Source organism: Pseudomonas sp. TE3786 (assembly GCF_054057335.1).
Genome location: NZ_JBSRZF010000007.1, coordinates 115,344 through 170,569, shown reverse-complemented (window position 1 = coordinate 170,569; position 55,226 = coordinate 115,344). Strand labels below are relative to the sequence as shown.

Here is a 55,226-nt window from a genome sequence, read left to right as displayed (position 1 = left end):
ATAGCCGGCGGTGGCCTTGTCGAAGAAGCGGTTGAACCAGCGGAACGGCGCCGCCGGTTCCTTGTGCTCCGGCTTGAGCAGCAGGGCGCAAAGGGCCGGCGACAGGGTTAGCGCCACCAGCCCGGAGACCGCCACCGACACCGCAATGGTGATGGCGAACTGTTTATACATCTGCCCGGCCAACCCGCCGAGAAAGCCCACCGGAATAAATACCGCACAGAGCACCAGGACAATGGCAATGATCGGCCCGGTCACCTCCTCCATGGCCTTGATCGCCGCCTCCCGGGGGGGCAGCTTCTCCGTGCGCATCACCCGCTCGACGTTCTCCAGCACCACGATGGCGTCATCCACCACGATACCGATGGCCAGCACCAGACCGAACAGGGTCAGCAGGTTGATAGAGAAACCGAGCAAATACATGCCGGCAAAGGTGCCGATCAACGACACCGGAATCGCCAGCACCGGAATCAGCGTGGCGCGCCAGTTCTGCAGAAAGACAAACACCACCAGCACCACCAGCAGCAGGGCCTCGAAGAAGGTGTGGATAACCTCTTCGATGGAGACCTTCACAAACTTGGTGGTGTCGTAGGGAATCTTGTAGGTCATCCCCGAAGGGAAGCGCTTGGCCAGGCGCTCCATGGTCTCGTTCACCGCCTTGGCGGTATCCAGGGCATTGGCACCGGGCTGCAGATAGATACCAAAGGCCGCGTTCTGCTGACCATTGAGGCTGGTCATCAGCGAGTAGTCCTGAGCCCCCAGCTCCACGCGCGCCACATCCTTGAGCAGCAGACTGGCACCGGTGGTATCGGAACGCAGAATGATGGTCTCGAACTCTTTCGGATCAGCGAAACGGCCCTGGGTGGTCACCGTATAGGTGAAGTCCTGCTCTTGCGTCAGCGGTTGGCGGCCAAAACTGCCCGCCGCGAACTGCGAGTTCTGCTCCTGAATGGCATTGACCACATCGGTAGGCGTGAGGTTGTACTGCGCCAGCTTGTCCGGCCGCAGCCAGATGCGCATGGAATAGTCCTTGGAACCGAACTGACTGGCATCACCCACGCCCTTGAGGCGTTTGAGCTCGTCGATCACGTTGATCAGCGCATAGTTGCTGATATAGATCGGGTCCCGCGAACCGTCCGGCGAATACAGGGTGATTACCTGCAGGATGTCGGAGGATTTCTTCTCCACCTTCACCCCTTGCCGACGCACTTCTTCCGGCAGTTTGGCCAGGGCCGCCTGCACCTTGTTGTTGACGTCGATGGTGGCCTGGTCCGGATCGGTGCCGACCTGAAAGTACACATTGAGACTCATGGCCCCGCTGCTGTCGGAGTTCGACAGCTGGTAGATCATGTTCTCCACGCCGTTGATTTCCTGCTCCAGCGGTGCCGCCACGGTTTCGGCGATCACCTGGGAACTGGCCCCCGGGTAACTGGCGCTTACTGCCACCTGCGGCGGAAGGATTTCCGGGTACTGGGAAATCGGCAGCGAGCGCATGGCCGCCAGCCCGGCAAGCACGATGACCACGGAGATCACCGTGGCGAAGATAGGACGATCAATAAAGAAGCGAGAAATCACGGCAACGCTCCTTAGGACTGTTTCGCAGGTTGTTCGCTAGCCGCTTTGGCCTCGCTGGCTTTCACCGGTGATTCCGGGCGGACCTTGAGCACGCCCTCGACAATCACCTTGTCGCCGACGTTGACCCCGGACTCGATCACCCAGCGACCCTCCGAAGTGGGCCCGGTGCTGACCTGCCGTGCATGGGCGATGCCCTGCTCGTCGACCACATAGACAAACGTGCCCTTAGGCCCCTGCAGCAACGCACGCTCTGGCACGGTGATCGCATTGGCGCGGGTCAGGCCCTTGATCACCACCCGCATGAACTGCCCCGGCAACAGGTTCTGGTTGGGGTTGGGTACCACGGCCCGCGCGCTGACAGTGCCGGTACCGGTGCTGACGAAACTGTCGGTGAAGTCCACCCGCCCTTCCAGCGGGTAATCGCTGCCATCGCCGAATTTGAGTTGGGCGAACAGCTTGCCATCGCCAGGCATCGACACCTTGCCGCTCTGCACCCCTTCGCGCAGGCGCTCAGCGGCGGTGTCCGGGTAGGCAAAGTTGACGTACAGCGGGTCCAGTTGGGTGAGCTGGGTCAGCAAGCTGGCGTTGGCGTCGGAGGCCACCACCAGGCTGCCTTCGGATACCGTCTGTTTGCTGGTGATACCGGAGATCGGTGCCACAACGGTGGTGTAACCGAGGTCGATCTGGCTGGTTTCCACATCGGCCTTGGCGGCTTCGACGTTGGCCTTGGCCTGCTCGAAGTTGGAGATGGCGTTATCCAGCTCGCTTTCGCTGGCAAAGCCTTTTTTCTGCAGCTCGCGAATACGCTTGAGGTCGCGGTCGGTCTGGCGATAGCGCGCCTGCGCCTGGGCCAGGGCACCATTGGCGCGCATCAGCGCCGCCTCGTAGGGCCGAGGGTCGATGCGAAACAGCACCTGGCCGGCTTTGACCTTGCTGCCTTCCTCATAAGTGCGCTGCTTCAGAATCCCGCTGACCTGCGCCCGCACCTGTACTTCCCGATAACCTGCCGTGCGCCCGGAATACTCCAGCACGATGGGGAAGGTTTCCGCCTTGGCCACTTCCACTGTCACTTCCGGTGGCGGCGGTGCCGGTGCCGCAGGTGCATCGGCAGCACGGCTGGCGGAGCTGAACAGGGTTACGGTTATCAAGGAAAGGGGCACGACAAACGAAGACAAGGCGTACGGCATAACGGTCTCCATGACCAAGCGCATCGGAAAATAAAGTCGATCCAGAGCTGGTCGATACATACAGGAGTGTTTGTAAAGCCCCCACAGGCACTACAATGCCCCTCACGCCCCGCTCTAACTGAAAAAGAGCCTAGACAGAATTAGCCCATCCGCCATGCGAAGAACCAAAGAAGAAGCAGAGAAAACCCGCAGCGCCATCTTGCTGGCTGCGGAAATGCTGTTTCTGCAAAAAGGCGTGGGCCACACCACCCTCGAGCAGATCGCCAAGACCGCCGAGGTCACCCGCGGTGCGGTGTACTGGCACTTCGAAAACAAAGCCCACCTGTTCCACGAAATGCTCAACCGGGTGCGTCTGCCGCCGGAGCAGATGGCCGAGCTGCTTTCTGCCGACAACCAGCGCGAACCGCTGCAGACCCTGCGGGACATCTGCGTGGATGCGCTGGTCAACCTGGTCCACGACGGGCAAAAGCGGCGGATCATGACCATCCTGCTGTTTCGCTGCGAATTCACCGATGACCTGCGCGAAGCCGAAGACCGCCACAACGCCTTCGTCCGGCAATTTATCGAGCTGTGCGAAGCGCTGTTCCAACGCGCCGCCGAACAGCAGCACCTGCATCCGGCGATGACCCCGCGCCTGGCCGCGCTGACCTTGCATGGCATGGTCATCGGCCTGTTCAGCGACTACCTGCGCGACCCCGAGCTGTACCGCCCCGAGCACGAAGCGGGGGCGATGATTGACGCGATCTTCCGCGGCCTGGCCCGCGAGTGGCCGCTGAGCAACTAACCTAGGGATATCTGCCGGCGGGAGAGCCTGACCATGCGTGTCTTTGTATTGATCTGGATGCTGCTGATTTCGGCGCTTGCCCAGGCCGAATTCGCCGATGCGCCGACGCCGCAATCCGACGGTTATGGGGTGCTGATCATTTCCCGCGAACGGCTGGAAGTGGGCAGCCCCTGCGATATCGGGCTGTACCTGCAGGATCAATTGGCGGCGCGGCTTTGGCAGGGCCAATCGGTGGCGTTCAACCTGCCGCCCGGGGCCATTTCTGTGCGGTTGGGGTTGTTGGGACCTGGGGTGTGTTCGCCGGGGATCAGTCAGACCAGCAGTATTTCGGTGGATCTGATTCCGGGGGAGATTCGGCGGTATCGGATTGGCTTGAATACCACGGGGTTGTATTTGTTGCAGTCGCCGCCGCTGAATCAATAAACGTGTTGTGTTGCTTCCAGATCAAGACCGGCCCTACGTTTGCTTTTCACCTTCGCGCCTGGATCCCAGCCTGCGCTGGGATGACGGTGAATGGCGCAAAATCCCCTGTCCCCAGCCCAAACCTAAGCAATCAGCCCTTGACCTTCCCCAGGGGTCAAGGTTGATCCTCTAGGCGAACTCAATGGAGATCGCCCCATGTCCAGCCCTCAAGCCTTCGACCTGCCCATCCAGGGCATGACCTGCGCCGGTTGCGCCGGCCGCGTCGAGCGCGCTTTGCAAAAGGTCCCCGGCGTCCAGCAAGCCAGCGTCAACCTGGCCACCGAACAAGCCCGCGTCGAGGCCAGCGCCGACGCCCTGCCCCACCTGATCGAAGCCGTGCAAAGCGCCGGTTATCACGTCATCACCCATCGCCTGGAACTGGCCATCAGCGGCATGACCTGCGCCAGTTGCGCCGGCCGTATCGAACGCGCCCTGGCCCAGCTGCCCGGGGTAAGCAGCGTCAGCGTCAACCTGGCCACCGAACGCGCCCATCTCGAACTGATCGGTATCAGCGACACAGCCGCACTGCTGGCGGCCGTAAAAACCGCTGGCTATAGCGCTAGCCTGATCAGCGCCGCCCGGCCCGAGCAAAACCCGCAGCGCCTGTTGCAGCGCCAACGCTGGGCCGTTATCGCCGCCATCGTGCTGTCGTTGCCGCTGCTGACACCGATGCTGTTGGAGTGGCTCGGTGTGCACTGGATGCTCCCTGCCTGGGTGCAGTTCGCCCTGGCCACACCGGTGCAGTTCGTCCTCGGCGCACGTTTTTATGTCGCCGCTTACAAGGCCGTGCGCGCCGGTGCCGGCAATATGGATTTGCTGGTGGCCCTGGGCACCAGCGCGGCCTATGGCCTGAGCCTGTATCAATGGTGGTCGGCACCGGCCGGGGCCATGCCCCATCTGTACTTCGAAGCTGCTGCCGTGGTGATCAGCCTGGTGCTGCTCGGCAAATACCTCGAAAGCCGCGCCAAACGCCAGACCGCCAGCGCCATCCGCGCCCTCGAAGCGTTGCGGCCGGACAGCGCCGTGCGCTGGCGCGATGGGGTGGAAGAACGGGTGGCAATCACTGACATCCAGCTCGGCGATCTGATTGTGGTGAAACCCGGCGAACGCTTTGCCGTCGATGGCGAGGTGGTTGAAGGCCAGAGCCATGCCGATGAAGCCCTGATCACCGGCGAAAGCCTGCCGCAAGCCAAAGAGCCCGGCGACCGGGTTACTAGCGGAGCCATCAATGGCGAAGGCCGTTTGCTGGTACGCACCCAGGCCCTCGGCGGTGAAACCGTATTGGCGCGCATCATCCGCCTGGTGGAAGACGCCCAGGCCGCCAAGGCACCGATCCAGAAACTGGTGGATCGGGTCAGTCAGGTGTTCGTCCCCGTGGTGATCGGCACCGCCCTGCTGACTCTGACTGGCTGGCTGTTGGCCGGTGCAGGCCTGGAAACCGCGCTGCTCAATGCCGTGGCCGTGCTGGTGATCGCCTGCCCCTGCGCCCTTGGCCTGGCTACGCCCACGGCGATCATGGCCGGCACCGGTGTGGCGGCCAGATACGGGATTCTGATCAAGGATGCCCAGGCCCTGGAAATCGCCCACAAGGTCAGCGTGGTGGCCTTCGACAAAACCGGCACGCTGACCTCTGGCAGTCCGCAGATCGTCCATCTGCAGGCCAGCCAGGACGACTCGCAATTGCTCAGCCTGGCCGGTGCCCTGCAACAAGCTAGCGAGCATCCCCTGGCCAAGGCGGTGTTGCAGGCCTGCCGGGAACGCACGCTGCCGCTGCCGGCAGTGACCGCTACTCGCGCCCTCCCTGGCCGCGGCATTGCCGGCTCGGTCGACGGTCGCGAGCTGGCCCTGGGCAACCGTCGGCTGCTGGATGAAAGTCAGCTGCCGGGCGAGCATTTCGCTGCCCAGGCCAGCGCCTGGGAAGCCGAGGGACGCACTTTGTCCTGGCTGCTGGAGCTAAAGCCGACACCGCAGGTGCTGGGTCTGCTGGCCTTTGGCGACAGCCTGAAACCTGGCGCGGCAGAGGCCATCGCCACCCTGCGCCAACGGCAGATCGCCTGCCACCTGATCAGCGGTGACAACCAGGGCAGTGCCCAGGCGGTAGCCAAGGTACTGGGCATCGACTCGGTGCATGCCCAGGTGCTGCCTGGGGATAAATCAGCGCTGGTCAACGGCCTGAAACAGCACGCCACCGTGGCCATGGTGGGTGACGGTATCAACGATGCCCCGGCCCTGGCGGCGGCCGACGTCGGCATCGCCATGGGCGGCGGCACCGATGTGGCCATGCAGGCCGCCGGCATCACCCTGATGCGTGGCGACCCACGCCTGGTGCCAGCCGCGCTGGAGATCAGCCGGCGCACCTATGCCAAGATCCGCCAGAACCTGTTCTGGGCCTTTATCTACAACCTGGTGGGCATTCCCCTGGCCGCCTGCGGTTTGCTCAACCCGATGCTGGCCGGCGCGGCGATGGCGCTGTCGAGCGTCAGCGTGGTGAGTAACGCGCTGCTGCTGAAACGCTGGAAACCCGACTTTGAGGAGACGTCCGAATGAATATTGGCCAAGCGGCAAAACGCTCGGGCCTGAGCGCCAAGATGATCCGCTACTACGAGAGCATTGGGCTGTTGCAGCCGGCCCATCGCAGTGAAGCCGGCTACCGCCACTACCAGCCGCAGGACCTGCACACCCTGGCCTTTATCAAGCGCTCGCGCGACCTGGGGTTTTCCCTGGAGGAAGTGGGCAAGCTGCTGACCCTCTGGCAAGACCGCCAACGCGCCAGCGCCGACGTCAAGGCCCTGGCCCGCGACCATATCGATGCCCTGAACCGCAAGATCGAGGAACTCAGCAGCCTGCGCGACACCCTGCAGGAGCTGGCACAACACTGCCACGGCGACGACCGGCCGGATTGCCCGATATTGAAGGATTTGGAGAAGGGCTGTTGCGCGTAATACATCTCTCGTAAGAGCGGCTTTAGCCGCGATGCTCTTAAACAATCAACTGCATCGCAGCTAAAGCTGCTCCTACAGGAATGGTGTGAGGCTTACGCCTGCGATTGCAGGTAATTTTCCAGGCCGATACGGTCAATCAGCCCGAGCTGCTGTTCCAGCCAATAGGCGTGGTCTTCCTCGGTGTCCTGCAGTTGCAGAATCAGGATGTCGCGGCTGATGTAGTCCTTGTGGGTTTCGCACAGGGCCACGCCTTTGCTCAGGGCGGCGCGCACTTCGTATTCCAGCTTGAGGTCGGCGCGCAGCATGTCGGGCACGGTGGAGCCGGGGAACATGGGTTTGGCGGTCATGTCCGGAGTGCTTTCCAGAAACAGGATGCGCTGCAGCAGGGCGTCGGCGTGCTGGGTCTCTTCTTCCATCTCATGGTTGATGCGTTCAAAGAGTTTGTTGAAGCCCCAGTCCTGGTACATGCGCGAATGCAGGAAGTACTGGTCACGGGCGGACAGCTCGCCGCGCAGCAGATCCTTGAGGTATTCGACGACTTCGTTATTGCCCTGCATTGCGAGTTCCCCGCACAAAAAACCGAAGGCGAAAGCTTCGGCCGACAATACTAGCCGGTCAAGCCCGGCGTTTGGGCAACACCGTCACCGCCAGGCCGACGAAGACCAGCGCGCAGGCCAGCCAACTGAGTGGACTGAGCTGCTCATCAAGCAGCAACCAACCGGCCAGCAGCCCGGAAACCGGCACCGCCAGGGCAAACGGTGTGACCACACTGGCCGGATAGCGGCGCAGCAGAAAGCTCCAGATGGCAAAGCCGACGGTGGTGGCGAGGAAGGCAATAAACAGCAGTGCGGCAATACCACGCAGGCTCAGATGGCTCAGGGCAAAGCTGATTGCCGCCGGTCCTTCGAACACATAGGAAAGCGCCAGCAACGGCAGCGGCGGGATCAGACTGATCCAGCAGATCAAGCGCAGCATATCGGTAGCTCCCGAGCGCTTGGTGGCGATATTGGCGCAGGCCCACATCAGCGCCGCAAACACCACCAGGGCAAATGCCAGGAGGCTATCGCCGAATGGCCGCTGCCAACCGATCAGCACCAGGCCACCGGCCGCCAGGGCCAGACCGGCCAGGGCGCGGTGGCTGGGACGTTCGCCGAGCATCACGGCGGCAATCAGAATGGTGAAAAACACCTGACTCTGCAGCACCAGCGACGACAGCCCCGCCGGCATGCCCAGGTGCATGCCGACAAACAGCACGCCGAACTTGAACACCCCGAGCAGCAAACCGATCTGCACAATCCGCCACAAGGGTGCCGGCATCGGTCCGCGTAAAAAAAGCAAGGGCAGCGCCGCCAGGGCAAAGCGCAGGGCGCAGAACAGCAGCGGCGGGAAATCCTGCAGGCCCACCTTGATCACCACAAAGTTCACACCCCAGATCAGGGTGACCAGCAAGGCAAGCAAGGCGTGGCGTAACGGCATGGCGAAGCTCCAGAAAAACTGGGGCGTACGCTAGCAGCTAGAGGGGGAAATGTATGGATACAGATGGCGACTTTGTTGGGCAGAGCAGATCAAGAGCATCGCGGCTAAAGCCCTCCCACATGAATAGGTGATCCTTGTGGGAGGGGCTTCAGCCGCGATGCTTTTGGCTTTAAAAACTCACTGCAACCAAGGCGGCGGTGGCGGCTCGTCGGTTTTCGCTGGGCCTTCGGCATCTGCGCGGGCCGCTTGTTTGCGCTGTTCGTCCAACCGCGCCGCTTCGATTTCGCGCATCACCGCGCCCACGTCGGCACTCTCTTCTTCCTCGGCAAACTCGCCGGTGAGCACGCTGCCCGGATGCAGGGTGCCGGCCTCGTAGAGCGCCCACATTTCCTTGGCGTAACGGGTTTGCTTGAGCTCCGGCGCATAACGACCGAAGTAGGCCGCCATGTTGCCGACGTCCCGCTCCAGCATGCTGAAGGCGTGGTTGTTGCCGGCTGCATCGACGGCCTGGGGCAGGTCGATGATCACCGGGCCGTTGGCATCCAGCAGCACGTTGAATTCCGAGAGGTCGCCATGCACCAGGCCGGCACACAGCATCAGCACGATCTGGCGGATCAGAAAGGCGTGGTATTCGCGGGCTTCGTCAGGCTCCATCACCACGTCGTTCAAACGCGGTGCGGCATCCCCGTCGGCGCCAGCGATCATTTCCATCAACAGCACGCCGTCGAGAAAATCGAAGGGTTTGGGTACCCGTACGCCAGCACTGGCCAGACGGAACAGGGCTGAGACTTCGGCGTTCTGCCAGTTCTCTTCCTGTTCCTTGCGCCCGTGCTTGGAGCCTTTGGCCATGGCCCGGGCATCACGACTGTTACGAACCTTGCGGCCCTCCTGGTATTCGGCGGCCTGGCGAAAACTGCGTTTATTCGCCTCTTTATAGACCTTGGCACAACGTAACTCTTTACCGCAGCGCACCACATAGACCGCTGCTTCCTTACCGCTCATTAGCGGGCGCAGCACCTCATCGACCAAGCCATCTTCAATCAGGGGTTCAATGCGTTTGGGAGTCTTCATCAGCTTTTATCAAGGGTCCTTTTATGCCAGAGGTCGGTGGGCATGCCTGGGCGCGAAGGCCGGCTGGGGCCCATCCTCTCACAGCCGCTTGCCGATGCCGACCCTGGGAACGCGAAGCAGGGCAAATCGTTGGAAAGTTGCTAAGCATTTGTCCGGGGTTGGGCGGCTCGGTTCGGCTTTTTTTGGTCGGTGGCTATGCCCGGCAGCTCTTACGAATGCTGCAGATTTTGTTTAAGCGCTTCTATGGCATAGCGCACTTTCGCCGGCTGCGCGTCACGCCGTGGGGTGACCAGGTAGATCGGTAGCGGTGCATGCTGCCAATCGGGCAGCACCCGTTGTAGGCGACCGCTGGCCAACTCACCGCGCACCTCGGGTTCGGGCTGGATCGACAGGCCCATTCCCGCCAGGGTGAACTCGCGGGCGGCGATCATATTGTTGCAGCTGATGCGGCTGTCCAGCTTCAAGCGCTGCTCCTGCCCCTTGCCGTTATGCAGCACCAGCTGTTGCGGCAGGTGCTGAGTGCTCAGGCTCAGCCAATCGAGGCCTAGCAGCTGCTGCGGCGTGTCGATGGGCGGCTGCTGCGCCAGGTAGGCCGGCGAGGCGCACAGCACGGCGGGCCAATCCACAACATGGCGAGCCACCAGGCTGGAGTTTTCCAGACGACCGATACGCAGGGCGATATCGATGCGCTGTTCGATCAGGTCGACCTGTTCATCGTCGAAAAACACGTTCAGACGCAGCTGCCGGTGAGCCGCCAGCAAAGGTGCCAGCGCCCGACTCAAGCGGCCGCCGGCAAAGCCCACCGGTGCTGCAATACGCAACTCACCCACCGGCGCATCACGCAGCTCCAGCAAGCGCTGCTCGGCCTCCTGGGCCAAGGCCAGCACCTGGGCGCAGCTGCGATAGAAGGTGGCCCCAGCTTCGGTGAGGGTCAGTTTGCGCGTGGTGCGGTGCAGCAGGCTGACCTGGGTACTGGCTTCCAGTTTGCTGATCTGCTGGCTGACCGCCGATGAGGTCATGCCCAGCTCTGCCGCGGCTGCCACCATCGAGCCTTTGTCCACCACCGTGGCAAACACGGCCATCCGCTTTAACTGCTCCATTATTAAGCTCCGCTTAACTGTTTAAGCCTTTTTAGCCTATTTCTCCGCGCTTTACCCATGACAGATGATGGCTGCCAGCGATTAACCCACTTGGAGAGACCCATGAAAATTGCCTTGATCGGTGCCAGCGGCTTTGTTGGTGCAGCTGTTTTGCAAGAAGCGTTGAGCCGTGGCCATGAAGTGACCGGCATTGTTCAACACCCAGAGAAGTTGGCGAGCCATGCCAAGCTGCACGCGGTGAAGGCCGACGCTTATGACGCCGCCGTCCTGGCAGCCGTGCTGAAGGGCCACGACGCCGTCGTCAGCGCCTTCAACCCTGGCTGGGACAAGGCCGATATCCTGCCGCTGTTTCTTAAAGGCAGCGCGGCCATCGTGGCCGCCAGCAAGCAGGCCGAGGTCGAGCGCCTGCTGGTGGTGGGTGGGGCCGGCAGCTTGTATGTGGCACCGGGCCTGCAGTTGATCGACACCCCGGACTTTCCGGCGGCCTACAAAAACGGTGCCGAGGGCGCACGTCAGCACCTCAATCAATTGCGTGGGGAACAGGATCTGGCCTGGACCTTTCTGTCGCCACCCGCGCTGTTGCAGCCGGGTGTGCGCACAGGTCACTACCGTGTGGGTGGCGAAGACTTGTTGATGGATGGCGCGGCACCGGCGGGCATCAGTGTGGAAGACCTGGCGGTAGCGATTGTGGATGAACTGGAGCAGGGCAAGCAGGTGCGCAAACGGTTCACCGTCGCCAACTGAGATCCATAGCATCGCGGCTAAAGCCGCTCCTACGGGAACCCACAGTCCGTAGGAGCGGCTTTAGCCGCGATTCCTGAAAACGGAAACTCTCAGGCGGGCTCCTGCGGCAGGGTGAGTTCGATGGTTTCGCCAAACGACTCATCCAAGCGCTGCAGGTCCGAATTGATCGCCGCCTTGTCATCGGCCAGGCCCAGGGCCAGGCTGCAGAACTCGTCAGCGGCACCGAGAAAGGCCATCACCACCAGCGGATCGAATTCGGTACCGCTGCCGGCGCTGATGATTTCCACCGCTTCGGCATGGCTGCTGGCCTGCCGGTAGGGATGGTGGGCGGTGAGTTCTTCGTAACGCCCCACCACCGCCATCAGTCGCGCCGGCAGGGGAATCTGCCCGCCGCGCAGGCCCTGTGGATAACCCTCACCATCCCATCGCTCATGCTGGCTGTGGACAATATGCTTGGCGTCGGTGAGAAAGCTTTCCGTGCTGCCGAGCTTGTCTTCGGCCGCCTGCAGGGCGGCAAAGCCGGCCTCGGCGTGGCGGTGCAGCAGGCGCTGGTCGGCCGCTTCCAGCGGCACCAGCGAATGCAGTATGCGGTCGGGCAAGGTCAGGCGGCCGATACCGTGCAGCAACGCCGATTTGCCCAGACGGGCGATACGCGCCGGGGTCAGCTCCTCGGCCAGCGCCGGCTGCTGGCTGACCAGCGCGCTGGCCAGTGCCACCATATACGGCTCGATCCGCGCCAGATGGCCGCCGCCCGGGTTCTCGCGCATACGCGCCAGGCCGGCCATGGCTTCGATGGTGACCTCCTGAAGCTTTTCGATATCGCGGGTTCGGCGGCGCACTTCCAATTGCAGGTATTCGCTTTTGTCCCGCAGAAAATCGGCGCTGGCCTTCAACTGCAACTGCGCCTGGACCCGCGCCAGCACCAGCGGCGGGCTGATGGGTTTGGTGATGTAGTCGACGGCCCCCAGGTTAAAGCCTTGCTGCTCATCGGCCAGTTCGGTCTTGGCGGTAAGGAAGATCACCGGGATATCGCGCGTCTGCGGATCGGCCTTGAGCCGTTTGCACACTTCATAGCCATCCATCAGCGGCATCATGATGTCCAGCAGGATCAAGTCCGGCGGCGGACTGCTGATGGCGATGCGCAAGGCCTTGAGCCCGGAGCTGGCCACCTTGACCCGGTAACTGGGCAGTAGCAGCTCACTCATCAGCTCAAGGTTTTCCGGTGTGTCGTCCACCACCAGTACCAGCGCCTGCTCGGGTCGGTCGAGTATCCCGTCCATACCATCTCCATGTCGTCAAAAGGCTGAGCACTAGAGGCTCAGACCACGCTGTTCACCGGTTGACCGCAATAACGTCAGAGCCTGTTCGAAATCGTAGCAGCGAACCGCCTCGGCCAGCGGCGGGAAATCGTCATCGAAGGCGCTGCGCAGCAACCCGGCCTGGGCTTCGAACACCTTGCCGGCACGCGGATCGTCGTGGGCGAACAGCCCCACCAGTAGCTGACAGACCGCTGCCAGTTGTGCCGCATCCACCACTACGGGCTGCTCGCTCTGCGCGGCCGGCCACAAGCGTTCGATGGCCTGCAACAAGGCGTTCAGGCTCAGCTCCACTTCGTTGATCAACGCTTGCAGCTCATCCGCCGCACTGGCGTCCTTTAGCACGTTCTCCAGCAGCGCTGCCTGGGTTTGCAGATCCACCGCGCCAAGATTGCCGGCCAGGCCCTTGAGGCTATGGGCCAGCCGTTCGGCAGTCTGGCTCTCGCCTTGGTTTAGTGCCTGGCGCAATTGCGCGGTGAAATTCTTCTGACTGGCGGCAAATTTCAGCAACAGCCGCTGGTACAGCTCGGGTTTGCCCAGCACCCGACGCAGCCCACTGGCCAGGTCGACTCCCGGTAATTCCCAGGCCGGCGAGGGCGCATCCACCGCCGTCTCAGCGACACTCGGCGCTTCCACCCGCAGCCAGCGCGCCAGGGTGCGCCACAGCAGATCCGGGTCCAGGGGCTTGCCCAGGTGGTCGTCCATACCGGCGTCCAGGCAACGCTGGCGGTCGGCCGGCATGGCATTGGCGGTCATGGCAATAATCGGCAAATCGGCGAACCGCGCTTCGGCGCGCACGCGGCGGGTGGCGGAGACGCCGTCGAGCACCGGCATCTGCATATCCATCAGCACCAGATCGAAGTAGCCATCGTCGTGGGCCAGCAACATCTCCACGGCCTGGGCACCGTGCTCAGCCTGTTCGATCTGCAGGCCGCTCTCCTCCAAAAGCCCGCAGGCCACTTCGCGGTTCAGTTCATTGTCCTCCACCAGCAGCACGCGCTTGCCGGCCAGGTTCGGCAGCGCGCTGCCGGCGGCCACTGGCTCCGTGCCCACGGCAGGCCGCGGGGCGCGGCTGGCCAGGGTACTGACCACGGCATCGAGCAACACTGAAGGATTGAGCGGTTTCAGTAGCACGTCCTCGACGCCCACCTGCCGGGCATCGTGCAGCACCTCTTCACGACCATGGGCGGTAACCATCAGCAGTCGGGGCGGCGCTTGCAGCTCGAGGCCCTGCAGCTGACGGGCAGTTTCAATGCCGTCCATCTCCGGCATCTGCCAGTCGAGCAGCACCAGGTCGAAGGGCCGGCCCTGGTCGGCCAGTTGCACCTGACGCAGGGCCGCCTGACCGGACACCGCAGTCTCCACACGAAAACGCATGCCCACCAGCATGTCGTGCAAGACCCGGCGCGCGCTGTGGTTGTCGTCCACCACCAACACCCGGCGACCGCACAGGCTGGGCTGGGCCTGCAACACCTGCTGGTCCTGGGTGGAAATACCCAAGGGCAGCCGGCACCAGAACAGGCTGCCGCGCCCGGCGTGGCTTTCCACTCCGACCCGACCGCCCATGGCCTCGGCCAGGCGTTTGCAGATGGCCAGGCCCAGGCCGGTGCCACCGTAATTGCGAGTGGTGGAGCTGTCGGCCTGCTGGAATGACTCGAACAGCCGCTCCAACTGGTCGTGGCTGATGCCGATGCCGGTGTCGCGCACGGCGAGGTACAGCTGCACCTGCTTGGCATCCTGTTGCTCGGCGCGAATCAGCAGCTCGATTTCGCCGCGCTCGGTGAACTTCACCGCGTTATTGGCGTAATTGATCAGAATCTGACCAATGCGCAGTGGGTCGCCCACCAGCTGCAGCGGCAGCTTGGGATCAATGTTGAACACCAGTTCGAGGTCCTTGGCGGAAACCTTGTCGCCAATCAGGTTGACCACGTTTTCCAGCACTTGCTGCAGGCTGAAGTCGATCTGTTCGATACCCAGCTTGCCGGCCTCGATCTTGGAAAAATCGAGAATGTCATTGATCACCCCGAGCAGGTGCTGGCTGGCCTGCTGAATCTTGTCCAGATAACCGCGCTGACGCGGTGCCAACTCGGTTTTCTGCGCCAGGTGGGCCATGCCGATGATGGCGTTCATCGGCGTGCGTATTTCATGGCTCATATTGGCCAGGAAATCCGACTTCAGACGCGCCGCCTCCTCGGCCAATTCCTTGGCATCGGCCATCGCCGCCTCGGCCTGTTTGCGCGCGGTGATATCGCGGCTCACCCCTACCAGGCCCAGGGGCACACCACGGTCATCACGGAAGATGGTGCGCAGAGTATCGAACACCACCCAATGACCATCGGGATAACGCACCCGGCCCTCGCTTTCGTAGGTGCCGTCGCGGGTCAGGGCGGTGTAGTCGTGTTCTTCACGCTTGGCCGCCCAATCGAGGTTGAGCAGTTCGTGGTCGCGCTTGCCCAACACCTGCTGGCTGGTGTGCCCGAACAGCTCGGCGCAGGCCTGGTTGATGCCCAGGTAGCGACCCTGGATATCCTTGAACCAGATCGGGTCGGGAATCGCGTTGATGATCGCCAGCAAGGTACTGCGCTGGCGCACCACCTCGGCCTCGGCCAGGTGCCGCTGACGGATCTGCGAGCGCAGGTTGCGGTTCCATAGCACCACCACTACCAACGCTGCCAACACGCCGAGGATATAAGGCCACCCCCCCAGCAGCAGGCTTCGCCAGTTGAAGGCCGACAATGGCGGTAACCAGCGGTCGAGAATCTGCTCACGCTCGGTACGGTCCAGGCTGGCCAGGCCCTTGTTCAGCACATCGACCAACTGCGGCCAGTCGCGGCGTACGGCGAAATGCAGCTCGCTGCTCAACAGCCCCGACTCGCCACGCAGTTCGATATTGGCCAGGCTGAGTTTGCGCACCAGATAACTGGCCACGATCATATTGCCGACATAGGCGTCCGCGTCGCCCGACGACACCGCCTGCAGCGCCTCTTCGGTGCTGCCGACCTCGACCAGTTGCACCTGCGGAACGGCGGCGCGCAGCAGCCCTTCGGTGACATAGCCGCGTTCGATAGCCACCCGCCAGCCCACCAGATCCTCGGTGCGCTGAATCGGTAGCCCATGGCGGGTAAAGATCAGGCTGTTGCTGGTCAGGTAGGACTCGGTGAAGGCCATGCGCGCTTCGCGCTCGTCGGTCTTGGCCACCGAGGGCAGCAGGTCGATCTGCCCATTGCGCAGCGCTGCCTGCACGGCGTTCCAGTCGCGCAGCTGCACCACCTCGAAATGCAGGCCCAGGCGCTGACCGAGCAACGCCAGGTAATCACCACTGATGCCAGTGTGCTGGCCCTGCTCGCCCAACACATCGAACGGCTCCCAGCCGCCACTTTGCACGCCGACGCGGATCACCGGATGGGCGGCCACCCATTCGCGCTCTGCCGTGCTCAGGTTCAAGGGTGCCGCCTGCAGCGGGCCCGCCAGCCCCAGCGCGATCAGCAGGCCAACCAGCCATGCCTTGCAACCACCCATACTGCCTCCGATGCGGTGAGCTTGCTCAGCTAGCTTAGTCAGCCTGCCGGTTGGCGCTACTTCCGGGCCGTAGAGCGATGCCCTATTGAGCCGGCTGGCGCCGCCACTGGGGCAAGCCGATCAGCACCACGGCGCTGATGATCACCAACATCGCCAGCCACTCCTCGGCACCGATCTGCTCATTGGCGAACACGATACCCAGCAACACCGCCACCACCGGATTGACGTAGGCATAGCTGGTAGCAGCCGCCGGACGCACATGCTTGAGCAGATAAACGTAGGAACTGAAGGCGATGATCGAACCGAAAAAGATCAGATACAGCAACGCACCCCAGCCAGCGGCGCTGGGCATCTGGGTCATACGCTCACCGCTGAGCACACTGCCCACCAGCATCACCGCGCCGCCGCCGAGCATTTCCGTGGCGCTGGCCATGGGGCCATTGGGCAAGGGTTGGGTTTTGCTCCACACCGAACCAAAGGCCCAGCTGGCGGCGGCCAACAGAATCATCGTCGCCCCTGCCGGGCTGGCCTGCAGGTTGGAGCCGACATTGAGCAAGGCAATGCCCGTCATGCCCAAGGCGATGCCGGCCCACTCCAGCTTGGAATTGCTGTGGCCGAACCAGCGGCTGAACAGCAAGGTAAACAGCGGCACAGTCGCCACCGCCAACGCCGCCACGCCCGAGGCCACCCCGGCGTGTTCCGCCAACGTCACCCCGCCATTACCGAAAGCCAGCAACAACGTGCCCACCGCCGCCGCCGCGCGCCACTCCCGCCAGGTCGGCGACGGCGTACCGCGTAAACGCAGGTAGCCATACATCAGGCTGCCGGCAATCAAAAAACGCACCGCCGCCATTAACAAAGGTGGCCAGGTCTCCACCCCGATACGGATCGCCAGATAAGTGGAACCCCAAATAATGTAGAGCGCGGCAAAAGCAGCAATGAGCAACAGCGGAATACGCGGACGCATGGAAGGGCTCGGTGGGCGGCAGGCAAGAGGGGGAGTGTAGGAGGAGAAACGCAGGGCGGGACAGGCACAGTCAGGGAGGGGATTGGGTGTACAGCTTGAAGGGGGTTTGGAGATGGGATTCGAGAATGGGGTTTGCAGGGTTCGCCAGCAAGCTGGCTCCTACGTCCGGGATCTGCGTTGGGCCCGGCCCTCTCCCCTAGCCCCTCTCGCCTGCCCGGTCGGCCTAGCGGGAGAGGGGAACTCAATCGCGGCGCGGCCAAGGTTTGATTTGGCTCTGGCTCTTGATCTGGTTTTTGATCTGCCCGCCCCTTTAGCGCCAGGCCGAGTGGAGTCGTCGTGGAAGGGGTCGTAGCGGCCGGGAGCCGCGGAGAGGGATGAGGGCCATGGATGGCCCTTCAGACCGACCCCTGGAGCGGCGACGTAGGGAGGGGACCTGGAGCGCAGCGGAAGGCCTAGGTAGGGGCAAGCGCTTTGGGTTACTTTTCTGGCGATTGAGAAAAGTGACTCGCGCGTAAGGCGCGAAACAAAAGCGCCCAGCACACTCGGTTTAGAAGGAACAACGTCGAATCACTTATCCGGCATAGGCATCGGAAACGGCATCACATTCCCCACCCCACCCCGCGCTTCGCTGATTTTCGGTGTGCCCAGGCGCTCCACCTCATCGATCCGCACAATGGCATGCATGGGCACAAAGCTGCGCACCACGCCCTCGAACTGTGCCTTCAGTTTTTCCTCGCTTGGGTCGACCACCACTTGCGTGCGCTCACCAAAGACAAACTCCTCCACTTCAAGGAACCCCCACAGATCGCTCTGATAGATCTGCTTGGCGTACATCTCGAACACCTGGCCTTGGTTGAGGAAGATCACCTTGTAGATAGGTTCACGCTTGCTCATGGGAGGGAGAAAAACCGTGGGAAATTTTCGGGGGCGGGATCATAGCATAGCCTCCCGGCAGGCAATGCTAGGCCTCTTGGGCCGGCGTCCCTATAATGCGCGGTTCTCACGTCACCCCATCTCCCTGAGATTCAGAACGCGCATGAGCAAGAAGCTGTATATCGAAACCCACGGTTGCCAGATGAACGAGTACGACAGCTCGCGCATGATCGACCTGCTGGGCGAACATCAGGCCCTGGAAGTCACCGCCCGTGCCGAAGACGCCGATGTCATCCTGCTCAATACCTGCTCGATCCGCGAGCGCGCTCAAGACCGGGTGTACTCCCAGTTGGGTCGCTGGCGTGAGCTGAAACTGGCCAAGCCGGACATGGTGATCGCCGTCGGCGGTTGCGTGGCCAGCCAGGAAGGCGCGGCAATTCGTGATCGCGCGCCCTATGTGGACGTGGTATTCGGCCCGCAAACCCTGCACCGTCTGCCGGAAATGATCGACGCCGCCCGCGTCACCCGCCTGCCCCAGGTGGATGTGAGCTTTCCGGAAATCGAAAAATTCGACCGCCTGCCCGAGCCGCGTATCGACGGCCCCAGCGCCTATGTGTCGATCATGGAAGGCTGCAGCAAGTACTGCACCTTCTGCGTAGTGCCCTATACCCGTGGTGAAGAAGTCAGCCGGCCGTTCGACGATGTGCTGGCCGAGGTCATTCACCTGGCCGAGCACGGCGTACGCGAAGTAACCCTGCTGGGGCAGAACGTCAACGGCTTCCGGGGCGTCACCCATGACGGCCGCACCGCCGATCTGGCCGAGCTGATCCGTGTGGTCGCCGCCATCGACGGCATCGACCGCATTCGCTACACCACCTCGCACCCGCTGGAGTTTTCCGAGAGCCTGATTCGCGTCCACGCCGAAGTGCCGGAGCTGGTCAAACACGTGCACTTGCCGGTACAGGCCGGCTCCGACCGCATTCTCGCGGCGATGAAGCGCAACCACACGGGGCTGGAATACAAGTCGATCATCCGCAAGCTCAAGGCTGCCGTGCCGGGCATCAGCATCACCTCGGACTTTATCGTCGGTTTTCCCGGCGAAACCGAAAAAGACTTCGAGAACACCATGCAGCTGGTGGCCGATGTCGGCTTCGACTTCTCGTTCTCCTTCGTCTACAGCGCACGCCCTGGTACACCCGCAGCCGACCTGCCGGATGAAATCCCGGCAGAAACCAACCGCGAGCGCCTGGCCCGCCTGCAACACCGCCTGGACCAACAAGGCTTTGAAATCAGCCGGCAGATGGTCGGCAGCATCCAGCGCGTGCTGGTGAATGACTTCTCCAAGCGCGACCCCGGCCAACTCACCGGGCGCACCGAGAACAACCGCATCGTCAACTTCCGCTGCGACAACCCGAGCCTGATCGGGCAATTCGCCGACGTGCGGATCGACGAGGCCAGACCGCATTCCCTGCGCGGCAGCCTGGTCGTTGCAGAGAACAGCGAAGCGCCAGCCGTGGCCGAGTGCCACTAAAGCCGCAGATGCCCGAGCTTTCCCGCTCGGGCATCCGGGGTTATCCTTCGCCCTACCTTACTTGCCGAGTGGCGGCTACACACGACCTTGAACGCACCCATAGAACCGCATCGTTTTATCCTCGAACCCTTTGAAGCTCGCCGCTTCGCCAACTTGTGCGGGCAATTCGACGAGCACCTGCGCTTGATCGAACAGCGCCTGGCCATCGAGATCCGCAACCGCGGCAACCAGTTCGAACTGGTCGGCGCACCCGAGACCACCCAGGCCGCCGAGCACCTGTTGCGCCGCCTGTACCGGGAAACCAACGCCACCCAACTGTCCCCCGATATCGTCCATCTGTTCCTGCAGGAATCTGCGGTTGAAGAGTTGGCCAGCAATACGGTGGAAGCCAGCGTCGCCCTGCGCACCCGCAAGGGCATGATTCGCCCGCGCGGCGTCAATCAGCAGCGCTACGTGAAGTCGATCCTCAACCACGACATCAACTTCGGCATCGGCCCAGCCGGCACGGGTAAAACCTACCTGGCCGTGGCCTGCGCCGTGGATGCTCTGGAACGCGAGCAAATCCGTCGCATCCTGCTGGTGCGCCCGGCGGTCGAGGCCGGCGAAAAGCTCGGCTTCCTGCCAGGCGACCTGTCGCAGAAAATCGACCCCTATCTGCGCCCGCTCTACGACGCCCTGTACGAGATGCTCGGCTTCGAGCAAGTGGCCAAGCTGATCGAGAAACAGGTGATCGAGGTGGCTCCGCTGGCGTACATGCGCGGTCGCACCCTTAACAACAGCTTCATCATTCTCGACGAAAGTCAGAACACCACCCTCGAGCAGATGAAGATGTTCCTCACCCGTATCGGCTTTGGCTCCACTGCCGTGATCACTGGCGACATCACCCAGGTCGACCTGCCGCGCGGCACCAAGTCCGGCCTCACCCATGTGATCGAAGTGCTGAAGGATGTGCCTGGCATTTCCTTTACCCACTTCCTGTCCAAGGACGTGGTGCGCCATCCACTGGTGCAGCGCATCGTCGAAGCCTACGAGCGCTTTGAAGTGGCTGCCGAAAGCAAAAAGGCTCCCGAGGCAGACCGCGGCAATGCTTGAGCTTGATCTGCAAAACGCCAGCAGCGCCGCCAGCCCCAGCGAGGCCCGGTTCCGCCAATGGTGCGAACTGGCCCTGCGCCAGCGCACGGCCGACTCCGAGCTGACCATCCGCCTGGTGGATGAAGCCGAAGCCCGCGAACTCAACCACACCTATCGGCAGAAAGACTACGCCACCAATGTGCTGTCTTTCCCCGCCGACGTGCCCGATGAACTGCTGGATATCCCCTTGCTGGGCGATCTGGTGATCTGCGTGCAGGTGGTGGACCGTGAAGCCGCCGAACAGGGCAAAAGCCCTGAAGCCCACTGGGCCCATCTGGTGATTCACGGCTGCCTGCACCTGTTGGGCTACGACCATATCGATGACGACGAAGCCGTCGAGATGGAAACCTTGGAACAACAATTGCTCGCTGAACTGGGTCACCCTGACCCCTATGCAGGCGACGAATAGCCTGGCTTCCAGGCACCAGAAAGGAACACTGAGTAAACAGCATGAGCGAAGACCGATCGAGCAGCGGGCAAAAATCCTGGTTAGGCAAAATTACCCAGGCTTTTGCCCATGAGCCGAAAAACCGCCAGGAGCTCCTCGAGCTGCTGCGCGAAGCCCATCAGAACAAACTCCTCGACAGCGAAGCGCTGGCCATTGTCGAAGGTGCCATCCAGGTGGCTGACCTGCAGGTACGCGACATCATGGTGCCGCGCTCGCAGATGGTCAGCATCAAGGCTGGCCTGACGCCCAAGGAGCTGATCCCGGCGATCATCGAATCCGCTCACTCACGCTACCCGGTCATCGGCGAAAGCCTCGATGACGTGATCGGCGTGCTGCTGGCCAAAGACCTGCTGCCGCTGGTGCTGCACGACGACAGCCAGGTCTTCAACATCAAAGATATGCTGCGCCCGGCCACCTTCGTGCCCGAGTCCAAGCGCCTCAACGTGCTGCTGCGCGAGTTCCGCGCCAACCATAACCATATGGCCATCGTCATCGACGAGTACGGCGGCGTGGCCGGCCTGGTGACCATCGAAGACGTGCTGGAACAGATCGTTGGCGATATCGAGGACGAGCACGACGTCGAGGAAGACAGCTATATCAAACCGCTGCCCAGCGGCGACTTCCTGATCAAGGCGCTGACGCCGATCGACGCCTTCAATGAGTCGTTCGACAGCGAGTTCACCGACGACGAATTCCACACCGTCGGCGGCTTGGTGATGAGCGCCTTCGGCCATCTGCCCAAACGCAACGAAATTGCCGAGATCGGCGACTTCCGTTTCCGCGTTCTAAGCGCCGACAGCCGCCGCATTCACTTGCTGCGCCTGACCCGTATCGACCGGTAACTTCGCCTCGCAGGTTGGGCTGAAAAGCCCAACTGTGCGTGCACGGCGACTTCAAGACCGAAAGGAAAACATGAAGCGGATTTCTTCTCCTGGCTGGATCGGCAATGTTGTGGCTACTGCCGCCGGTGCCATCACCACCCTCGCCCTCGCCCCCTTCGATATCTGGCCACTGGCCCTGGTATCCATCGCCCTCTTCTACCTCGGCCTGCGCGACCTCACGCCGCGCCAAGCGCTGGGCCGCGGCTGGTGCTTCGGCTTTGGTTTGTTCGTGGCCGGCACCAGCTGGATCTACGTCAGCATCCATGACTACGGCGGTGCCTCGGCACCGCTGGCCCTGTTCCTGACGGTCAGTTTTTGCGCCTGCATTGCTTGGTTCTTCGCCCTCCCTGCCTTTCTCTGGGCGCGCTGGTTACGCCGCGTGGAAGCGCCGCTGGCCGATGCCCTGGCCTTCGCCGCGCTGTGGCTGGCGCAGGAAGCCTTCCGCGGCTGGTTCCTCACCGGTTTCCCCTGGCTGTACGCCGGTTATAGCCAGCTCGACGGGCCGCTCAGCGGTCTGGTACCGGTGGGCGGCATCTGGCTGGTTTCCTTTGTGCTGGCGCTGAGCGCGGCGCTGCTGGTCAACCTGCCGCGCCTGGGCGAGCGCAAGGTGTTTCTCGGCGCCGGGCTGGTACTGCTGGTAGCGCCCTGGTTGCTGGCGTTCGGTTTGAAAACCCATGCCTGGACCGAACCCGCCGGCGCGCCGCTGAAGGTGGCGGCGATTCAGGGCAATGTCGCCCAGGAAATGAAGTGGAACCCCGAACACGTCAACGCCCAGCTGGCCCTGTACCGCGACCTGAGTTTTAGCGCCAAACCGGTGGACCTGATCGTCTGGCCGGAAACGGCGGTGCCGATTCTCAAGGAGTTCGCGGACCCGTATCTGAGCGTTATGGGCCGTTTCGCCAACGACCGTCAGGCCACCCTGATCACCGGCGTGCCGGTGCGTCAGATCAATGCCCAGGGCGAAAAACGCTACTACAACGGCATCACCGTAGTCGGTCAGGGCAGCGGCACCTACCTGAAGCAGAAGCTGGTGCCCTTTGGTGAATACGTGCCGCTGCAGGATATACTGCGTGGCCTGATCGCCTTCTTCGACCTGCCGATGTCCGACTTCGCCCGCGGTCCGTCCGACCAGACCTTGCTGGATGCCAAGGGCTACAAGATCGCGCCGTTTATCTGCTACGAAGTGGTGTACCCGGAATTCGCCGCGGGACTGTCAGCGCAAAGCCAGCTGCTGCTCACCGTGAGCAACGACACCTGGTTCGGCACCTCCATAGGCCCGCTGCAACACCTGCAGATGGCGCAGATGCGCGCGCTGGAGGCCGGGCGTTGGATGATCCGCGCCACCAACAATGGTGTCACCGGCCTGATCGACCCGTTCGGCCATATCACCACGCAGATTCCGCAGTTCGAACAGGGTGTGCTGTATGGCGAAGTGGTGCCGATGCAGAAGCTCACGCCTTACCTGCAGTGGCGCTCGTGGCCAATGGTGATCGTCTGTTTCCTGCTGTTTGGCTGGGCGTTGTTGGCCAGTCGGATAGCTAAAACCCTCTGACCTGGCATAGCTCCCGCAGGAGCGACTTCAGTCGCGATGCTTTCAAGACCATCGCGGCTGAAGCCGCTCCTACGGGATCGAGTTACCGGTAGAACAGTGGATAGGCCAGCTGCCCCGCCACTTCGTTTAGCAAGATGCCGGTTTGCCAGATACTTCGGCTTTCCGGTAACCAGCCGCCCAACGGTCGCAGGTTCGGCACGCTCATAAAGCCAACCGGCGCGGCCACCACCTCAAAACCGGCCCGTTCAAAACACCAGCTTGCTCTGGGCATATGGGCGGCCTGGGTGACAAGCAACACGCGGTGGATGCCGTCCTTTTGCAGCATCTGCGCACTGAACTCGGCGTTTTCCAGCGTGGTACGGCTGCGGCCTTCCTGCCAACGCACGGGAACACGGAAATCTCTGACCATTACTTCCGTCATCAGCTGCGCTTCGCTGATGGGCTCGTCATATGGCGAGCCGCCGCTGATCAGCACGGGCAAGCCGGTAATGCGCGCCAACCTGGCGGCATAGCGCACCCGCTCCACGGCCAGATGGCTGGCCTGATCGCCACCCCAGGCCGGGTCTTCGCGCTCGCGGCCAGCGCCGAGTACCACAATGGCATCGACCCGCTGCGTCAGGCCTTCGATCTGCTGGGGCGTCAACGCCGGTTCGCTCTCCACCAGCCGCGCCAACGTTTCCACGGCGATGGGCAAGCTGCTGACCCACAAGCCGCCCAGGCCCAGAACAAAACACGCTAACGCCACACGCGGCATGCGCCGACGCAGCCACCAGGCGAGCAACAGCAGCAGGAACAGGCAGCCAGGCGGCAACAACAGTTGTTTGAATAGATATCGCAGGACCATCACGCACCTCCCCAGGGTGCGCGCAGCCTACCGGGGTTTGGAGGCGCGGAACAACTGCGAGCCGCAGGCACCGCAAGGCTGAATGCCCTCGCCGGGATGCCAGAAGGCAGCAGTGCCGCAGAGTGCGCAGAGCAGCTTTTGCCGGCGGCGCATCAGGCCCTTGGGCTTGGCCACTTTGGCAATATGCACGGGTTGGGTGGGTTTGATCGTTCGTGTCGGCATCTGCTCGATCAGCGCCAGCTCCTTGGCCGCCGCGTGCCAGCCGCGCAGCCAGTGCAGATCACGATCCAGATAAGCACGAATCAGCTCCAACTCCGCCGGGCTGAGGCCGCGCAGTTCGAGTTCTTCCGAGGTCTTGTTTTGCAAACGGCTGTCGCTGTCGGCTTCATCCAGAGCGATGGCAAGGCGATGCAGTAGGCGCTCATAGAGACCGCCCTGTGCATCTTCGCGCCGTAACTCCGCCATCCTCACCCTCGCCAGCTCCATGCCCGTTGCCCTTTCTGCAAAGCTTAGCGCCGCCCCTGCAACCAGCAGGGCGCTGCGACCAACGGCGGAGGCTCAGGCGACGGGCGTAATCAGGGTTTCCCAGCCCCCGGCGGGCTCATGTATGCTACGGCGTTCTTTGAAACGTCCTTTTCCGCAGCCAAAGTAGCCATGCACGAACATTACCAGCCCCGTGAAACCGAAGCCGCCGCGCAAACCTACTGGGACGAGCAGAAGTCCTTTGTAGTCAGTGAACAGCCAGGCAAAGACACTTTCTATTGCCTGTCGATGTTCCCCTACCCCAGCGGCAAGCTGCACATGGGCCATGTGCGCAACTACACCATTGGCGACGTAATCGCCCGCTACCAACGCATGCAAGGCAAGAACGTGCTGCAGCCCATGGGCTGGGACGCCTTCGGTATGCCGGCGGAAAACGCCGCGATGAAAAACAACGTCGCGCCGGCCAAGTGGACCTACGAAAACATCGCCTATATGAAGAACCAGCTGAAAAGCCTGGGCCTGGCGGTGGACTGGACGCGCGAAGTCACCACCTGCAAACCGGACTACTACCGCTGGGAACAATGGCTGTTCACCAAGCTGTTCGAAAAGGGCGTGATCTACCGCAAGAACGGTACCGTGAACTGGGACCCGATCGACCAGACCGTACTGGCCAACGAGCAGGTCATCGACGGTCGTGGCTGGCGTTCCGGCGCGCTGATCGAAAAGCGCGAAATCCCGATGTACTACTTCAAGATCACTGCCTACGCGGATGAACTCTTGACCAGTCTCGACGACCTGCCCGGCTGGCCCGAGCAAGTCAAAACCATGCAGCGCAACTGGATCGGCAAATCCCGCGGCATGGAAGTCAGCTTCCCCTATGACCAGGCTTCCATCGGTCAGGCCGGTGCCCTGAAAGTGTTCACCACCCGCGCAGACACCCTGATGGGTGCCACCTACGTGGCCGTGGCCGCCGAGCACCCGCTGGCCAGCATCGCCCTGGAAAAACTGCCGGCCGCCCAGGCTGCCGAGCTGCAAGCCTTTATCGATGAATGCAAACGCGGTGGCGTGGCTGAAGCCGATATCGCCACCCAGGAAAAGAAAGGCCTGGCCACTGGCCTGTTCGTTGAGCACCCGCTGACCGGCGAGAAGCTCCCGGTATGGGTCGCCAACTATGTGCTGATGCACTACGGCGACGGCGCAGTAATGGCTGTGCCGGCCCACGACGAGCGCGACTTCGAATTCGCCCACAAGTACAGCCTGCCGATCAAATCGGTGGTGCGTACCAGCGCTGGCGACGAGAACCCGGCACCTTGGCAAGCCGCCTACGGCGAGCACGGCCAGTTGATCAATTCCGGTGAATTCGACGGCCTGGACTTTGCCGGTGCCTTCGACGCTATCGAAGTGGCGCTGCAGAAAAAAGCCCTCGGCCAGGCCCGCACCCAGTTCCGTCTGCGCGACTGGGGCATCAGCCGTCAGCGTTACTGGGGCTGCCCGATCCCGATCATCCACTGCGATACCTGCGGTGACGTGCCGGTGCCGGAAGATCAGCTGCCAGTAGTATTGCCGGAAGACGTAGTGCCGGATGGCGCCGGCAGCCCGCTGGCGCGTATGCCTGAGTTCTACAGCTGCACCTGCCCGAAATGTGGCGCTGCGGCCAAGCGCGAAACCGACACCATGGACACCTTCGTGGAGTCGTCCTGGTACTTCGCCCGCTACGCCTCGCCGAACTACACCAAGGGGATGGTCGACCCGGCTGCTGCCAACCACTGGTTGCCGGTGGATCAGTACATCGGCGGTATCGAACACGCGATCCTGCACCTGCTCTACGCGCGCTTCTTCCACAAGCTGATGCGCGACGAAGGCCTGGTCGACTCCAACGAGCCGTTCAAGAACCTGCTGACCCAGGGCATGGTGATCGCCGAGACCTACTACCGCACCGAAGCCAATGGCAGTAAAACCTGGTTCAACCCGGCGGACGTGGAAATCGAGCGCGACGCCAAGGCCAAAATCATCGGCGCCAAGCTGAAAACCGACGGCTTGCCGGTGGAAATCGGCGGCACCGAGAAGATGGCCAAATCGAAAAACAACGGCGTTGACCCGCAGTCGATGATCGACCAGTACGGTGCCGACACCTGCCGCCTGTTTATGATGTTTGCCTCGCCGCCCGACATGAGCCTGGAATGGTCCGACTCCGGTGTTGAAGGTGCGCACCGCTTCCTCAAGCGCGTCTGGCGTCTGGCCCAGGCCCATGTGGCCCGTGGCGTACCCGGCAGCCTGGACGTGGCCGGCCTCAGCGACGCGCAGAAAGAGATTCGCCGCGCCATCCACCTGGCCATCAAGCAAGCCAGCCAGGACATTGGCCAGAACCACAAATTCAACACCGCCATCGCCCAGGTGATGACGCTGATGAACGTATTGGAAAAAGCCGCACAAGACAGCGATACCGACCGCGCCCTGCTGCAGGAAGGCCTGGAAACCGTGGCCCTGCTGCTGGCCCCGATCACCCCGCATATCAGCCATGAACTGTGGCTGGAGCTGGGTCACGAAAGCGCCGTGATCGACGCCCAGTGGCCGGTGCTGGACGAAAGTGCCCTGGTGCAGGACAACCTGCAACTGGTGGTTCAGGTCAACGGCAAACTGCGTGGTCAGATCGACGTGCCGGCGACTGCCAGCCGTGAAGAAGTCGAAGCCGCTGCACGGGTCAACGACAACGTGCTGCGCTTCCTCGACGGCCTGACCATTCGCAAGGTCATCGTGGTACCGGGCAAGCTGGTCAATATCGTCGCGAGCTGATGATGCATCGCGGCTGCCCACGGCACCGCGAACACCGATTGAGTTATCGCTGCGCCCTTGCGCAGCGCTACAGATGGTTTAAGGGGATAACAGATGATCAAACGGAATCTGCTGGTAATCGGCCTGGCTACCTTGCTTAGCGCCTGTGGTTTTCAGTTGCGCGGTACCGGCGACATGGCGTTCGCCCTGACCGAACTCAACCTGACTGCCCGCGACGCCTACGGTGCGGTGGTCAAGGACCTGCGCCAGACCCTGGTCAACAGCGGCGTCAATGTCCATGCGGGCGCCCCTTACACCGTGGTGTTGACCTCCGAAACCAGCAATAACCGCACCGTCAGCTACACCGGCAGCGCCCGTAGCGCTGAGTACGAAACCACCTTGCAAGTGACCTACGAATTGCGTGGCAACAATGACACGGTGCTACTGAGCAACGTCGTCGAAGTGCAGAACACCTACGTCAACGACGAAAACAACCTGATCGGTTCCGAGCAGGAGTCGCAGCAAATGAGCGAGGAGCTGCGCCGGCATCTGGTGAACCAGCTGGCTCAGCGTCTGCAACTGATTACTCCGACCCAGCTGGACCAATTGCAGGCTGCTGCCGATGCCAAGGCGCAAGCTGAAGCGGACGCCATTGAAGCCGCGCGCAAGGCTGAGGCCGCGAAGCCCCAGCAATCGCCGCTGCAACTGCCGATCAAAACCAAGTAAGACCGTTCGGGCCGCGCGAGCGGCCCGGCTGTCACGCCTATGAAGCTTGCCCCCGCGCAACTCGCCAAACACCTGCAAAGCGGCCTCGCGCCGGTCTACGCCATCAGTGGCGACGACCCGCTGCTATGCCAGGAAGCGGCGGACGCCATTCGCGCCGCCACCCGCAGCCAAGGTTTTACCGAGCGGCAGGTATTCAATGCCGACGCCAATTTCGATTGGGGTACCCTGCTGCAGGCGGGTAACAGCCTGTCGCTGTTTGCCGAAAAGCGCGTGCTGGAACTGCGCATTCCCAACGGCAAGCCCGGCGACAAAGGCACAGCGGCCCTGCTGGAATACCTGTCGCGCCCACCGGAAGACACCCTGCTGCTGATCAGCCTGCCCAAGCTCGACGGCAGCACGCAGAAAACCAAATGGGCCAAGGCGGTGATCGACGGCCCCCAGGCGCAGTTCATCCAGATCTGGCCGGTGGAAGTTCATCAGTTGCCGCAATGGATCCGCCAGCGCATGAGCCAGGCCGGGATGAGCGCCACCCAGGAAGCCGTCGACCTGATCGCCGCCCGCGTGGAAGGTAATCTGCTGGCAGCTACGCAGGAAATCGAGAAGCTCAAGCTGCTCGCCGAAGGCAATCAGATCGACGCCAGCACCGTACAGGCCGCTGTCGCCGACAGCGCCCGCTATGACGTTTTCGGCCTGATCGACGCTGCCCTCAACGGCGAAGCCAGCCATGCCCTGCGCACCCTCGAAGGACTGCGCGGTGAAGGCGTGGACAGTACGGTGGTGCTCTGGGCCCTGGCCCGCGAGCTGCGTTTGCTGGCCACCATCGCCCAACAATTTGGCCAGGGCGTACCGCTGGAAAAAGCCTTTAGCCAGGCTCGCCCGCCGGTGTGGGACAAGCGCCGGCCATTGGTGAGCAAAGCCCTGCAACGTCACTCCGCCGCGCGCTGGAACAAGATGCTGCAGGATGCCCAGCGCATCGACGCGCAGATCAAAGGCCAGGCCGCAGGCGACCCCTGGCTGGATATCAGTCGCCTGACCCTGCTACTGGCGGGCCAACGTCTGTCGCTTCCTCAAGAGTGATAAACGGGACTGGACAGCGGCCCGGCGCAGGCCGATGATCCGCGCCGCGGGGCTACCTCTCCTCTGCTAGCAAAAGCCCAGCCACCCGCCCCGCCCGAGGACTGTCATGGCCAGATCGAAGAAACGCCCGAATAAAGCCAAATCCATCATTGCCCAACCCCTGTTCCGCAGCCGCCAGGAACAGCCGAAGAAAGGCAAAGGCAGCTACCGCCGCGAAGCCTCCCAGCAAAACTGGGGGGCTTCTGTCTTTCTGGGCCGGTGCTTTTTTGCCAGCGGCTTTCTGGCTGCCTAAAGGGCTTCCAGCCCGTCGGCATGATATGGTGGCCGCTGTTTACCGTTTTGAGACCTGCTGATGTTTAACCTGTCACCGCGCACCCTGGCCTGCGCTGCGCTGAGCTTTCACCTCAACTTGCTCACCGCCTGCGCCGAAGCCCCACAAGCGCCACAGTCCCCGACTTCTGCTGTACCTGCCGCCACCGCCGCTCCGACTGCCGCCGGCGTTACCGCCCAGCCCGCCGCGCCGGTTCCCGCACAAAGCTTTGAACAGTGGCGCGACCAGTTGCGCAGTGACGCCATCGCCGCTGGCATCAATGCCGCGCTGTTCGACCGCGCCTTCGCCAACGTCACCCTCGACCCCGCCGTAGTCGCTGCCGACAGCAGCCAGCCAGAGTTCACCCGGCCAGTCTGGGAATACCTCGACGGTGCTGTCTCGGCCCGGCGCATCGCCAACGGCCAGGCGCAATACGCGCAACAACAGGCCACCCTCAGCCGCATCGAACAACGCTACGGCGTGCAGGCGGAAGTGCTGGTGGCGGTCTGGGGCATGGAAAGTGCCTACGGCAATAACATCGGCAGCAATAGCGTGATCCGCTCGCTCGCCACCCTGGCCTATGAAGGGCGTCGCGCGGCGTTCTGGCGGGAACAGCTGATCGCTGCGCTGCAGATTCTCCAGCACGGCGATATTGCCCCGGAACGCCTGGTCGGCTCTTGGGCCGGTGCCATGGGCCAGACCCAGTTCATGCCCACCACCTATAACCAGCATGCCGTGGACTTCGACGGCGATGGCCGCCGCGATGTCTGGTACTCCTCTGCCGATGCCCTGGCCTCGGCTGCCCACTACCTGCAGCAGTCCGGCTGGCAGTTAGGCAAACCCTGGGGTTTTGAAGTACGCCTGCCGCAAGGTTTCGACTACGCCCTGGCCGACCCGGAAAGCCGCAAGAGCGTGGCCGAGTGGACCCGCCTGGGGGTGATGCCGGCCAGCGGTAAAGCGCTGGCACCAACCTTGTCCGGTGAATCTGCGACCCTGCTGCTGCCGGCCGGTCATCGCGGCCCGGCGTTTTTGCTGCTGAGCAACTTCCGCAGCATTCTCAAGTACAACAACTCGTCGTCTTACGCGCTGGCGGTGGGGCTGCTGTCCGATGGAATTCGGGGTGCCAATGCAGCGGTGATCGCCGACTGGCCGCGGGATGATCCGCAGCTGGGGCGTAGCGAGCGGATTGAATTGCAGGAGCTGTTGGCGGCCCATGGTTTCCAGCCGGGCGCTGCCGACGGCATCCTGGGCGCGAACACGCGCAAGGCTGTGCGGGCTTATCAGCAGCAGCTCGGATTGCCCGCCGATGGCTATGCGGATCACAGCCTGTTGAACCGGTTGCGCAGCCAATAAAAGCATCGCGGCTGAAGCCCCTCCTACGAAGAGCATGCATTCCCGGTAGGAGCGGCTTCAGCCGCGATGCTCTAGAGGCAATAAAAAAGGGCGACCCTAGGGCCGCCCTTTTTTATAACGTCGAAAGGCTTAGCCTTTCTTCGCCTCGTGCGCTTGCTGATCGGCGTGGTACGAGGAGCGTACCAGCGGGCCGGAAGCCACGTTCTTGAAGCCCATCTTGGTGCCTTCTTCAGCAAACCAGGCGAAGGTGTCCGGGTGTACGAAGCGCTGCACCGGCAGGTGGTTGCGCGACGGCTGCAGGTACTGACCCAGGGTCAGCATGTCGATGTCATGTTCGCGCATGCGCTTCATCACTTCGATCACTTCTTCATCGGTCTCGCCCAGGCCCAGCATCAAGCCGGATTTGGTCGGTACGTGAGGAACGCGCTTCTTGAAGTTCTCCAGCAGGTCCAGCGACCACTCGAAGTCCGAGCCCGGACGCGCCGCCTTGTACAGGCGCGGTACGGTTTCCAGGTTGTGGTTGAACACATCTGGCGGCTCTTGTTCGGTGATGGCCAAGGCTACGTCCATCCGGCCCCGGTAGTCCGGCACCAGAGTTTCCAGCTGCACGCCGGGCGACAGCTTGCGAATTTCCCGCAGGCAGTCGACGAAGTGCTGGGCACCGCCGTCGCGCAGGTCGTCGCGATCTACCGAGGTGATCACCACGTACTTCAAACGCAGGTCGGCGATGGCCACCGCCAGGTTCATCGGCTCGTCGGCGTCCAGCGGTTTTGGCCGGCCGTGGCCGACGTCGCAGAACGGGCAGCGACGGGTGCAGATGTCACCCATGATCATGAAGGTGGCGGTGCCACCGGAGAAGCACTCACCCAGGTTCGGGCAGGAGGCTTCTTCGCAGACGCTGTGCAGCTTGTGCTTGCGCAGCAGTTGTTTGATCCGGTCGACTTCCGGCGATACCGGCACCCGTACGCGAATCCAGTCAGGTTTGCGCGGCAGTTCTTCGGTGGGCAGGATCTTCACCGGAATACGCGCCATCTTCTCGGCACCGCGCAGCTTCACGCCCATTTCCACCTTGGCCGGTGGGGCTTTAACCGCGGTGCCGGTTGCTTCGTTGCCAGCTACTTCAATGCTCATAGCGATTCAATTCCGCCCGTCAGGGTCGTCTGTTCAGCGTAGTCGAGGTGTGTGACGAGCTGCGCGCGCAGCCGGGCACTTACTTCGGCAAATTCTATCGGTCCAACCAGATCACTCAGCTGGGTCATGGCCATGCCGGCATAACCACAGGGGTTGATGCGCTGGAACGGCTGCAGGTCCATGTCCACATTCAGCGCCAGGCCATGAAACGAGCGGCCATTGCGAATGCGCAGGCCCAGCGAGGCGATCTTCGCCCCATCCACATACACGCCCGGCGCATCGGCCTTGGCTTGGGCTTGCACGCCATAACTGGCGAGCAGCTCGATCAGGCTCAATTCGATGCGGCTGACCAACTCGCGCACGCCCAGGCTCGAACGACGCACATCCAACAACAGATAAGCCACCAGCTGGCCGGGACCGTGATAGGTCACCTGGCCGCCACGGTCGACCTTGACCACCGGAATATCACCGGGGAACAGCACATGCTCGGCCTTGCCGGCCTGGCCCTGGGTGAATACCGGCGGATGCTCCAGCAGCCAGACTTCGTCAGGCGTATCCACAACCCGAGCGTCGGTAAAGTGCTGCATGGCATGCCAGGTCGGCTCGTAAGGAACCTGGCCGAGCTCGCGAAAGCCCAGGCGCTGGGTCATCACAACACCATGTGCACGCGGCCAGTGGCGCGCAGGTCACTATTGATGTCTTGCAGTTGTTCGATGCCGGTGGCGGTGATCAGCAGCTGCACGGTCAGGTATTTGCCGTTGCGGCTGTCGCGCTGCACCAGGGTGTCCACGTCCAGATCAGGAGCGTGGCGCTTGAGAATATCGATGACCAGCTCGGTAAAACCCTCGCCCGCATCGCCGATGACTTTGATCGGGTAGCGCTCGCAGGGAAACTCGATGGTTACGGATGTGGCGTCTGTCATGGCGGTCTCGGCGGGCTTTTGGCCTGCGGAAATCAGACGTCAGCTTGCTCTTTTGGAGCTAAAAGCCGACGTCTGTGGCTATCAATTTTCGCTATACGCGGCGTGTCAGTTGAACAGGCCGAAGAAGAATAGACGGATGCTATCCCACACGCGACGGAAGAAGCCACCTTCGTCCACGGGTTCGAGGGCGATGAGGTCGGCGCTGTGCACCACCTTGTCTTCCAGCTTCACTTCAACCTTACCGATCACGTCACCCTGCTTAATCGGGGCAACCAGTTGCGGATTCAAGGTCATGCTGGCGGCGAGCTTCTTCAGCTGACCGCGCGGCAGGGTCATGGTCAGGTCTTCGGCCAGGCCGGCTTTGACTTGGCGGGTCGCGCCTTTCCACACGGTGCCTTGAGCCAGCTCGGTACCCTTCTGGTAGAAGGTCTGGGTTTCGAAGAAGCGGAAGCCGTAGGTCAGCAGTTTCTGGGTCTCAGCGGCACGGGCTTGTTCGCTACTGGTGCCGAACACCACAGCGATCAGGCGCATGCCGTCGCGTACGGCCGAAGCCACCAGGCAGTAGCCAGCTTCGTCGGTGTGGCCGGTTTTCAGACCATCGACAGTCTTGTCACGCCACAGCAGCAGGTTGCGGTTCGGCTGCTTGATGTTGTTCCAGAAGAACTCTTTCTGCGAGTAGATGGCGTAGTGCGCCGGGTCTTCGTAGATGATCGCCCGGGCCAGACGCGCCATGTCGTGAGCAGTCGAATAGTGCTCAGGATTGGGCAAACCGGTGGCGTTCATAAAGTGGCTGCCACTCATGCCGAGTTTTTCGGCGGTGGTGTTCATCATGTCGGCAAAGGCGTCTTCGCTGCCGGCGATATGCTCGGCGGTGGCGACGCTGGCGTCGTTGCCGGACTGAATGATGATGCCGTGCAGCAGGTCACCCAGGGCCACTTCGGTGCCGACCTTGATGAACATGCGCGAACCGCCGGTGCGCCAGGCGTGTTCGCTGACCATCACCTTGTCGGTCTCGCTGATCTGCCCGCGACGGATTTCCAGGGTGGCGATATAGGCGGTCATCAGCTTGGTCAGGCTGGCCGGCGGCAGACGCTGGTCACCGTTGTTTTCCAGCAGCACGTTGCCGCTGGCGGCATCCATCAGCACATAGGCCTTGGCTGCCAGTTCCGGCGCGGCCGGCACAGCAGTTTCAGCAGCCCAGGTGGCTGGCGCGGTGACAAGAAGGGCGAACAGACTCAGACGACGGGTAAAGGCGGTGATATTCATCAGTCTCTCAAGTTACTAATGGCAAACAGGCTCTGACGAGCAAGTCGGTCGAAGCGGGCTGCGTTCAGCAGTTATTCCGGCTTCACTAATGTCGGTTGGCCGAGGTTGGCCAGCCGCACGCTGTTCTGGATTTTTTCGGCTTCACCCTGCGTGTTTACCGGGCCCATCCGCACGCGGTGCAAGGTCTGCTGGTTGCGCACCACCGAGCTGATAAACACCGGGGCACTGACCATCCCGCTCAGCTTGTCCTTCAGGAGTTCCGCAGCGTCCGGATTGGCGAAGGCTGCGACCTGGAGATACAGGCCAGATTGCTCGAGTGAAGCGTTTTTTTTTGCGTCGATTTGCACCTGCGCGGGCACGACGTCGGCGGCATGCTGCTCCGGCGGCGGAACGTACTGCTCCACCGGCTGAGCCATGGTTTGCGCGACGCTCTGTTTGGCCGGCTGTACGGCGGCCATCTGCGGCTGGGCCAGGACCATCGGCACCGGACGACCTTGCTGGGCCCACCACTCGGTAGGGTCGATACCTTCGACCTTGACCCGTGCGGTACCCACTTCGGCGTAACCGAGCTTCTTCGCGGCGGCAAACGACAGGTCGATGATCCGGTCGGAGTAGAACGGCCCACGGTCGTTGACCCGCAGGATCACGCTTCTGCCGTTCTCCAGATTGGTGACCCGCACATAGCTGGGCAGCGGCAGGGTCTTGTGCGCGGCGCTCATACCGTAGAGGTCGTACTTCTCGCCATTGGCCGTGGCCTGGCCATGGAACTTGGTGCCGTACCAGGAGGCGGTGCCGGTGGCCAGATAGCGTTTGGCATCCGGCATCGGGTAATAGGTTTTACCCAACACGGTATAGGGGTTGGCCTTATAGGCACCGTAGTGCGGCATCGGCACGGCGTCTGGCACTTTGGAAATATCCACGTCCCACCAGGGCGCGCCGTCGCGGTGTGGGCGGGAGAAATCGCCGGGGCCGGAAACGGTGGTGGTTTGCGTAGGCTGGGGCGCACGGCTGGTGGAACAGCTGGCCAGCAATAGAGCCAGTGCGCCAAAGGCGATGAGCTTGGACGGCATTACCTGCATTTACTTCGTGCCCCGGGCCTGAACCAGCAAGTCGGACAGCTGATGCACGGCCATGGCGTACATCGCGCTGCGGTTATAACGGGTGATGACATAAAAATTGGGTAAGCCTAACCAATATTCGGGGCCGGCTTCACCATCCAGACGAAAGGCAGTCACCGAAACGTCATCGCGCAACGCTTCGTGGCTCGACCAACCCATGGCACGCAGCTCGCCAACGGTCTTCACCGGGTCCAAGCCCTGGGTCAAACCGTCTTCGGCCTGCTCGCCACTGATCTGCGCGGTACTCACTACGGCTTCGCCAGTGACCCAGCCATGGCGCTTGAAGTAGCTGGCCACGCTGCCGATGGCATCATCGGGGTCGTTCCAGATATTGATGTGGCCGTCGCCGTCGAAATCCACCGCATAGGCGCGGAAGCTGCTCGGCATAAATTGCGGCATGCCCATGGCACCGGCGTAAGAGCCTTTCAGGGTCAGCGGATCAACCTGCTGCTCACGGGCCAGCAAAAGGAACTGCTTGAGCTCCTTGCGGAAGAAATCGGCACGCGGCGGGTAATCGAAGCCCAGGGTCGACAGCGCGTCGATCACCCGGTAGCTACCGGTGTTGCTGCCGTAGGAAGTCTCAACGCCAATGATGGCGACGATCACCTGAGCGGGTACACCGTACTCCTGCTCGGCTCGGGCCAGTGCGGCTTCGTGTTGTTTCCAGAACTCGACGCCCTGGTTGATGCGCCGGTCAGTGATAAAGATCGGCCGGTATTCAGCCCAGGTTTTGACCTTTTCGGCCGGACGGGAAATGGCGTCGAGGATCGACTGTTTGCGCTCAACCTCACGGAACAGGCTGACCAGCTGTTCGCCGGCAAAACCGTAGTCGCGGGTCATCTCGGCAACGAACTCGGCAACCTGCGGCGACCCTTCGTAGTCAGCAGCGACAGCCTGCTGGGCGAAACCGCAGATACCAGCAAGGCTGGCCAAATGTGCCGTGCGCGTGGCCCAGCGACGCAAACCTAGCATTAAATCCCTCACCCCAATCAAACCTGAGCAATCCACTTACGGTGCGTGTGGATAGCCATTAAAAGCCCAAACCCAGACATCAGTGTCACCAGCGAAGTTCCGCCGTAGCTAATGAAAGGAAGCGGCACCCCAACCACCGGCAACAGGCCACTGACCATGCCGATATTGACGAACACATAAACAAAGAAGGTCATTGTCAGGCTGCCGGCAAGCAGCTTACCGAACAGCGTCTGCGCTTGGACAGTTATTACCAGGCCGCGCGCAATCAGCATCGCGTACACCAGCAACAACAGGCAGATGCCGACCAGGCCGAACTCTTCGCCCAAAACCGCAATGATAAAGTCCGTATGGCTTTCCGGCAAAAAATCCAGGTGCGATTGCGTGCCTAAAAGCCAGCCTTTGCCGAACACGCCACCGGAGCCGATGGCCGCTTTGGACTGAATGATGTTCCAACCGGTACCCAGCGGATCACTCTCCGGATCGAGGAACGTCAGTACCCGCTGCTTCTGGTAATCGTGCATAACGAAGAACCACATGGCCACCGCCACCGGCACGACAGCCGTGACCGCGCCGAGGATCCAGCGCCATTGCAGGCCGGCCATAAACAGCACGAAGGCCCCCGAAGCGAGGATCAACAGCGAGGTGCCGAGGTCCGGCTGGCGGATCACCAGCACGAACGGAATACCGATCAGCGCCAGGCTGATGACGATGTGTTTGAGCCGCGGCGGCAAATTGTGTCTGGCCATGTACCAGGCAATGGTGGCCGGCATCAGGATCTTCATAAACTCGGCGGGCTGGAAGCGGATCACCCCGGGAATATTGATCCAGCGCGTGGCGCCCATGGCGTTGTGGCCCATCACGTCCACCACGACCAGCAAGCCGACCCCGGCCAGGTAGCCCAGCGGCACCCAGCGGGCGAGAAAACGCGGTTCGAACTGGGCGATCACGCACATGGCCACAGCGCCCAGGCCAAAGGAAGTGGCTTGTTTGAGCAGCAGATCAACGTTCTTGCCGCTGGCCGAATACAGCACGAACAGACTGCCGGCTGCGAGCACGGTAAGCAGCAGAAACAGCTGGCCGTCGATATGCAGGCGCTGCAGCAGGCTGGCGCGCCGACGCATCACGTCTTCGTTGGAAATCGAGCGGTCGAAGTTATTGCTCATGCTGGCCACTGTTCACGCTGCCTATGTTCACGCTGCGGTTATTCACGTTGCGGTGCCTCGGCCGTCACCGGCGGTGCGTATTGGGTCTTCAACTGGCCGTTGTCGCCCAGCAGCCAGGCATCCATCACCGCCTTGGCCACCGGCGCCGCCACACTGGAACCGCCCTCACCGTTTTCGATCATCACCGCCACCGCGATCTTCGGTGCCTCGGCCGGGGCGAAGGCGATAAACAGCGCATGGTCGCGGTGGCGCTCATCGAGCTTGGAGCGGTCGTATTTCTCGCCCTGCTTGATCGCTACTACCTGCGCGGTACCGCTCTTGCCGGCGATTCGGTAGCTGGAGGTGTCACCGACCTTGTGCGCGGTGCCGCGCGGGTTGTGCATCACTTGCTGCATGCCGGCACTCACCTGCGCCCAGTCGCCGGGGTTACGCAAAACGATATTAGGCATCGGGTTCGGGTCTACCGGCGGCACGCCATCGACGGTTTTCGCCAGGTGCGGGCGAATCCATTTGCCATGGTTGGCCACCAGTGCCGAAACCTGCGCCAGCTGCAACGGCGTGGTCTGCATATAGCCCTGGCCGATCCCCAGAATCAGGGTTTCCCCCGGGAACCACGCCTGGCGATAGCGCGCCCGTTTCCATTCCCGCGACGGCATCAGGCCCGGGGACTCTTCGAACATATCCAGGGAAACCTTCTGACCAATACCGAACCGGCTGAGGTAATTGCCCAGGCGGTCGATGCCGAGCTTATGCGCCAGGTCGTAAAAGTAGGTGTCGTTGGACCGCATGATCGCGGCCTGCAAATCCACCGAGCCATCGCCGGTGCGGTTCCAGTTGCGGTATTTGTGGTCGTAGTTCGGCAATTGATAGAAGCCGGGGTCGAACACCCGAGTGCTCGGCGTGACCACACCGCTGTCCAGACCGGCGATGGCCACCGCCGGCTTGATGGTCGAGCCTGGCGGATACAGGCCACGCAGCACCCGGTTGAACAGCGGCCGATCCGGCGAGTCGCGCAGTTCCGAATAGGCCTTGAAGCCGATGCCGGTGACAAACAGATTGGGGTCGAAGCTCGGCTGGCTGACCATTGCCAGCACCTCACCGGTGTTCGGGTCGAGGGCCACGATAGAACCACGACGACCACCCAGCGCCGCCTCTGCAGCTTCCTGCAGACGGATATCCATGCTCAGCACGATATCCGCGCCGGGCACCGGGTCAGTACGTTTCAACACCCGCAGCACGCGGCCACGGGCGTTGGTTTCAACTTCTTCGTAACCCACCTGGCCGTGCAGCTGCGGCTCGTAGAAGCGCTCGATGCCGGTTTTGCCGATATGGTGGGTGCCGCTGTAATTGACCGGATCGAGCACCTTCAGCTCGGCCTCGTTGATTCGCCCGACATAACCCACCGAGTGGGCAAAGTGCTCACCCTGCGGGTAATGGCGTACCAGTTGCGCCACCACTTCCACCCCGGGCAGGCGGAACTGGTTTACTGCGATGCGGGCGATCTGCTCTTCACTCAGTTCGAACAGAATCGGCACCGGCTCAAAGGGGCGGCGGCCCTGGCGCATACGCCGCTCGAACAGGGTGCGGTCTTCCTGGCTCAGCTCCAGCACTTCGACGATCACGTCGAGCACCTGCTCCCAGTCGCCGGCGCGCTCGCGGGTCATGCTCAGGCTGAAGCTCGGCCGGTTGTCGGCCACCACCACGCCATTGCGGTCGAAGATCAGCCCACGGGTGGGCGGAATCGGCTGCACATGCACGCGGTTGTTTTCGGACAGGGTCGAGTGGTACTCGTACTGGATCACCTGCAGGAAATACAGGCGCGCGATCAGCACCAGAATCAGCAAACAGATGGCAGCCGCCCCCACCACCACGCGATTGCGAACTAGGCGGGCGTCTTTCTCGTGGTCCTTGAGGCGGATCGGCTGCGGCATTACGAGGGCTTATTTGTGATAAGGGTGCCCGGACAACACGGTCCAGGCGCGATAAATCTGTTCACCGAGCAGAATCCGCACCAGCGGATGCGGCAAGGTCAACGGCGACAATGACCAGCGCTGTTCACTGCGCGCCTGCACCTCGGGCGCCAGCCCTTCCGGGCCACCGACCATCAGGTTGATGTTGCGTGCATCCAGACGCCAGCGTTCCAACTCCACCGCCAACTGCTCGGTGCTCCACGGCTTGCCGGTAACCTCGAGCGTGACGATCTTCTCCCCCGGTTGCACCTTGGCCAGCATGGCTTCGCCTTCCTGACGGATCAGGCGCGCCACGTCGGCATTCTTGCCACGGGTATTGAGGGGGATTTCCACCAGTTCCAGCGGTAGCTCGGCGGGCAGACGCTTGGCATATTCCTGCCAACCGTCTTCCACCCAGCGTGGCATGCGCGAACCGACAGCGATCAGACGTATACGCAAGGGAAACCCTTACTCGCCGTCAGTGTTGAACTGTTCCGGGCTGTTCTGGTTCTGCGCGCGGCTCTGCTCCGCGCCTTGCCACAGACGCTCAAGGTCGTAGAACTGGCGAGCGGTCGGCAGCATCACGTGAACGACGATGTCGCCCAGGTCGAGCAGTGCCCATTCACCGGTGTCCAGGCCTTCGCTGCCCAGTGGGCGCACGCCCTTTTCCTTGACCTTTTCCAGCACGTTATCCACCAGGGATTTGACGTGACGGTTGGAGGTACCGCTGGCGATCACCATAAAATCGGTGATGCTGGTTTTACCGCGCACATCGATGGTGGTGATGTCTTGGGCTTTGACGTCTTCGAGGGCAAAGACGGCCAGTTTGACCAGTTCTTCGCTCGGCATTACAGGCTTGCTCATAATTGACTCTTTCTCGTGTTCAGTTCTGCGCGCGGTACAGTCCGTGCGCATTGATGTAGGCCAGCACCGCGTCGGGCACCAGAAAACGCACCGACTTTCCGCTGGCCAGCAGATTCCGGATCTGGGTGGCAGACACCGCAAGCGGTGTCTGCCAGACAAAAGCAATCTGTCCGCTGGGCCCGGTTATGGCCTGCGGGTCGCTGACACTGCGGGCCGCCAGGACATCACGGAGCGCTTGCGGCGCTTCGCTGTCGGCATCCGGGCGTTGCAATACCAGGATGTGGCAATGGTCCAGCAGTTCTTCCCAGCGATGCCAGGTTGGCAGGCCACAAAAGGCGTCCCACCCCAGCAGTAAAAACAGTTGATCCTCAACCGCCAATTCAGCGCGCAACGACTCCAGGGTGTCGATGCTATAGGACGGCCGGTCGCGCTTGAGCTCGCGGTCGTCCACCGTCAGCAAGGGCACCCCGGCAACGGCCTGTTCGACCATTGCCAGACGATCCTGCGCCGACACCTGTGGCGCATCCCGATGGGGCGGGCGCGCGTTGGGAATCAGGCGCAGCTCGTCCAGACCCAGCTGTTCGGCAACTTCCAGGGCGCTGCGCAGATGGCCGACATGCACCGGATTGAAGGTGCCGCCGAGCATGCCAATGCGCTTGCCCACGGATGTCTGCTCGGTGTTCAAGTACGGATATGACCGTCGCCGAACACCACGTACTTCTCACTGGTCAGCCCTTCCAGACCAACCGGGCCACGGGCGTGCAGTTTATCGGTGGAAATACCGATCTCCGCGCCCAGGCCATATTCGAAACCATCGGCAAAGCGGGTCGACGCGTTGATCATCACCGAGGCGGAATCCACTTCAGTGATAAAGCGCCGGCCACTGGTGAAGTTCTCGGTAACGATGGAGTCGGTGTGCTGCGAGCCGTATTTATTGATGTGCTCGATGGCTTCATCAAGGCTGTCGAGGATCTTGATCGACAGAATCGGCGCGGTGTATTCGGTGCGCCAATCTTCTTCGGTGGCTTCCAACACATCGCTGCCCAGCAGTGCGCGGGTACGTGGGCAACCACGCAGCTCAACTTTCTTGTCACGGTAGATAGCGGCCAGCGGCGGCAATACGCGCTCAGCGATAGCGGCGTGCACCAGCAGGGTTTCCATGGTGTTGCACGGTGCGTAGCGCTGGGTTTTGGCGTTGTCGGCAATGCGGATGGCTTTGTCGATATCAGCCGCCACGTCGATATACACGTGGCAGATGCCGTCCAGGTGTTTGATCACCGGCACTTTGGCGTCACGGCTGATGCGCTCGATCAGGCTTTTGCCGCCACGGGGCACGATGACGTCGACGTATTCCGGCATGGTGATGAGCGCGCCAACGGCAGCGCGGTCGGTGGTTTCCACCACTTGCACCGCGGCGGCAGGCAAACCGGCCTCGGCCAAGCCTTGCTGAATGCAGGCGGCGATGGCGCGGTTGGAGTTAATCGCTTCCGAGCCGCCACGCAGGATGGTGGCGTTGCCGGATTTCAGGCACAGACTGGCGGCGTCGATGGTCACGTTCGGGCGCGACTCGTAAATGATGCCGATCACACCCAAGGGCACGCGCATTTTGCCGACCTGAATACCCGAAGGCAGGTAGCGCATATCGCGGATTTCACCGATGGGGTCTGGCAGGGTGGCCACCTGACGCAAGCCCTCGATCATCTCGTCGATGCGCGCGGGGGTCAGGGCCAGACGGTCCAGCAGGGCAGGTTCCAGGCCATTGGCACGGCCATTGGCGAGGTCTTGTTCATTGGCGGCGCTGAGCTCGGCACGGGCGGCATCAAGGGCCGCGGCGGCGGCGTGCAGGGCACGGTTCTTCTGCGCGGTACTGGCGCGGCCCACCACACGGGAGGCTTCGCGGGCAGTGCGACCCAGGCGGGTCATGTAGTCGAGCACGGACTCAGTCATGGTCTCGTTGGTCTGGCAGTGGGGAAAGCGGCTGATTATAGCGGCGCGGCGGGCCCACGCCCAGCGGCGTCTGGCGGGTGGTAAACAGGGCGTTACAACTGAGCCCCCGGTAACACTGGCAAGCGCAGCGGGCGGGGCTCGCCGAGAGACGGTGACACTTGCCCACAACCCCGGCCATTGCCCCGCCCGAAGGTTAGGTAAACAAACAGGCCGCGGATGTCTACCTTGCAGGCAAAGCCAACCGCCCACCGCCAAGGAAGGGCAAGAAAAACCAGAGGAGACGCGGCCATGCGCTATCGCACCGACTACAGTCCGGCCTTGCTCAATGAAACCGGCCAGCAGCTGCAACTGGGTGCCTGGCCCCTGCATTACCAGGCCTACTCCTCCCGCGCCAATGACCCTCGCCACCCGGTCCTGCTGTTAGGCGGTGCTTTCCAGTGCTTCCGCTCGTTCGCCAGTGAAGTGGCGGAGCTGCTGGCCGATCACCCGGTGATCCTCCTCGACCTGCCGAGCCAGGGCAGCAACCTGCAGCTGGCACCCGAGCTGAGCCTGGAAGCCTTGGCCGACCTGATCGCCGCCTTTATCGAGGAGCAACAGCTGCCACCGCTGATGCCCATCGGTCTGTCCTACGGTTCGGCGCTGGCCGGCTTGTTCGCCGCTCGTCACCCGCAACACTGTGCCCGTCTGCTGCTGGCCGGCATCACCGCCTTTGGCCGACGCGGCGCGCGGGTACTGCTGGAAGAAAGCCTGGCGCTGCTGACCGAAGGGCGCTGCGCCGAGTTCGCCCATGGTGCCGTCACCGGCCTGCTCAACCCCACCCGCAGCCAGGAAACCGGCGTAGCTCCGGTATTTCGCAAAGCCCTGCTGCGGCAATTGCAGCGTTTGTCGGCAACGGAAATCGAGCGTTACCGGCAGAACAGCCAGCGCCTGCTCGACTTCGCCGGTTTTAACCAACACCCCGCCTGCCCGACCCTGGTGCTGGCTGGCGAATACGACCACTTCACCCAACCCTGGGAACACACCTTGTTCGCCAGCGCGTGCCCGGCGGCCGAATGCGCACTTATCCACAATGCCGATCACCTGGCCAATTTCGAACAACGCAGCGCCTGCATAAGCCTCTACTCGCCGTTTTTGCGCGGCGAGCCGCGGCCATTGATCAGCCCCGGCAGCACCCATCTGCCACGCAGCCAATGGCTGCACCTGGAGAAACGCCATGAGCCGAGGAATGCGCCGTTGCACAGCAGGGCGCGGTTGCAGCATGCCGAAGTGGGTGAACTGACGGTGGACGTAAGCGAGTTAGGCTTTTTTGGCGGGTTGCTGCATGGCGACTTGCCGAGCCAGGTGCCGCTGCGTGGCTGGCAATTGCAGATGGTCGATATGCCGGCGCTGGCGATTCTGCCGCTGCGCCACAGCGGTTCGGAGTTGGCCTGGGTGTTTCCGCATACCGATGCGGCCGGGAGTGCGGCGCTGGCGGAGCGGTGTAGGGCGAATATCGCCGCAGGCGATATCCGCCGTAGTGATCGCGTCGAGAACGTAAGGCGGATATCCGCAGAGCGGATATTCGCCCTACATTCAGGTTGATGCCTCAATCACCCGCACCAACGTCGCCTGCGTAATCGGCGGCAACCCCTGGCTATGCAGCGCCGGGTCCAGCACCTCGGTATGACGAAAGCCGCAACGGCCAAACGCTTCGACGATTTCCTCGGCATTGCGGTAATGCAGCGGATAGTTGCCCCGCGTCAGCCGCCCCACCAGATCCACGCCCCAGCGCAATTGCCGATAGCGCGGATGCTCTTTCAGATCCGGGTACAGATCAGTCAGGTAGGTGGCCTGGGGAAAGGCCTTCAGCTGGGTGGCCAGCGCAGTCCAGAAACCCTCGATCAGCGGACGTTCGAAGTAATTCACCAGGCCCTCGGTGATCACCAGCACCGGCTCGTTACGGTCCAGCCCGGCAAATAGTGACTCGAGGCTTTGCCCGCCCTGCTCGGCGAGAATATCCACCGAGCGCACCTGATGCCGGCCAGTCAGCCAGCCTTCGCTGTGCAGCAGCAAACGTTTGCGCACGGCCATGCCAGGCAGATCCGCCTCCAGATAACGCAGCTCGGGATAACGCTGACAGAAGCGCCGCCCACGGGGCGATAGCCCGCAGGCAATTTCCACCACCTGGCGCACACCGCGCTCTTCAATGGCGGCGGTCAGCCGCGCATCCAGCAGCAGATGGCGCTGCAGCAACAGGTGTTCGATATCCAGACCAAAGCCCACCCGCGCGCCCCAGGCAATCGGCGTCAGCAACCCGTGCACCCAGCGCCCGAAGGGGGTGGCAAAGGCGGCGTCGCTAAGCTGGTGGCGGTACCAGACATACCCGGTGTAGTGGGCGCTGGGGCTGATATGGGCACTGTCGGCACGGCTGCGGTCGGACATGGCCAAGGCTCTTATTGTTATGATCGCCCGAGCCTAAGCCCTGCCCCGTTGCGATAACAGTCCATGTCGAATGAACCCACCCTTAGTTTGTCTGCCTGGCCCGTCGGCCGCGCCCTGCCCGACAGCTTTTTTGACCGCGACGCCCAGCTGCTGGCCCAGGCGCTGCTGGGCAAAGTCATTCGCCATTACGTGGATGGCCTGTGGCTGGCGGCGCGCATTATCGAAACCGAAGCGTACTACTTCGCCGAAAAAGGCAGCCACGCGTCCCTGGGCTACACGGAAAAACGCCGCGCGCTGTTTCTCGATGGCGGCCACATCTATATGTATTACGCCCGCGGCGGCGACTCGTTGAACTTCAGCGCCCAGGGGCCGGGCAACGCAGTGCTGATCAAGTCGGCCTTTCCCTATACCGACGCCCACAGCGGCCCGAGCTGTCTGGCGCAGATGCAGCGCAACAATCCCGGCGGTAGCGATCAGCCCCGCCCCCAGGAAAAACTCTGTAACGGTCAAACCCTGCTGTGCCGCGCCCTCGGCCTTAAAGTGCCGGCGTGGGACGGGCAACGCTTCGACCCGCAGCGACTGTTTGTCGAAGACGTTGGCTACGCCCCCGAGCAGATAATCCAGACCACCCGCTTAGGCATTCCCCTCGGCCGGGATGAACATTTGCTCTACCGCTTTGTCGATGCTGCTTACGCCCGCCATTGCACCCGCAACCCGCTACGCCGCGGGCAACTGGAAAATCAGGACTTCTATTTCGTGACTCCGCACCAGGACCTTGCCCCATGACCGAGTGGCTCAACCAACTTACCGGCTGGCTCAGCGCCAACCCGCAATGGCTGGGCATCGCCATTTTTGTTGTCGCCTGCGTCGAATGCCTGGCGATTGCCGGCATCATCGTGCCCGGCACCGTGCTGCTGTTTGCCATTGCCGTGCTGGCCGGCAGCGGTGCACTGACCCTGGGGGAAACCCTGCTGCTGGGTTACACCGGCGGCCTGCTCGGAGATGCGATTTCTTACGCGCTGGGCCGCCGCTTCCACCAGAACATCCGCCGCCTGCCCGGGCTGCGCAGCCATCCGGAATGGCTGGCCAGTGCGGAAAACTACTTCCAGCGTTATGGCGTGGTCAGCCTGCTGGTGGGCCGCTATATCGGCCCGCTGCGGCCCATGCTGCCGATGGTGGCGGGCATGCTCGATATGCCGCTGCCGCGCTTTATTGTCGTCAGCCTGGTGGCTGCGGCCGGTTGGTCGGTGGCCTACCTGATGCCCGGCTGGGCCACTGGTGCCGCCATGCGCCTGCCGCTCCCGGAGGGATTCTGGGGCCAGGCCGCCGTGGTCGCGGCGGGGTTGGCGGTACTGATCGGCGTCAGCCTGCAAGCCAGCCTGCGCCAACAGCGCTGGGCCACAGCGATCATGGCCGGGTTGGGCTTTGTGCTGCTGATTGCCATGCTGATCGGCTACCCGCTGCTGACACAACTGGACCAGGGCTTGATGGCCCTGGTGCAAGAACAACGGCAGCCGGCCATGGACAGTGTGGTGACCATCATCACCCGCCTGGGCGACTTCAAAACCCAAGTCACAGTGGGCGTCATGCTGTGTCTGATGCTGCTGCTGGCTCGCCAATACCGCGGGTTTTTCTTCGCCACCGGCACCCTGCTGGGCTGCGCCATCGCCAATCACTTTCTCAAACTGCTGTTTGGCCGTGCCCGCCCGGAAATCCTCCTGGAGCCGCTGCACAGCTTCAGCATGCCCAGCGGCCACAGCTCGGCCGCCTTTGCCTTCTTCCTGACCCTGGCGATATTGGCGGCGCGCGGCCAACCGCTGCGGATGCGTTTGACCTGGCTGCTGCTGGCGGTGATTCCGGCGCTGTCGATTGCCCTGTCGCGGGTGTATCTGGGCGTGCATTGGCCGACCGATATCATCGCAGGGGCCTTGCTGGCAGCGACCACCTGCGCGTTCAGCCTGACCCTGTCGCAATGGCGCACGCCGCTGCCGGCGATGTCGCCGCGGGTGTGGTGGTTGATTGTGCCGGCGTGTGTGGCGGTGTTGGGGTTTTATGCGAGTTGGGCGTTGCCACAGGCGTTGGAGCGGTATCGGTATTGAGGTTTTTTTGCTTTGAGGGTGGTGGTGTTCTTCATGACCGCGTTTGCTGGGCGTTTTGTTTCGCGCCTTACGCGCGAGTCACTTTTCTCAATCGCCAGAAAAGTAACCAAAAGCGCTTGCCCCTACCTGGGGTCTCCGCTGCGCTCCGACTTCCCTCGCTCCGTCGCTGCTCCAGGGGCCGGGCTGAGGGCCATGGATGGCCCTTCTCGCCGGCCCCTGGAGCGGCGACGGAGCGAGGGGAGTTTTCACGCAGTGAAAACCCAAGTTGGGGGCTAGACCTTTTGCTTACTTTTAGGGCAATGCTAAAAGTAAGTCGCGCGTAAGGCGCGAAACAAGAACGCCCAGCACACGCGGTAATCCAGAAAAACCAACTAATCCAACTAAGCCGTCATCTCCCCCTGCAACTCATCGAGCATGGCCTGAATCAGATCCAGCCGCTCCAACGGATCATCCACCGCCAGCAGCTTCAGCTTCTGCTCCGTATCGAACGGCAGCAAATACGCCAGCTGATACCCCAGACTCTGCTGACTAACCGCCTCACCCCCCATCCCCAACTCCGCCACCATCGGATGCTGCGCCAGCGCCTGCAATAGCGCCGCCAAGTCCGCATGCTCAGGCAACAGCGGCAAATCCGCCGGCTCATCACACCAAACAATATCGGCAGTAGTCAGCTGATCACGCTGCACTGCCGAGCGCTGCACCTGGAACCGTCGGGTACCTTCCACGCGAATGCCGAGTAACCCATTGGCCTGCTGCTTCCAATCACGGATCACCGCCTCGCAGCCAACCGGCGCAAAGGCGTCCACCGCATCGCCCACCTCCCGACCTTCGAGAATGCACACCACGCCAAAGCCTTCGTTGCGTTTCATGCAGGCGCTGATCATGTCCAGATAACGTGCTTCGAAAATCTGCAGGTCGAGCACGCTGCCGGGAAACAACACCACATTGAGGGGAAACAACGGCACCATCTTTTTTGCTCCTGGGTCAGCTACCAAGCTGTGACAACGCTCACGCGTGGATGATCAGCTGAAAAGCGCCACTGCCAATGGCAACGCCACCGCTGTGCCGACGCCCATCAGGCTCATGGCCAACGCAGCAAATGCACCACACTCCTCGCCCTCCTGCAGCGCCCGCGAGGTACCCACCGCGTGGGCCGTCATGCCCATGGCCAGACCTTGGGCAGCCGGGTGACGAACACCGATACGGCGCAACAGCTCCGGCCCGAGGATCGCACCGATTACCCCGGTAATCAGCACAAACACCGCCGCCAGGGCCGCGATGCCGCCAATCTGGTCGGCCACCAGCATGGCAATCGGCGACGTCACCGACTTGGGCGCCATGCTCATCAGCATCATATGGTCGGCACCAAACCACCACGCCAGCAGCACGCCCATGCCGGTGGCGACGACGCCGCCGATCAACAGGGTCAGCAGGGTTGGCCAGAACAGCTGGCGAATCCGTTTCAGGTTGAGAAACAGCGGCACAGCCAGGGCCACGGTGGCCGGGCCGAGGAAGATGGTCAGGGCTTGGGCGCTGACCTTGTATTCGTCGTAGCTGAGGCCGCAGGCCACCAGCACACCGATCACGGCGAGCATCGACACCAACACCGGCTGGAGGAAAAACCAGCGGGTTTTCTCGTAGGCCGCCAGGGCCAGTTGATAGGCACCGAGGGTCACGCCTACGCCAAACAGTGGGTGGTGGATCAGCGCCTGCCAGGCACCTGCGAAATCAAACATCGCGCTCACCCCGCTTGCGTTGCTGACGGTCGATCAGCATCTGCATCAACCAGCCGGCGAACAGCATCGACAGCAGCACCGAGAGCACCAGCGAACCGCCCACCGCCCAGAAATCTGCGGCAATCGCCTTGGCATACACCATCACGCCAACGGCAGCCGGCACCAGCAGCAACGGCAGATAGCGCAGCAAACTGGACGACGCCACGGAAATCGACTCGGCCACTTCGCCCTGCCAGATCAGGTAGGCCAGCAGCAGCACCAAGCCGATGATCGGCCCCGGCAACATATGCAGGAACAGCACGTTCAATACCGTGCCAAGCAGTTGGAAAACCACCAACCAGGTCAGGCCACGTAACAGCATGGAGTTCTCCAATCCGGACCGGGCGCGCAGCAGGCACCCGGGCAAAAAAAGCGCCGGCCATTATAAGCACGCTAAGCAAAACGCCCCAACCAGACCGGTGCGCCAGCTGTATGCCGTGTTATTCGCGCTAACGATGCAGGGTTGACCGGCCAAACCGTGCGTGATGATCTAGCGTGAATGGACGCTTTCAACAAAAACAAAACCCGTCTCCCCAAGGAGGACATATGCCATTGGTACCCGTCGCTGAACTGCAATCCTACATCGGCAAAGATATTGGCCACTCCGACTGGCTGACCATCGACCAGAACCGCATCAATCAATTCGCCGAGTGCACCGGCGATCACCAATTTATCCACGTCGACCCGGAGAAAGCGGCCAAGACCCCGTTCGGCACCACCATCGCCCACGGCTTCTTGTCGCTGTCGCTGATCCCGGTACTGATGGAAAAAATCGCGCTGGCCCCCGAGGGCCTGAAAATGGCTGTCAACTACGGCCTGGACAGCGTGCGCTTTATCCAGCCGGTGAAGGTCAACTCCCGCGTGCGCGCAGCCGTCAGCGTGATCGACGTGACCGAGAAGAACCCGGGGCAATGGCTGCTCAAGGCCAAAGTCACCCTGGAAATCGAAGGCCAGGCCAAGCCGGCTTATATCGCTGAATCGCTGAGCCTGTACTTCGTCTGAAGCAATCGCGGCTGAAGCCGCTCCTACGAGCCCGCACTATCCGTAGGAGCAGCTTCAGCCGCGATGCTTTTGCTGTGACACCGTCACGTTCTCCCATCCCCTTTACGGCATACTCTGGCAACCGTTCCCCGACACGGAAGTTGCGCGATGCCCCGCCTCCCCCTTCTCGCCCCACTGGCCCTTGCCCTGTTGCTCGCCGCCTGCGGCAAAGGCGAACCCATCACCCCGCCGAACGCCGTGCTACCCGACGGCGGCCGCTACCGTGGCGAGGTGGTCGACGGTCTGCTGCAAGGTAAAGGCCGCATCGATTACCCCAATGGCAGCTGGTACGAAGGCGGATTCAAAGATGGCCAGATGCAAGGCCAGGGCGAATTGCACCACGCCGACGGCACCCACTATGTGGGCGAGTTCGTGGCCGGCGACTTCGGTGGCCAGGGCACGCTGACCTATAGCGAAGGCAGCCACTATGAAGGCGGGTTCAAGGCTGGGGTCAAAGACGGGGTCGGCACGCTGAAGATCAAAGGCGGCGAAAGTTATCAGGGCGAATTCAAAGCCGACCAATTCCACGGCATTGGCAAACTGCAGCGAGCCGATGGCAGCAGTTTTGAAGGCAGTTTCAGCAAAGGCGAGCCACAAGGTTTCGGCACCACCACCGACGAGCACGGCAACCAGCTCAGCGGCACCTTTAAAAGCGGCAAGCTGAACGGCGAAGGCACGTTCAAAGGTGACGACGGCGACAGCTACGTCGGCGGCTACAAAAACTCCAACTTCGACGGCAAGGGCCGTTATCAGACTGCCGACGGTGACAGCTGGCTGGGCCAGTTCAGCAAGGGCAGCCTGACCGGCAAAGGTCAGGTCACGCGTGCCGACGGCAGCCACTACGAAGGCGAGTTCAGATATTGGCGCTACCACGGCGAAGGCCTGCTGACCCTGGCCGACGGCAGCCGCTATCAAGGGCACTTCGCCCACAACCAATATGATGGCGTCGGCACCCTGACACTGGCCGACGGCAGTGTTCAATCCGGCACCTGGAAAAACGGCGCGCTGATCCGCGACGCCCAGGGCAAGGCCCTGCCCGACCCACTGGAAGTCGGCCTGCTGACCCAAGGCAAACTGCTCGACCAGGCGCTGGCCGCTGTCCCTGCCTCTACGCCGGCGGTGGAACTCTACAGTCTGACCCTGGCCGGCGATGGCGCGCAAAGCGTATTCCTGCGCGAAGCCGATTACGTCAGCAAGTTGCTGAGCGAACGCTTTGGTGCCCACGGCCAGATCACCCTGGTCAATCACCGCGACCATATGCTCGACCGCCCGCTGGCCACCCGGGAGAACCTGCGCCGAGCGGTGAACACCCTGGCCGAACGATCGGGGCCGGAAGACCTGGTGTTCATCTACCTTACGAGTCACGGCTCCCGCGACCATCAGCTGAGCCTGGTGCAGCCCGGCCTGCAACTGAGCAATATGCCGGCCAGCGAATTGGCGGAACTGCTTTTGCCACTAAAGAGTCATTACAAAGTGGTAGTGGTATCGGCGTGCTTCTCCGGTGGCTTCCTGCCTGTCCTCAAGGATGACAAGACCCTGGTGATGACCGCCGCGCGCAGTGACCGGACCTCCTTCGGTTGCTCCGACGAGGCCGACTTCACTTACTTTGGTCGCGCGTTGTTCGCCGAAGCCTTGAGCAGTACCGACGATTTGCAGCGCGCCTTCGAGCAAGCCAAGGCCAGCGTGGCCAAACGCGAGCAGGAAGACGACTTCGAACCGTCGGAGCCACAGATCTGGGCCCCCAAGGCCGTGCTCGCACAGTGGCGCACCCTGCGTGAAAGCCAGGCCAGACACGCCTTGACTGCAAGCGCCGGCAGCAAAGCGGACGGCAGCAACTAGACTGAGGTTGGTGGATGCCAGGAGGGACTAAAACCATGTATTTGACCCCGCAAAACATCATGCTCACCGGTGCCACTGGCCTTACCGGTGAACACCTGCTGGACCGCCTGCTCAACGAGCCGACGGTGCAGCGCGTGCTGGCCCCGACGCGCCGCGCGCTGGCCGAGCACACCCACCTGGACAACCCGCAGGGCGATCTGCTGACCCAGTTGCCAATGCTCAATGGTAAGCAGGACATCGCCTTCTGCTGCCTGGGCACCACGATCAAACAGGCCGGCTCGCAAGAAGCCTTTCGCGCCGTGGATTACGACATGGTCCTGGCCGTCAGCCAGCGCGCCCGTGACCTGGGTGCCCGGCATTTCCTGCTGATCAGCGCGATGGGTGCCAACCCGAAATCCTCGGTGTTCTACAACCGGGTAAAGGGCGAAGTGGAACAGGCGCTGATCGCCCAGAACTGGCCACAACTGACCATCGCCCGCCCATCCCTGCTGATTGGCGATCGCATCGAACCACGCTTTGGCGAACGCCTGCTGGCACCGATCATGCGCTGGGTACCGGGCAAATACCGGGGCATTCCGGCCTGCACCCTGGCCCGCGCGCTCTGGCGTCTGGCCCTGGAAGAAGGTGAAGGCGTGCGGATCGTCGAATCGGATGAGCTGCGTCGACTCGGGCGCTGACCGTTGTCTATCGCTTAACGAGCGGCCACTATGGCCGCTCGTTTTTTTACTGGCCGAGATTGACCATGACCACCACCCTGCTCTCCGTCCTGCAAACCGCCGACATGCTGGAAATCAACGGCCTGTATGCCTGGCAGTTCGAACTGCACAGCGACCCGGCCCATGTCGGCCCGGCCCTGCGGATCGAATGCATGGACGGCCGCGAGCTGCGCAAATGGCAGTTCAGCCTGGAGCAGATCGCCGCTGCTCAGCACAACGTCGCAACCGACAGCTGGGCCATCAGCGATGACAAAGGCAGCCATGAGTTGAAGGCGCTGGCGGGAATCAACGCGGATAACTCGGATGCCGCTGACGACACGCCGGAGGACGACGTCGCCGAGCTGTAAAAGCATCGCGGCTAAAGCCCCTCCCACAAACAACTCGGTCCCTGTGGGGCTTTAGCCGCGATGCGGTTGATTTGGCACTATCCAACCAGGAGTGTGGTTCATGGGCTTTTACGACCGTCACATCCTCCCCCACTTGATCGACCTCGCCTGCGGCATGGGAGCGGTGATGAAGGCGCGCGCGCAGATCGTGCCCCAGGCCCACGGCCGGGTGCTGGAGATCGGCATCGGCAGCGGCCTCAATCTAGAGTTCTACGACGCGGCCAAGGTGCAGCAGATTGTCGGCGTCGACCCCTCTGCCGATATGCAGGCCCTGGCCCGCGAACGTGCCGCGCGCATCAGTATTCCAGTGGAAATGATCGCCCTGGAACTGGGGCAGATTCAGGCACCGGCGGCGAGCTTCGATAGCATCGTCTGCACCTTCACCCTGTGCACCATTCCCGATGCCGTGGCGGCGCTGAAGGAAATGCGCCGCGTGCTCAAACCCGGCGGCCGCTTGTGGTTTTGTGAGCATGGTAAAGCGCCGGATTTACCCGTACTGCGCTGGCAGAACCGCCTGACACCGATCTGGAAACCGCTGGCCGGCGGCTGTCATTTGAATCGGGATATACCCGAGTTGATTACAGCGGGCGGGTTCAGGATCGGGGATGTGCAGAGCCGTTATCTGAAGGGGCCGAAGCCGATGACGTTTGTGTATTCGGGGTGGGCGGATTGATTCCGTGCGCCTTCGTAGGAGCGACTTTAGCCGCGATGCTTTTGCTCCCAAGAGCATCGCGACTAAAGCCGCTCCTACAAAACCACCTACCCGTTACATCCCGCCGCTCACGCCAAGACTAAACCCCAACGCCGCCGCCAACGACAGCGGTAACAGCAAGGTATCCAGCAAGGCACTGGCCGGCAGATCCACCCCGGCGTATGTCGGCGCTTCGGTACCAAAGCGATCTAGCGGGCAGCAGCCGCCATTCAGGCTGTACCAATCCAGCCGCGTACCGGCGTATACCACCGGGGCACCAGGCTTGGCGGCGTTCAGCGTACGGGTGGTGGCGCAACCCAGCAGCTGGCTGGCGAGCAGCACCAGCGCCACAGCGCGGGCAAGCTTATTCATCGCTGCTCAAATGATGCTCACCCCAGCGCGGCAACATGTCCTGGGGAATATTCAGCACATTGAGGATGCGCGCCACCACAAAGTCGATCAGGTCATCGATGGTTTGCGGCTGGTGATAGAAGCCCGGTGCCGCCGGCAGAATCACTGCGCCCATATTCGACAGCTTGAGCATATTTTCCAGATGGATGCTGGAAAACGGTGCCTCGCGCGGCACCAGAATCAGCTGGCGGCGCTCCTTCAAAGCCACATCGGCGGCACGCTCGATCAGGTTGTTGCAGGCCCCGGTGGCAATCGCCGACAGGGTGCCAGTGGAACACGGCACCACCACCATAGCCCCCGGCGCGCCGGAGCCGGAGGCCACCGGTGCCATCCAGTCTTCTTTGCCGTACACGCGAATCTGCCCCGGTGCGGCACCGGTGTATTCGCTGAGAAACAACTGCATGGCTTGCGGCTTGGCCGGCAGAGTGACGTCGGTTTCGGTGGCCATCACCAACTGCGCCGCCTTGGAAATCAGAAAGTGCACCTCGCGCTCTTCCTGCACCAGACAGTCGAGCAGGCGCAGGCCGTATTGCGCGCCGGAAGCGCCGGTCATGGCCAGAGTGACGCGTTCAGGGCCGGTCATCATGGGCTCAGCCCTCCAGGGCAGCGGCGAGTTTGCCGTGCAGGCCGCCAAAGCCGCCGTTGCTCATCACCACCACCTGGGTGCCCGGCGAGGCCTGGGCTTTCACCGCCGCAATGATGCCTTCCAGCGAATCGAACACCTGCGAGGGCACGGTGCAACTGGCGGTGGTCGCCGCCAGGTCCCAGCCCAGATTCGGCGGGGCGAACCAGTACACCTGATCAGCCTGGGTAACGGAGTCTGGCAAGCCATCACGATGGGCACCGAGCTTCATCGAGTTGGAGCGCGGTTCGATAATGGCGATCACCTTGGCCGCGCCCACGCGCTTGCGCAGGCCGTCGAGGGTGGTGGCAATGGCGGTGGGGTGGTGGGCGAAGTCGTCGTAAATGGTCACGCCTTTTACTTCAGCGACTTTCTCCATCCGCCGCTTCACATTCTTGAACGCGCTCAAGGCTTCAACGCCCTGTGCCGGAACCACCCCGACGTGACGCGCTGCTGCCAGGCAGACCAGGGCGTTGGCGACGTTGTGCTGACCGGTCAGCGGCCAATCCACTACGCCCTGGGCCACGCCTTCAAAACTCACCTCAAAGCGCGAGCCGTCATCGCTGAGCAGCTTGGCCTGCCACTGGGCACCGTCGCCGGTGGTTTGCACCGGGGTCCAGCAGCCCATGTCGATCACGCGCTGGAGTGCGGTTTCGGCGGCCGGGTAGATCACCAGGCCTTCGCTGGGAATGGTGCGCACCAGGTGGTGGAACTGCCGCTCGATGGCGGCCAGATCCGGGAAGATATCCGCGTGGTCGAACTCGAGGTTATT

General features: G+C 62.4%; 54 protein-coding genes (2 of these 54 cut by a window edge). 23 read left to right on the top strand and 31 right to left on the bottom strand.

Translation table 11 applies throughout. From position 1 onward, the window contains the following. Both ACVW0Y_RS10655 and ACVW0Y_RS10650 read right to left on the bottom strand, forming a co-directional pair. Window positions 1-1,572 carry the start of an efflux RND transporter permease subunit gene (locus tag ACVW0Y_RS10655; protein WP_457438103.1) on the bottom strand. It extends 1,572 nt beyond the left edge of the window, so only the first 1,572 of its 3,144 coding nucleotides appear in the window; it begins with the start codon at window positions 1,570-1,572; its stop codon lies off the left edge, out of view. A gap of 11 nt (window positions 1,573-1,583) precedes the next feature. After that, the gene (locus tag ACVW0Y_RS10650) at window positions 1,584-2,759 is read right to left on the bottom strand and encodes an efflux RND transporter periplasmic adaptor subunit (protein WP_457438101.1); all 1,176 of its coding nucleotides are present in this window, start codon (window positions 2,757-2,759) and stop codon (window positions 1,584-1,586) included. A 154-nt stretch (window positions 2,760-2,913) separates the two neighbouring features. On the opposite strand from ACVW0Y_RS10650, the gene ACVW0Y_RS10645 reads away from it, so the two are divergent. The 4 genes from ACVW0Y_RS10645 to cueR all read left to right on the top strand — a co-directional run bounded on the left by ACVW0Y_RS10645 (window position 2,914) and on the right by cueR (window position 6,947). Then, complete coding sequence (locus ACVW0Y_RS10645) at window positions 2,914-3,543, top strand: TetR family transcriptional regulator (RefSeq protein ID WP_457438099.1); 630 nt, start codon at window positions 2,914-2,916, stop codon at window positions 3,541-3,543. Between the two features lie 33 nt (window positions 3,544-3,576). Then, window positions 3,577-3,966: a hypothetical protein gene (locus ACVW0Y_RS10640; RefSeq protein WP_457438097.1), complete on the top strand. Its 390-nt coding sequence runs from the start codon at window positions 3,577-3,579 to the stop codon at window positions 3,964-3,966. Window positions 3,967-4,161: 195 nt separating this feature from the next. Further along, a complete protein-coding gene (locus tag ACVW0Y_RS10635) occupies window positions 4,162-6,552 on the top strand; it encodes a heavy metal translocating P-type ATPase (RefSeq protein ID WP_457438094.1) in 2,391 nt (796 codons plus the stop codon). After that, the gene (gene cueR, locus ACVW0Y_RS10630) at window positions 6,549-6,947 is read left to right on the top strand and encodes a Cu(I)-responsive transcriptional regulator (protein WP_457438092.1); all 399 of its coding nucleotides are present in this window, start codon (window positions 6,549-6,551) and stop codon (window positions 6,945-6,947) included. The genes ACVW0Y_RS10635 and cueR overlap by 4 nt, the downstream gene beginning before the upstream one ends. 92 nt (window positions 6,948-7,039) lie before the next feature. On the opposite strand, the gene bfr is transcribed toward cueR, so the two are convergent. The 4 genes from bfr to ACVW0Y_RS10610 all read right to left on the bottom strand — a co-directional run bounded on the left by bfr (window position 7,040) and on the right by ACVW0Y_RS10610 (window position 10,594). Further along, window positions 7,040-7,504: a bacterioferritin gene (gene bfr, locus ACVW0Y_RS10625; protein WP_457438090.1), complete on the bottom strand. Its 465-nt coding sequence runs from the start codon at window positions 7,502-7,504 to the stop codon at window positions 7,040-7,042. Window positions 7,505-7,562: 58 nt separating this feature from the next. After that, window positions 7,563-8,423 (bottom strand): EamA family transporter, encoded by an 861-nt coding sequence (locus ACVW0Y_RS10620; protein ID WP_457438088.1) that lies wholly within the window; start codon window positions 8,421-8,423, stop codon window positions 7,563-7,565. A 177-nt stretch (window positions 8,424-8,600) separates the two neighbouring features. Then, on the bottom strand, window positions 8,601-9,494 hold the full coding sequence (locus tag ACVW0Y_RS10615) for a PA4780 family RIO1-like protein kinase (protein ID WP_457438087.1): 894 nt from the start codon (window positions 9,492-9,494) through the stop codon (window positions 8,601-8,603). 209 nt (window positions 9,495-9,703) lie between these two features. Then, on the bottom strand, window positions 9,704-10,594 hold the full coding sequence (locus tag ACVW0Y_RS10610; RefSeq protein WP_457438086.1) for a LysR family transcriptional regulator: 891 nt from the start codon (window positions 10,592-10,594) through the stop codon (window positions 9,704-9,706). Window positions 10,595-10,696: 102 nt separating this feature from the next. Here ACVW0Y_RS10610 and ACVW0Y_RS10605 point away from each other — a divergent pair, with 102 nt between their 5' ends. Continuing rightward, window positions 10,697-11,338, top strand: coding sequence for an NAD(P)-dependent oxidoreductase (locus ACVW0Y_RS10605; protein ID WP_457438085.1), 642 nt, complete (start codon window positions 10,697-10,699; stop codon window positions 11,336-11,338). 89 nt (window positions 11,339-11,427) lie between these two features. On the opposite strand, the gene ACVW0Y_RS10600 is transcribed toward ACVW0Y_RS10605, so the two are convergent. The 4 genes from ACVW0Y_RS10600 to ACVW0Y_RS10585 all read right to left on the bottom strand — a co-directional run bounded on the left by ACVW0Y_RS10600 (window position 11,428) and on the right by ACVW0Y_RS10585 (window position 18,034). Beyond that, on the bottom strand, window positions 11,428-12,618 hold the full coding sequence (locus tag ACVW0Y_RS10600) for an HD domain-containing phosphohydrolase (protein ID WP_457438084.1): 1,191 nt from the start codon (window positions 12,616-12,618) through the stop codon (window positions 11,428-11,430). A 30-nt stretch (window positions 12,619-12,648) separates the two neighbouring features. Continuing rightward, entirely contained in the window at window positions 12,649-16,173 is a 3,525-nt protein-coding gene (locus tag ACVW0Y_RS10595) for a response regulator (protein WP_457438083.1), read from the bottom strand. An 82-nt stretch (window positions 16,174-16,255) separates the two neighbouring features. Beyond that, the gene (gene yedA, locus ACVW0Y_RS10590) at window positions 16,256-17,140 is read right to left on the bottom strand and encodes a drug/metabolite exporter YedA (protein ID WP_457438082.1); all 885 of its coding nucleotides are present in this window, start codon (window positions 17,138-17,140) and stop codon (window positions 16,256-16,258) included. Between the two features lie 567 nt (window positions 17,141-17,707). Next, entirely contained in the window at window positions 17,708-18,034 is a 327-nt protein-coding gene (locus ACVW0Y_RS10585; RefSeq protein WP_271198118.1) for a DUF1820 family protein, read from the bottom strand. Between the two features lie 142 nt (window positions 18,035-18,176). On the opposite strand from ACVW0Y_RS10585, the gene miaB reads away from it, so the two are divergent. The 5 genes from miaB (at window position 18,177) to lnt (ending at window position 23,556) form a co-directional block, all read left to right on the top strand. Next, window positions 18,177-19,544 carry a tRNA (N6-isopentenyl adenosine(37)-C2)-methylthiotransferase MiaB gene (gene miaB, locus ACVW0Y_RS10580; RefSeq protein WP_457438080.1) on the top strand — a complete coding sequence of 456 codons (1,368 nt, stop codon included), beginning with the start codon at window positions 18,177-18,179 and terminating at the stop codon, window positions 19,542-19,544. 87 nt (window positions 19,545-19,631) lie between these two features. After that, window positions 19,632-20,636, top strand: coding sequence for a PhoH family protein (locus ACVW0Y_RS10575; protein ID WP_457438079.1), 1,005 nt, complete (start codon window positions 19,632-19,634; stop codon window positions 20,634-20,636). Next, the gene (ybeY, locus tag ACVW0Y_RS10570; RefSeq protein WP_457438078.1) at window positions 20,629-21,084 is read left to right on the top strand and encodes an rRNA maturation RNase YbeY; all 456 of its coding nucleotides are present in this window, start codon (window positions 20,629-20,631) and stop codon (window positions 21,082-21,084) included. The genes ACVW0Y_RS10575 and ybeY overlap by 8 nt, the downstream gene beginning before the upstream one ends. Window positions 21,085-21,125: 41 nt before the next feature. Further along, a complete protein-coding gene (locus ACVW0Y_RS10565; RefSeq protein WP_457438076.1) occupies window positions 21,126-21,965 on the top strand; it encodes an HlyC/CorC family transporter in 840 nt (279 codons plus the stop codon). Between the two features lie 70 nt (window positions 21,966-22,035). Beyond that, window positions 22,036-23,556 (top strand): apolipoprotein N-acyltransferase, encoded by a 1,521-nt coding sequence (lnt, locus tag ACVW0Y_RS10560; RefSeq protein ID WP_457438074.1) that lies wholly within the window; start codon window positions 22,036-22,038, stop codon window positions 23,554-23,556. Window positions 23,557-23,638: 82 nt separating this feature from the next. Here the strand turns inward: lnt and ACVW0Y_RS10555 are convergent, their stop codons facing one another. Together ACVW0Y_RS10555 and ACVW0Y_RS10550 are read right to left on the bottom strand one after the other, a co-directional pair. Further along, complete coding sequence (locus ACVW0Y_RS10555) at window positions 23,639-24,400, bottom strand: YdcF family protein (RefSeq protein WP_457438072.1); 762 nt, start codon at window positions 24,398-24,400, stop codon at window positions 23,639-23,641. Between the two features lie 27 nt (window positions 24,401-24,427). Beyond that, window positions 24,428-24,865: a hypothetical protein gene (locus ACVW0Y_RS10550; protein ID WP_457438071.1), complete on the bottom strand. Its 438-nt coding sequence runs from the start codon at window positions 24,863-24,865 to the stop codon at window positions 24,428-24,430. 189 nt (window positions 24,866-25,054) lie between these two features. Between ACVW0Y_RS10550 and leuS the strand changes: the two genes are divergently transcribed. From leuS to ACVW0Y_RS10525, 5 genes are all read left to right on the top strand, one after another. Beyond that, entirely contained in the window at window positions 25,055-27,676 is a 2,622-nt protein-coding gene (leuS, locus tag ACVW0Y_RS10545) for a leucine--tRNA ligase (protein WP_457438069.1), read from the top strand. A gap of 93 nt (window positions 27,677-27,769) precedes the next feature. After that, window positions 27,770-28,381 carry an LPS-assembly lipoprotein LptE gene (locus tag ACVW0Y_RS10540; RefSeq protein WP_457438067.1) on the top strand — a complete coding sequence of 204 codons (612 nt, stop codon included), beginning with the start codon at window positions 27,770-27,772 and terminating at the stop codon, window positions 28,379-28,381. A gap of 39 nt (window positions 28,382-28,420) precedes the next feature. Further along, window positions 28,421-29,458 carry a DNA polymerase III subunit delta gene (gene holA, locus ACVW0Y_RS10535; protein WP_457438066.1) on the top strand — a complete coding sequence of 346 codons (1,038 nt, stop codon included), beginning with the start codon at window positions 28,421-28,423 and terminating at the stop codon, window positions 29,456-29,458. Window positions 29,459-29,564: 106 nt separating this feature from the next. Beyond that, window positions 29,565-29,750 (top strand): alternative ribosome rescue factor ArfA, encoded by a 186-nt coding sequence (gene arfA / locus ACVW0Y_RS10530; protein ID WP_457438064.1) that lies wholly within the window; start codon window positions 29,565-29,567, stop codon window positions 29,748-29,750. Between the two features lie 60 nt (window positions 29,751-29,810). Then, entirely contained in the window at window positions 29,811-31,121 is a 1,311-nt protein-coding gene (locus ACVW0Y_RS10525) for a lytic murein transglycosylase (protein ID WP_457438063.1), read from the top strand. 129 nt (window positions 31,122-31,250) lie between these two features. Here the strand turns inward: ACVW0Y_RS10525 and lipA are convergent, their stop codons facing one another. The 12 genes from lipA to ACVW0Y_RS10465 all read right to left on the bottom strand — a co-directional run bounded on the left by lipA (window position 31,251) and on the right by ACVW0Y_RS10465 (window position 42,453). After that, window positions 31,251-32,252, bottom strand: a complete 1,002-nt coding sequence (gene lipA, locus ACVW0Y_RS10520; protein ID WP_457438062.1) for a lipoyl synthase — start codon at window positions 32,250-32,252, stop codon at window positions 31,251-31,253. Then, window positions 32,249-32,902, bottom strand: coding sequence for a lipoyl(octanoyl) transferase LipB (lipB, locus tag ACVW0Y_RS10515; protein WP_457438061.1), 654 nt, complete (start codon window positions 32,900-32,902; stop codon window positions 32,249-32,251). The genes lipA and lipB overlap by 4 nt, the downstream gene beginning before the upstream one ends. Continuing rightward, window positions 32,902-33,174: a DUF493 domain-containing protein gene (locus tag ACVW0Y_RS10510; RefSeq protein WP_108098824.1), complete on the bottom strand. Its 273-nt coding sequence runs from the start codon at window positions 33,172-33,174 to the stop codon at window positions 32,902-32,904. Before ACVW0Y_RS10510 ends, lipB begins: the two co-directional genes overlap by 1 nt. A gap of 105 nt (window positions 33,175-33,279) precedes the next feature. Next, window positions 33,280-34,440 (bottom strand): D-alanyl-D-alanine carboxypeptidase family protein, encoded by a 1,161-nt coding sequence (locus tag ACVW0Y_RS10505; protein WP_457438059.1) that lies wholly within the window; start codon window positions 34,438-34,440, stop codon window positions 33,280-33,282. Between the two features lie 71 nt (window positions 34,441-34,511). After that, entirely contained in the window at window positions 34,512-35,519 is a 1,008-nt protein-coding gene (locus ACVW0Y_RS10500) for a septal ring lytic transglycosylase RlpA family protein (RefSeq protein WP_457438058.1), read from the bottom strand. Then, entirely contained in the window at window positions 35,520-36,530 is a 1,011-nt protein-coding gene (mltB, locus tag ACVW0Y_RS10495; RefSeq protein WP_457438056.1) for a lytic murein transglycosylase B, read from the bottom strand. A gap of 17 nt (window positions 36,531-36,547) precedes the next feature. After that, the gene (gene rodA, locus ACVW0Y_RS10490; protein ID WP_457438202.1) at window positions 36,548-37,651 is read right to left on the bottom strand and encodes a rod shape-determining protein RodA; all 1,104 of its coding nucleotides are present in this window, start codon (window positions 37,649-37,651) and stop codon (window positions 36,548-36,550) included. Window positions 37,652-37,731: 80 nt separating this feature from the next. Next, a complete protein-coding gene (mrdA, locus tag ACVW0Y_RS10485; protein WP_457438055.1) occupies window positions 37,732-39,624 on the bottom strand; it encodes a penicillin-binding protein 2 in 1,893 nt (630 codons plus the stop codon). A 9-nt stretch (window positions 39,625-39,633) separates the two neighbouring features. After that, on the bottom strand, window positions 39,634-40,101 hold the full coding sequence (gene rlmH, locus ACVW0Y_RS10480) for a 23S rRNA (pseudouridine(1915)-N(3))-methyltransferase RlmH (protein ID WP_108098836.1): 468 nt from the start codon (window positions 40,099-40,101) through the stop codon (window positions 39,634-39,636). A gap of 9 nt (window positions 40,102-40,110) precedes the next feature. Continuing rightward, entirely contained in the window at window positions 40,111-40,491 is a 381-nt protein-coding gene (rsfS, locus tag ACVW0Y_RS10475; protein ID WP_457438200.1) for a ribosome silencing factor, read from the bottom strand. A 34-nt stretch (window positions 40,492-40,525) separates the two neighbouring features. After that, window positions 40,526-41,170, bottom strand: coding sequence for a nicotinate-nucleotide adenylyltransferase (gene nadD, locus ACVW0Y_RS10470; protein WP_457438054.1), 645 nt, complete (start codon window positions 41,168-41,170; stop codon window positions 40,526-40,528). A gap of 17 nt (window positions 41,171-41,187) precedes the next feature. Continuing rightward, window positions 41,188-42,453, bottom strand: coding sequence for a glutamate-5-semialdehyde dehydrogenase (locus ACVW0Y_RS10465; RefSeq protein WP_457438053.1), 1,266 nt, complete (start codon window positions 42,451-42,453; stop codon window positions 41,188-41,190). Window positions 42,454-42,741: 288 nt separating this feature from the next. On the opposite strand from ACVW0Y_RS10465, the gene ACVW0Y_RS10460 reads away from it, so the two are divergent. Next, a complete protein-coding gene (locus ACVW0Y_RS10460; protein WP_457438052.1) occupies window positions 42,742-44,034 on the top strand; it encodes an alpha/beta fold hydrolase in 1,293 nt (430 codons plus the stop codon). On the opposite strand, the gene ACVW0Y_RS10455 is transcribed toward ACVW0Y_RS10460, so the two are convergent. Continuing rightward, a complete protein-coding gene (locus ACVW0Y_RS10455; protein ID WP_457438051.1) occupies window positions 44,026-44,874 on the bottom strand; it encodes a class I SAM-dependent methyltransferase in 849 nt (282 codons plus the stop codon). The genes ACVW0Y_RS10460 and ACVW0Y_RS10455 overlap by 9 nt on opposite strands. 63 nt (window positions 44,875-44,937) lie before the next feature. Here ACVW0Y_RS10455 and ACVW0Y_RS10450 point away from each other — a divergent pair, with 63 nt between their 5' ends. Then, window positions 44,938-45,660 carry a DNA-3-methyladenine glycosylase gene (locus ACVW0Y_RS10450; protein WP_457438050.1) on the top strand — a complete coding sequence of 241 codons (723 nt, stop codon included), beginning with the start codon at window positions 44,938-44,940 and terminating at the stop codon, window positions 45,658-45,660. After that, window positions 45,657-46,973, top strand: a complete 1,317-nt coding sequence (locus ACVW0Y_RS10445; RefSeq protein ID WP_457438048.1) for a bifunctional DedA family/phosphatase PAP2 family protein — start codon at window positions 45,657-45,659, stop codon at window positions 46,971-46,973. The genes ACVW0Y_RS10450 and ACVW0Y_RS10445 overlap by 4 nt, the downstream gene beginning before the upstream one ends. Before the next feature lie 380 nt (window positions 46,974-47,353). Here ACVW0Y_RS10445 and ACVW0Y_RS10440 read toward each other — a convergent pair whose 3' ends face one another. From ACVW0Y_RS10440 to ACVW0Y_RS10430, 3 genes are read right to left on the bottom strand one after another with little or no spacing between them, the layout of a single operon-like run. Then, window positions 47,354-47,941, bottom strand: a complete 588-nt coding sequence (locus ACVW0Y_RS10440) for an LON peptidase substrate-binding domain-containing protein (protein ID WP_457438046.1) — start codon at window positions 47,939-47,941, stop codon at window positions 47,354-47,356. 54 nt (window positions 47,942-47,995) lie between these two features. Then, window positions 47,996-48,709, bottom strand: coding sequence for an LrgB family protein (locus ACVW0Y_RS10435; protein ID WP_457438045.1), 714 nt, complete (start codon window positions 48,707-48,709; stop codon window positions 47,996-47,998). Beyond that, complete coding sequence (locus ACVW0Y_RS10430) at window positions 48,702-49,070, bottom strand: CidA/LrgA family protein (protein WP_457438043.1); 369 nt, start codon at window positions 49,068-49,070, stop codon at window positions 48,702-48,704. The genes ACVW0Y_RS10435 and ACVW0Y_RS10430 overlap by 8 nt, the downstream gene beginning before the upstream one ends. A 224-nt stretch (window positions 49,071-49,294) precedes the next feature. Here ACVW0Y_RS10430 and ACVW0Y_RS10425 point away from each other — a divergent pair, with 224 nt between their 5' ends. From ACVW0Y_RS10425 to ACVW0Y_RS10405, 5 genes are all read left to right on the top strand, one after another. After that, a complete protein-coding gene (locus ACVW0Y_RS10425) occupies window positions 49,295-49,750 on the top strand; it encodes a MaoC family dehydratase (protein WP_457438041.1) in 456 nt (151 codons plus the stop codon). A 147-nt stretch (window positions 49,751-49,897) separates the two neighbouring features. Next, complete coding sequence (locus ACVW0Y_RS10420; protein ID WP_457438039.1) at window positions 49,898-51,628, top strand: C13 family peptidase; 1,731 nt, start codon at window positions 49,898-49,900, stop codon at window positions 51,626-51,628. A gap of 35 nt (window positions 51,629-51,663) precedes the next feature. Beyond that, window positions 51,664-52,305 (top strand): oxidoreductase, encoded by a 642-nt coding sequence (locus ACVW0Y_RS10415; protein WP_457438038.1) that lies wholly within the window; start codon window positions 51,664-51,666, stop codon window positions 52,303-52,305. Window positions 52,306-52,370: 65 nt separating this feature from the next. Then, the gene (locus tag ACVW0Y_RS10410) at window positions 52,371-52,691 is read left to right on the top strand and encodes a DUF5629 family protein (RefSeq protein ID WP_457438036.1); all 321 of its coding nucleotides are present in this window, start codon (window positions 52,371-52,373) and stop codon (window positions 52,689-52,691) included. 100 nt (window positions 52,692-52,791) lie between these two features. Then, entirely contained in the window at window positions 52,792-53,403 is a 612-nt protein-coding gene (locus ACVW0Y_RS10405; protein ID WP_457438035.1) for a class I SAM-dependent methyltransferase, read from the top strand. 93 nt (window positions 53,404-53,496) lie between these two features. On the opposite strand, the gene ACVW0Y_RS10400 is transcribed toward ACVW0Y_RS10405, so the two are convergent. The 3 genes in view from ACVW0Y_RS10400 to mpl are tightly spaced (at most 7 nt apart) and all read right to left on the bottom strand, a layout consistent with a single transcriptional unit that may run on beyond the window. Then, window positions 53,497-53,793 (bottom strand): YceK/YidQ family lipoprotein, encoded by a 297-nt coding sequence (locus tag ACVW0Y_RS10400; RefSeq protein ID WP_457438034.1) that lies wholly within the window; start codon window positions 53,791-53,793, stop codon window positions 53,497-53,499. Further along, complete coding sequence (gene ubiX, locus ACVW0Y_RS10395) at window positions 53,786-54,415, bottom strand: flavin prenyltransferase UbiX (RefSeq protein WP_457438198.1); 630 nt, start codon at window positions 54,413-54,415, stop codon at window positions 53,786-53,788. Before ubiX ends, ACVW0Y_RS10400 begins: the two co-directional genes overlap by 8 nt. A gap of 7 nt (window positions 54,416-54,422) precedes the next feature. After that, a protein-coding gene (gene mpl, locus ACVW0Y_RS10390; protein ID WP_457438033.1) for a UDP-N-acetylmuramate:L-alanyl-gamma-D-glutamyl-meso-diaminopimelate ligase crosses the window boundary here: on the bottom strand, window positions 54,423-55,226 show its 3' portion. The gene runs 549 nt beyond the window's last position; the window shows 804 of its 1,353 coding nt (coding positions 550-1,353); its start codon lies off the right edge, out of view — the gene reads right to left on this strand; it ends in the stop codon at window positions 54,423-54,425.

What these genes read in the sequence shown, in the direction of transcription:
- ACVW0Y_RS10650 (WP_457438101.1), bottom strand. Translation starts at nt 2,759, where the DNA reads ATGCCGTACGCCTTGTCTTCGTTTGTCGTGCCCCTTTCCTTGATAACC.
- ACVW0Y_RS10645 (WP_457438099.1), top strand. Translation starts at nt 2,914, where the DNA reads ATGCGAAGAACCAAAGAAGAAGCAGAGAAAACCCGCAGCGCCATCTTG.
- ACVW0Y_RS10640 (WP_457438097.1), top strand. Translation starts at nt 3,577, where the DNA reads ATGCGTGTCTTTGTATTGATCTGGATGCTGCTGATTTCGGCGCTTGCC.
- ACVW0Y_RS10635 (WP_457438094.1), top strand. Translation starts at nt 4,162, where the DNA reads ATGTCCAGCCCTCAAGCCTTCGACCTGCCCATCCAGGGCATGACCTGC.
- cueR (WP_457438092.1), top strand. Translation starts at nt 6,549, where the DNA reads ATGAATATTGGCCAAGCGGCAAAACGCTCGGGCCTGAGCGCCAAGATG.
- bfr (WP_457438090.1), bottom strand. Translation starts at nt 7,504, where the DNA reads ATGCAGGGCAATAACGAAGTCGTCGAATACCTCAAGGATCTGCTGCGC.
- ACVW0Y_RS10620 (WP_457438088.1), bottom strand. Translation starts at nt 8,423, where the DNA reads ATGCCGTTACGCCACGCCTTGCTTGCCTTGCTGGTCACCCTGATCTGG.
- ACVW0Y_RS10615 (WP_457438087.1), bottom strand. Translation starts at nt 9,494, where the DNA reads ATGAAGACTCCCAAACGCATTGAACCCCTGATTGAAGATGGCTTGGTC.
- ACVW0Y_RS10610 (WP_457438086.1), bottom strand. Translation starts at nt 10,594, where the DNA reads ATGGAGCAGTTAAAGCGGATGGCCGTGTTTGCCACGGTGGTGGACAAA.
- ACVW0Y_RS10605 (WP_457438085.1), top strand. Translation starts at nt 10,697, where the DNA reads ATGAAAATTGCCTTGATCGGTGCCAGCGGCTTTGTTGGTGCAGCTGTT.
- ACVW0Y_RS10600 (WP_457438084.1), bottom strand. Translation starts at nt 12,618, where the DNA reads ATGGACGGGATACTCGACCGACCCGAGCAGGCGCTGGTACTGGTGGTG.
- ACVW0Y_RS10595 (WP_457438083.1), bottom strand. Translation starts at nt 16,173, where the DNA reads ATGGGTGGTTGCAAGGCATGGCTGGTTGGCCTGCTGATCGCGCTGGGG.
- yedA (WP_457438082.1), bottom strand. Translation starts at nt 17,140, where the DNA reads ATGCGTCCGCGTATTCCGCTGTTGCTCATTGCTGCTTTTGCCGCGCTC.
- ACVW0Y_RS10585 (WP_271198118.1), bottom strand. Translation starts at nt 18,034, where the DNA reads ATGAGCAAGCGTGAACCTATCTACAAGGTGATCTTCCTCAACCAAGGC.
- miaB (WP_457438080.1), top strand. Translation starts at nt 18,177, where the DNA reads ATGAGCAAGAAGCTGTATATCGAAACCCACGGTTGCCAGATGAACGAG.
- ybeY (WP_457438078.1), top strand. Translation starts at nt 20,629, where the DNA reads ATGCTTGAGCTTGATCTGCAAAACGCCAGCAGCGCCGCCAGCCCCAGC.
- ACVW0Y_RS10565 (WP_457438076.1), top strand. Translation starts at nt 21,126, where the DNA reads ATGAGCGAAGACCGATCGAGCAGCGGGCAAAAATCCTGGTTAGGCAAA.
- lnt (WP_457438074.1), top strand. Translation starts at nt 22,036, where the DNA reads ATGAAGCGGATTTCTTCTCCTGGCTGGATCGGCAATGTTGTGGCTACT.
- ACVW0Y_RS10555 (WP_457438072.1), bottom strand. Translation starts at nt 24,400, where the DNA reads ATGGTCCTGCGATATCTATTCAAACAACTGTTGTTGCCGCCTGGCTGC.
- ACVW0Y_RS10550 (WP_457438071.1), bottom strand. Translation starts at nt 24,865, where the DNA reads ATGGCGGAGTTACGGCGCGAAGATGCACAGGGCGGTCTCTATGAGCGC.
- leuS (WP_457438069.1), top strand. Translation starts at nt 25,055, where the DNA reads ATGCACGAACATTACCAGCCCCGTGAAACCGAAGCCGCCGCGCAAACC.
- ACVW0Y_RS10540 (WP_457438067.1), top strand. Translation starts at nt 27,770, where the DNA reads ATGATCAAACGGAATCTGCTGGTAATCGGCCTGGCTACCTTGCTTAGC.
- holA (WP_457438066.1), top strand. Translation starts at nt 28,421, where the DNA reads ATGAAGCTTGCCCCCGCGCAACTCGCCAAACACCTGCAAAGCGGCCTC.
- arfA (WP_457438064.1), top strand. Translation starts at nt 29,565, where the DNA reads ATGGCCAGATCGAAGAAACGCCCGAATAAAGCCAAATCCATCATTGCC.
- ACVW0Y_RS10525 (WP_457438063.1), top strand. Translation starts at nt 29,811, where the DNA reads ATGTTTAACCTGTCACCGCGCACCCTGGCCTGCGCTGCGCTGAGCTTT.
- lipA (WP_457438062.1), bottom strand. Translation starts at nt 32,252, where the DNA reads ATGAGCATTGAAGTAGCTGGCAACGAAGCAACCGGCACCGCGGTTAAA.
- lipB (WP_457438061.1), bottom strand. Translation starts at nt 32,902, where the DNA reads ATGACCCAGCGCCTGGGCTTTCGCGAGCTCGGCCAGGTTCCTTACGAG.
- ACVW0Y_RS10510 (WP_108098824.1), bottom strand. Translation starts at nt 33,174, where the DNA reads ATGACAGACGCCACATCCGTAACCATCGAGTTTCCCTGCGAGCGCTAC.
- ACVW0Y_RS10505 (WP_457438059.1), bottom strand. Translation starts at nt 34,440, where the DNA reads ATGAATATCACCGCCTTTACCCGTCGTCTGAGTCTGTTCGCCCTTCTT.
- ACVW0Y_RS10500 (WP_457438058.1), bottom strand. Translation starts at nt 35,519, where the DNA reads ATGCAGGTAATGCCGTCCAAGCTCATCGCCTTTGGCGCACTGGCTCTA.
- mltB (WP_457438056.1), bottom strand. Translation starts at nt 36,530, where the DNA reads ATGCTAGGTTTGCGTCGCTGGGCCACGCGCACGGCACATTTGGCCAGC.
- rodA (WP_457438202.1), bottom strand. Translation starts at nt 37,651, where the DNA reads ATGCGTCGGCGCGCCAGCCTGCTGCAGCGCCTGCATATCGACGGCCAG.
- mrdA (WP_457438055.1), bottom strand. Translation starts at nt 39,624, where the DNA reads ATGCCGCAGCCGATCCGCCTCAAGGACCACGAGAAAGACGCCCGCCTA.
- rsfS (WP_457438200.1), bottom strand. Translation starts at nt 40,491, where the DNA reads ATGCCGAGCGAAGAACTGGTCAAACTGGCCGTCTTTGCCCTCGAAGAC.
- ACVW0Y_RS10465 (WP_457438053.1), bottom strand. Translation starts at nt 42,453, where the DNA reads ATGACTGAGTCCGTGCTCGACTACATGACCCGCCTGGGTCGCACTGCC.
- ACVW0Y_RS10460 (WP_457438052.1), top strand. Translation starts at nt 42,742, where the DNA reads ATGCGCTATCGCACCGACTACAGTCCGGCCTTGCTCAATGAAACCGGC.
- ACVW0Y_RS10455 (WP_457438051.1), bottom strand. Translation starts at nt 44,874, where the DNA reads ATGTCCGACCGCAGCCGTGCCGACAGTGCCCATATCAGCCCCAGCGCC.
- ACVW0Y_RS10450 (WP_457438050.1), top strand. Translation starts at nt 44,938, where the DNA reads ATGTCGAATGAACCCACCCTTAGTTTGTCTGCCTGGCCCGTCGGCCGC.
- ACVW0Y_RS10445 (WP_457438048.1), top strand. Translation starts at nt 45,657, where the DNA reads ATGACCGAGTGGCTCAACCAACTTACCGGCTGGCTCAGCGCCAACCCG.
- ACVW0Y_RS10440 (WP_457438046.1), bottom strand. Translation starts at nt 47,941, where the DNA reads ATGGTGCCGTTGTTTCCCCTCAATGTGGTGTTGTTTCCCGGCAGCGTG.
- ACVW0Y_RS10435 (WP_457438045.1), bottom strand. Translation starts at nt 48,709, where the DNA reads ATGTTTGATTTCGCAGGTGCCTGGCAGGCGCTGATCCACCACCCACTG.
- ACVW0Y_RS10430 (WP_457438043.1), bottom strand. Translation starts at nt 49,070, where the DNA reads ATGCTGTTACGTGGCCTGACCTGGTTGGTGGTTTTCCAACTGCTTGGC.
- ACVW0Y_RS10425 (WP_457438041.1), top strand. Translation starts at nt 49,295, where the DNA reads ATGCCATTGGTACCCGTCGCTGAACTGCAATCCTACATCGGCAAAGAT.
- ACVW0Y_RS10420 (WP_457438039.1), top strand. Translation starts at nt 49,898, where the DNA reads ATGCCCCGCCTCCCCCTTCTCGCCCCACTGGCCCTTGCCCTGTTGCTC.
- ACVW0Y_RS10415 (WP_457438038.1), top strand. Translation starts at nt 51,664, where the DNA reads ATGTATTTGACCCCGCAAAACATCATGCTCACCGGTGCCACTGGCCTT.
- ACVW0Y_RS10410 (WP_457438036.1), top strand. Translation starts at nt 52,371, where the DNA reads ATGACCACCACCCTGCTCTCCGTCCTGCAAACCGCCGACATGCTGGAA.
- ACVW0Y_RS10405 (WP_457438035.1), top strand. Translation starts at nt 52,792, where the DNA reads ATGGGCTTTTACGACCGTCACATCCTCCCCCACTTGATCGACCTCGCC.
- ACVW0Y_RS10400 (WP_457438034.1), bottom strand. Translation starts at nt 53,793, where the DNA reads ATGAATAAGCTTGCCCGCGCTGTGGCGCTGGTGCTGCTCGCCAGCCAG.
- ubiX (WP_457438198.1), bottom strand. Translation starts at nt 54,415, where the DNA reads ATGACCGGCCCTGAACGCGTCACTCTGGCCATGACCGGCGCTTCCGGC.